Annotated in this window: 58 protein-coding genes and 1 pseudogene (1 of these 59 running past the window's edge); 18 read left to right on the top strand and 41 right to left on the bottom strand. The window is 70.0% G+C overall.

The genetic code is table 11. The features are described 5' to 3' along the window. The 4 genes in view from V6V89_RS26800 to V6V89_RS26785 are tightly spaced (at most 28 nt apart) and all read right to left on the bottom strand, a layout consistent with a single transcriptional unit that may run on beyond the window. Nucleotides 1-804, bottom strand: the beginning of a protein-coding gene (locus tag V6V89_RS26800) for a golvesin C-terminal-like domain-containing protein (protein WP_334622147.1). The gene continues 2,010 nt to the left of window position 1, outside the view; only the first 804 of its 2,814 coding nucleotides appear in the window; it begins with the start codon at nt 802-804; its stop codon lies beyond the left edge, outside the window. Next, complete coding sequence (locus V6V89_RS26795; protein ID WP_334622146.1) at nt 804-1,376, bottom strand: DUF2690 domain-containing protein; 573 nt, start codon at nt 1,374-1,376, stop codon at nt 804-806. Before V6V89_RS26795 ends, V6V89_RS26800 begins: the two co-directional genes overlap by 1 nt. Before the next feature lie 17 nt (nt 1,377-1,393). Beyond that, nucleotides 1,394-1,846 (bottom strand): hypothetical protein, encoded by a 453-nt coding sequence (locus tag V6V89_RS26790; RefSeq protein WP_334622144.1) that lies wholly within the window; start codon nt 1,844-1,846, stop codon nt 1,394-1,396. A gap of 28 nt (nt 1,847-1,874) precedes the next feature. Next, nucleotides 1,875-6,032, bottom strand: a complete 4,158-nt coding sequence (locus tag V6V89_RS26785) for a golvesin C-terminal-like domain-containing protein (RefSeq protein WP_334622143.1) — start codon at nt 6,030-6,032, stop codon at nt 1,875-1,877. A 191-nt stretch (nt 6,033-6,223) separates the two neighbouring features. Between V6V89_RS26785 and V6V89_RS26780 the strand changes: the two genes are divergently transcribed. From V6V89_RS26780 to V6V89_RS41850, 3 genes are read left to right on the top strand one after another with little or no spacing between them, the layout of a single operon-like run. After that, a complete protein-coding gene (locus V6V89_RS26780; protein ID WP_334622141.1) occupies nt 6,224-6,877 on the top strand; it encodes a winged helix-turn-helix domain-containing protein in 654 nt (217 codons plus the stop codon). Continuing rightward, a complete protein-coding gene (locus tag V6V89_RS41855; protein ID WP_442935221.1) occupies nt 6,874-7,302 on the top strand; it encodes an MFS transporter in 429 nt (142 codons plus the stop codon). The genes V6V89_RS26780 and V6V89_RS41855 overlap by 4 nt, the downstream gene beginning before the upstream one ends. Then, nucleotides 7,272-7,565: a hypothetical protein gene (locus V6V89_RS41850; RefSeq protein ID WP_442935220.1), complete on the top strand. Its 294-nt coding sequence runs from the start codon at nt 7,272-7,274 to the stop codon at nt 7,563-7,565. The genes V6V89_RS41855 and V6V89_RS41850 overlap by 31 nt, the downstream gene beginning before the upstream one ends. Nucleotides 7,566-7,658: 93 nt before the next feature. On the opposite strand, the gene V6V89_RS26770 is transcribed toward V6V89_RS41850, so the two are convergent. Continuing rightward, complete coding sequence (locus V6V89_RS26770) at nt 7,659-8,381, bottom strand: M15 family metallopeptidase (RefSeq protein ID WP_334622140.1); 723 nt, start codon at nt 8,379-8,381, stop codon at nt 7,659-7,661. Between the two features lie 87 nt (nt 8,382-8,468). Between V6V89_RS26770 and V6V89_RS26765 the strand changes: the two genes are divergently transcribed. Together V6V89_RS26765 and V6V89_RS26760 are read left to right on the top strand one after the other, a co-directional pair. Beyond that, nucleotides 8,469-9,164, top strand: a complete 696-nt coding sequence (locus tag V6V89_RS26765; RefSeq protein ID WP_334622139.1) for a response regulator transcription factor — start codon at nt 8,469-8,471, stop codon at nt 9,162-9,164. Continuing rightward, nucleotides 9,157-10,290, top strand: a complete 1,134-nt coding sequence (locus tag V6V89_RS26760; RefSeq protein WP_334622137.1) for a sensor histidine kinase — start codon at nt 9,157-9,159, stop codon at nt 10,288-10,290. Before V6V89_RS26765 ends, V6V89_RS26760 begins: the two co-directional genes overlap by 8 nt. Nucleotides 10,291-10,360: 70 nt before the next feature. Here the strand turns inward: V6V89_RS26760 and V6V89_RS26755 are convergent, their stop codons facing one another. From V6V89_RS26755 to V6V89_RS26730, 6 genes are all read right to left on the bottom strand, one after another. Then, nucleotides 10,361-11,098 carry an SDR family oxidoreductase gene (locus V6V89_RS26755; RefSeq protein ID WP_334622136.1) on the bottom strand — a complete coding sequence of 246 codons (738 nt, stop codon included), beginning with the start codon at nt 11,096-11,098 and terminating at the stop codon, nt 10,361-10,363. Then, nucleotides 11,095-12,597 carry an MFS transporter gene (locus V6V89_RS26750; RefSeq protein ID WP_334622135.1) on the bottom strand — a complete coding sequence of 501 codons (1,503 nt, stop codon included), beginning with the start codon at nt 12,595-12,597 and terminating at the stop codon, nt 11,095-11,097. The genes V6V89_RS26755 and V6V89_RS26750 overlap by 4 nt, the downstream gene beginning before the upstream one ends. Nucleotides 12,598-12,660: 63 nt before the next feature. After that, complete coding sequence (locus V6V89_RS26745) at nt 12,661-13,281, bottom strand: TetR/AcrR family transcriptional regulator (protein ID WP_334622133.1); 621 nt, start codon at nt 13,279-13,281, stop codon at nt 12,661-12,663. Nucleotides 13,282-13,356: 75 nt separating this feature from the next. Continuing rightward, on the bottom strand, nt 13,357-15,012 hold the full coding sequence (locus V6V89_RS26740; protein WP_334622132.1) for an ABC transporter permease: 1,656 nt from the start codon (nt 15,010-15,012) through the stop codon (nt 13,357-13,359). Further along, nucleotides 15,009-15,926 (bottom strand): ABC transporter ATP-binding protein, encoded by a 918-nt coding sequence (locus V6V89_RS26735; protein WP_334622130.1) that lies wholly within the window; start codon nt 15,924-15,926, stop codon nt 15,009-15,011. Before V6V89_RS26735 ends, V6V89_RS26740 begins: the two co-directional genes overlap by 4 nt. A gap of 58 nt (nt 15,927-15,984) precedes the next feature. Further along, nucleotides 15,985-16,515, bottom strand: coding sequence for a GbsR/MarR family transcriptional regulator (locus V6V89_RS26730; RefSeq protein WP_334622128.1), 531 nt, complete (start codon nt 16,513-16,515; stop codon nt 15,985-15,987). A 463-nt stretch (nt 16,516-16,978) separates the two neighbouring features. Between V6V89_RS26730 and V6V89_RS26725 the strand changes: the two genes are divergently transcribed. Continuing rightward, nucleotides 16,979-17,308, top strand: coding sequence for a hypothetical protein (locus tag V6V89_RS26725; RefSeq protein WP_334622127.1), 330 nt, complete (start codon nt 16,979-16,981; stop codon nt 17,306-17,308). A 129-nt stretch (nt 17,309-17,437) separates the two neighbouring features. Here the strand turns inward: V6V89_RS26725 and V6V89_RS26720 are convergent, their stop codons facing one another. The 3 genes from V6V89_RS26720 to V6V89_RS26710 form a co-directional block, all read right to left on the bottom strand. Next, on the bottom strand, nt 17,438-17,881 hold the full coding sequence (locus V6V89_RS26720; RefSeq protein ID WP_334622126.1) for a hypothetical protein: 444 nt from the start codon (nt 17,879-17,881) through the stop codon (nt 17,438-17,440). Nucleotides 17,882-18,054: 173 nt separating this feature from the next. Continuing rightward, the gene (locus tag V6V89_RS26715) at nt 18,055-20,088 is read right to left on the bottom strand and encodes an APC family permease (protein ID WP_334622125.1); all 2,034 of its coding nucleotides are present in this window, start codon (nt 20,086-20,088) and stop codon (nt 18,055-18,057) included. Nucleotides 20,089-20,130: 42 nt separating this feature from the next. Next, a complete protein-coding gene (locus V6V89_RS26710) occupies nt 20,131-20,400 on the bottom strand; it encodes a hypothetical protein (RefSeq protein ID WP_334622124.1) in 270 nt (89 codons plus the stop codon). Between the two features lie 48 nt (nt 20,401-20,448). On the opposite strand from V6V89_RS26710, the pseudogene V6V89_RS26705 reads away from it, so the two are divergent. Next, a pseudogene (locus tag V6V89_RS26705) lies at nt 20,449-20,665 on the top strand (DNA-binding response regulator); the annotation flags it as partial. 28 nt (nt 20,666-20,693) lie between these two features. Here V6V89_RS26705 and V6V89_RS26700 read toward each other — a convergent pair. From V6V89_RS26700 to V6V89_RS26685, 4 genes are all read right to left on the bottom strand, one after another. Next, nucleotides 20,694-21,818 (bottom strand): serine hydrolase domain-containing protein, encoded by a 1,125-nt coding sequence (locus V6V89_RS26700; RefSeq protein WP_334622123.1) that lies wholly within the window; start codon nt 21,816-21,818, stop codon nt 20,694-20,696. Nucleotides 21,819-21,898: 80 nt separating this feature from the next. Continuing rightward, nucleotides 21,899-22,573 (bottom strand): potassium channel family protein, encoded by a 675-nt coding sequence (locus V6V89_RS26695; protein WP_334622121.1) that lies wholly within the window; start codon nt 22,571-22,573, stop codon nt 21,899-21,901. Then, a complete protein-coding gene (locus V6V89_RS26690; protein ID WP_334622119.1) occupies nt 22,566-23,921 on the bottom strand; it encodes a TrkH family potassium uptake protein in 1,356 nt (451 codons plus the stop codon). Before V6V89_RS26690 ends, V6V89_RS26695 begins: the two co-directional genes overlap by 8 nt. Nucleotides 23,922-24,004: 83 nt before the next feature. Continuing rightward, a complete protein-coding gene (locus tag V6V89_RS26685; RefSeq protein ID WP_334622117.1) occupies nt 24,005-24,460 on the bottom strand; it encodes a GbsR/MarR family transcriptional regulator in 456 nt (151 codons plus the stop codon). Between the two features lie 87 nt (nt 24,461-24,547). On the opposite strand from V6V89_RS26685, the gene V6V89_RS26680 reads away from it, so the two are divergent. Together V6V89_RS26680 and V6V89_RS26675 are read left to right on the top strand one after the other, a co-directional pair. After that, the gene (locus tag V6V89_RS26680; RefSeq protein WP_334622116.1) at nt 24,548-25,435 is read left to right on the top strand and encodes an ABC transporter ATP-binding protein; all 888 of its coding nucleotides are present in this window, start codon (nt 24,548-24,550) and stop codon (nt 25,433-25,435) included. Between the two features lie 26 nt (nt 25,436-25,461). Further along, the gene (locus V6V89_RS26675; protein ID WP_334622115.1) at nt 25,462-26,292 is read left to right on the top strand and encodes an ABC transporter permease subunit; all 831 of its coding nucleotides are present in this window, start codon (nt 25,462-25,464) and stop codon (nt 26,290-26,292) included. Nucleotides 26,293-26,342: 50 nt separating this feature from the next. Here the strand turns inward: V6V89_RS26675 and V6V89_RS26670 are convergent, their stop codons facing one another. The 4 genes from V6V89_RS26670 to V6V89_RS26655 all read right to left on the bottom strand — a co-directional run bounded on the left by V6V89_RS26670 (nt 26,343) and on the right by V6V89_RS26655 (nt 30,268). Further along, nucleotides 26,343-27,728, bottom strand: coding sequence for a hypothetical protein (locus tag V6V89_RS26670; RefSeq protein WP_334622114.1), 1,386 nt, complete (start codon nt 27,726-27,728; stop codon nt 26,343-26,345). Beyond that, on the bottom strand, nt 27,725-28,576 hold the full coding sequence (locus V6V89_RS26665) for an ABC transporter ATP-binding protein (protein ID WP_334622113.1): 852 nt from the start codon (nt 28,574-28,576) through the stop codon (nt 27,725-27,727). Before V6V89_RS26665 ends, V6V89_RS26670 begins: the two co-directional genes overlap by 4 nt. Then, a complete protein-coding gene (locus V6V89_RS26660) occupies nt 28,576-28,791 on the bottom strand; it encodes a hypothetical protein (protein ID WP_334622112.1) in 216 nt (71 codons plus the stop codon). Before V6V89_RS26660 ends, V6V89_RS26665 begins: the two co-directional genes overlap by 1 nt. Before the next feature lie 238 nt (nt 28,792-29,029). Further along, nucleotides 29,030-30,268: an MFS transporter gene (locus tag V6V89_RS26655; protein WP_334622111.1), complete on the bottom strand. Its 1,239-nt coding sequence runs from the start codon at nt 30,266-30,268 to the stop codon at nt 29,030-29,032. Nucleotides 30,269-30,362: 94 nt separating this feature from the next. Here V6V89_RS26655 and V6V89_RS26650 point away from each other — a divergent pair, with 94 nt between their 5' ends. The 3 genes from V6V89_RS26650 (at nt 30,363) to V6V89_RS26640 (ending at nt 33,166) form a co-directional block, all read left to right on the top strand. Continuing rightward, entirely contained in the window at nt 30,363-31,421 is a 1,059-nt protein-coding gene (locus V6V89_RS26650; protein WP_334622110.1) for a LysR family transcriptional regulator, read from the top strand. Between the two features lie 82 nt (nt 31,422-31,503). Beyond that, entirely contained in the window at nt 31,504-31,926 is a 423-nt protein-coding gene (locus V6V89_RS26645; RefSeq protein WP_334622109.1) for a hypothetical protein, read from the top strand. A 154-nt stretch (nt 31,927-32,080) separates the two neighbouring features. Continuing rightward, nucleotides 32,081-33,166 (top strand): NAD-dependent epimerase/dehydratase family protein, encoded by a 1,086-nt coding sequence (locus V6V89_RS26640; RefSeq protein ID WP_334622108.1) that lies wholly within the window; start codon nt 32,081-32,083, stop codon nt 33,164-33,166. A gap of 157 nt (nt 33,167-33,323) precedes the next feature. Here V6V89_RS26640 and V6V89_RS26635 read toward each other — a convergent pair whose 3' ends face one another. After that, complete coding sequence (locus V6V89_RS26635) at nt 33,324-34,106, bottom strand: aminoglycoside phosphotransferase family protein (RefSeq protein WP_334622107.1); 783 nt, start codon at nt 34,104-34,106, stop codon at nt 33,324-33,326. Between the two features lie 317 nt (nt 34,107-34,423). Here V6V89_RS26635 and V6V89_RS26630 point away from each other — a divergent pair, with 317 nt between their 5' ends. After that, the gene (locus V6V89_RS26630) at nt 34,424-35,119 is read left to right on the top strand and encodes a hypothetical protein (protein WP_334622106.1); all 696 of its coding nucleotides are present in this window, start codon (nt 34,424-34,426) and stop codon (nt 35,117-35,119) included. Between the two features lie 77 nt (nt 35,120-35,196). Here the strand turns inward: V6V89_RS26630 and V6V89_RS26625 are convergent, their stop codons facing one another. Then, nucleotides 35,197-35,901, bottom strand: a complete 705-nt coding sequence (locus tag V6V89_RS26625) for a TetR/AcrR family transcriptional regulator (RefSeq protein ID WP_334622105.1) — start codon at nt 35,899-35,901, stop codon at nt 35,197-35,199. Nucleotides 35,902-36,074: 173 nt separating this feature from the next. On the opposite strand from V6V89_RS26625, the gene V6V89_RS26620 reads away from it, so the two are divergent. After that, on the top strand, nt 36,075-37,661 hold the full coding sequence (locus V6V89_RS26620) for an MFS transporter (protein WP_334622104.1): 1,587 nt from the start codon (nt 36,075-36,077) through the stop codon (nt 37,659-37,661). Between the two features lie 88 nt (nt 37,662-37,749). Here V6V89_RS26620 and V6V89_RS26615 read toward each other — a convergent pair whose 3' ends face one another. The 4 genes from V6V89_RS26615 to V6V89_RS26600 are packed head-to-tail and all read right to left on the bottom strand — an operon-like array spanning nt 37,750 to nt 39,952. Beyond that, nucleotides 37,750-37,896: an alpha/beta fold hydrolase gene (locus tag V6V89_RS26615; RefSeq protein ID WP_334622102.1), complete on the bottom strand. Its 147-nt coding sequence runs from the start codon at nt 37,894-37,896 to the stop codon at nt 37,750-37,752. 28 nt (nt 37,897-37,924) lie between these two features. Next, a complete protein-coding gene (locus V6V89_RS26610) occupies nt 37,925-39,118 on the bottom strand; it encodes an RNA polymerase sigma factor (protein WP_334622101.1) in 1,194 nt (397 codons plus the stop codon). 7 nt (nt 39,119-39,125) lie between these two features. Continuing rightward, entirely contained in the window at nt 39,126-39,467 is a 342-nt protein-coding gene (locus V6V89_RS26605) for a YciI family protein (RefSeq protein WP_334622100.1), read from the bottom strand. Next, on the bottom strand, nt 39,464-39,952 hold the full coding sequence (locus V6V89_RS26600) for a VOC family protein (RefSeq protein WP_334622099.1): 489 nt from the start codon (nt 39,950-39,952) through the stop codon (nt 39,464-39,466). The genes V6V89_RS26605 and V6V89_RS26600 overlap by 4 nt, the downstream gene beginning before the upstream one ends. Before the next feature lie 337 nt (nt 39,953-40,289). On the opposite strand from V6V89_RS26600, the gene nhaA reads away from it, so the two are divergent. Beyond that, nucleotides 40,290-41,510 (top strand): Na+/H+ antiporter NhaA, encoded by a 1,221-nt coding sequence (gene nhaA / locus V6V89_RS26595; protein WP_334622097.1) that lies wholly within the window; start codon nt 40,290-40,292, stop codon nt 41,508-41,510. 104 nt (nt 41,511-41,614) lie between these two features. On the opposite strand, the gene V6V89_RS26590 is transcribed toward nhaA, so the two are convergent. From V6V89_RS26590 to V6V89_RS26545, 10 genes are all read right to left on the bottom strand, one after another. Then, complete coding sequence (locus V6V89_RS26590) at nt 41,615-42,412, bottom strand: ABC transporter permease (protein WP_334622096.1); 798 nt, start codon at nt 42,410-42,412, stop codon at nt 41,615-41,617. Next, a complete protein-coding gene (locus V6V89_RS26585; protein WP_334622095.1) occupies nt 42,409-43,386 on the bottom strand; it encodes an ABC transporter ATP-binding protein in 978 nt (325 codons plus the stop codon). The genes V6V89_RS26590 and V6V89_RS26585 overlap by 4 nt, the downstream gene beginning before the upstream one ends. Further along, nucleotides 43,383-43,754, bottom strand: coding sequence for a hypothetical protein (locus tag V6V89_RS26580; protein WP_334622094.1), 372 nt, complete (start codon nt 43,752-43,754; stop codon nt 43,383-43,385). Before V6V89_RS26580 ends, V6V89_RS26585 begins: the two co-directional genes overlap by 4 nt. Further along, nucleotides 43,754-44,335 (bottom strand): helix-turn-helix domain-containing protein, encoded by a 582-nt coding sequence (locus V6V89_RS26575; RefSeq protein ID WP_334622093.1) that lies wholly within the window; start codon nt 44,333-44,335, stop codon nt 43,754-43,756. The genes V6V89_RS26580 and V6V89_RS26575 overlap by 1 nt, the downstream gene beginning before the upstream one ends. A 205-nt stretch (nt 44,336-44,540) precedes the next feature. After that, on the bottom strand, nt 44,541-45,758 hold the full coding sequence (locus tag V6V89_RS26570) for an RNA polymerase sigma factor (RefSeq protein ID WP_334622092.1): 1,218 nt from the start codon (nt 45,756-45,758) through the stop codon (nt 44,541-44,543). Beyond that, nucleotides 45,755-46,120 (bottom strand): YciI family protein, encoded by a 366-nt coding sequence (locus V6V89_RS26565; RefSeq protein ID WP_334622091.1) that lies wholly within the window; start codon nt 46,118-46,120, stop codon nt 45,755-45,757. The genes V6V89_RS26570 and V6V89_RS26565 overlap by 4 nt, the downstream gene beginning before the upstream one ends. Before the next feature lie 149 nt (nt 46,121-46,269). Then, entirely contained in the window at nt 46,270-46,533 is a 264-nt protein-coding gene (locus V6V89_RS26560) for a dihydrofolate reductase family protein (RefSeq protein ID WP_334622150.1), read from the bottom strand. A 147-nt stretch (nt 46,534-46,680) separates the two neighbouring features. Further along, on the bottom strand, nt 46,681-47,676 hold the full coding sequence (locus V6V89_RS26555) for an RNA polymerase subunit sigma-70 (protein ID WP_334622089.1): 996 nt from the start codon (nt 47,674-47,676) through the stop codon (nt 46,681-46,683). Between the two features lie 418 nt (nt 47,677-48,094). Then, on the bottom strand, nt 48,095-48,448 hold the full coding sequence (locus tag V6V89_RS26550; RefSeq protein ID WP_334622088.1) for a VOC family protein: 354 nt from the start codon (nt 48,446-48,448) through the stop codon (nt 48,095-48,097). Nucleotides 48,449-48,725: 277 nt separating this feature from the next. Continuing rightward, nucleotides 48,726-49,577 carry an AraC family transcriptional regulator gene (locus tag V6V89_RS26545; RefSeq protein ID WP_334622087.1) on the bottom strand — a complete coding sequence of 284 codons (852 nt, stop codon included), beginning with the start codon at nt 49,575-49,577 and terminating at the stop codon, nt 48,726-48,728. 98 nt (nt 49,578-49,675) lie between these two features. Here V6V89_RS26545 and V6V89_RS26540 point away from each other — a divergent pair, with 98 nt between their 5' ends. Next, nucleotides 49,676-50,416, top strand: a complete 741-nt coding sequence (locus tag V6V89_RS26540; protein ID WP_334622086.1) for a phytanoyl-CoA dioxygenase family protein — start codon at nt 49,676-49,678, stop codon at nt 50,414-50,416. Nucleotides 50,417-50,547: 131 nt separating this feature from the next. Continuing rightward, nucleotides 50,548-50,988 carry a hypothetical protein gene (locus V6V89_RS26535; RefSeq protein ID WP_334622084.1) on the top strand — a complete coding sequence of 147 codons (441 nt, stop codon included), beginning with the start codon at nt 50,548-50,550 and terminating at the stop codon, nt 50,986-50,988. Nucleotides 50,989-51,041: 53 nt separating this feature from the next. Here the strand turns inward: V6V89_RS26535 and V6V89_RS26530 are convergent, their stop codons facing one another. Further along, nucleotides 51,042-52,961 (bottom strand): Hsp70 family protein, encoded by a 1,920-nt coding sequence (locus V6V89_RS26530; RefSeq protein WP_334622083.1) that lies wholly within the window; start codon nt 52,959-52,961, stop codon nt 51,042-51,044. A 371-nt stretch (nt 52,962-53,332) separates the two neighbouring features. Then, nucleotides 53,333-54,622, bottom strand: a complete 1,290-nt coding sequence (locus V6V89_RS26525; RefSeq protein ID WP_334622082.1) for a tetratricopeptide repeat protein — start codon at nt 54,620-54,622, stop codon at nt 53,333-53,335. Nucleotides 54,623-54,968: 346 nt separating this feature from the next. Between V6V89_RS26525 and V6V89_RS26520 the strand changes: the two genes are divergently transcribed. Continuing rightward, the gene (locus V6V89_RS26520; protein ID WP_334622081.1) at nt 54,969-55,376 is read left to right on the top strand and encodes a four-helix bundle copper-binding protein; all 408 of its coding nucleotides are present in this window, start codon (nt 54,969-54,971) and stop codon (nt 55,374-55,376) included. Nucleotides 55,377-55,495: 119 nt separating this feature from the next. Here V6V89_RS26520 and V6V89_RS26515 read toward each other — a convergent pair. Then, nucleotides 55,496-55,730, bottom strand: a 235-nt coding sequence (locus V6V89_RS26515) for a hypothetical protein (protein WP_334622080.1), incomplete at its 5' end; no start/stop codon positions are given.

Genomic DNA, 55,730 nt, shown 5'->3' with positions numbered 1-55,730 from the left:
GGCGTACCGGTAGGCGACAGCACGCTCGCCGCCGGCCTGCTGCTGCACGGTGAGCAGGTCGATCGCGCCGCCGCCGGTCACCCGCACCGCGTACGGCCGCCCGCCGGGCCGGCCAACCGTGCTCAACGCGCCGCCCTTGTCCACCTTGACGAGGGCACCTCGGACGATGCCGAAGTCCCCGTCCGGGCCGGCCGCGGGCGTGGTCAGCTGGGCGTCGATCCGCCTGGTCTCGGTGATCGTGGCGGTGCCGGCCGCCACCCCGATGAGGTCGGTCTTCTGCTGGTCGACGCCGATCGCCCGGGTCAGCAGCACCCGGTCGCCTGGCCCGCAGGCCGGGTTGAAGTAGGCGAGCGAGTAGCGGCCGGGCAGCCTGCGGGTGGCGCCGGTCCGGACGTCCACAACCGCGGCGAGACCACCGGCGTTCATCAGCGCCGGCTTGTTCGTTGCGGCCGCCGGGGCGTACACCGCGACCGCGTACCGGCCGGAGCCGGTGAGGCAGACCGAGCCGGTCCAGGTGCCCGCCTCCCGCATGCCACCGTTGAGCGTGGCGAGGGTGGACCAGGCGAAGGCATCCTTCTCCCGCGCCACGTGCAGGTGGAAGCCGTCCTGGTCACCGGCGCCGGTGACCAGCAAGTCCGAGGATTCGCGCCAGCCGGACGGCAGGTTGACGTCCGGTTTCGCCAGCGCGGCCCGTTGCGGCGCCCCGGGCGCGGGTGCCCGTGCGGGTTCGGGTGCGGCGTGGGCGACGGCGGTGGGGACGAGCAGCAACAACAATGCGGCGATGCCGAGCGTACGAGTGGCCATCACATCCACCTCGTGCAGTCGCCGCGGAAGGTGGATGCCTGGGGCGGCCGGTCCGGCTCGTAGTCGAGATAGTCGTTCTCTCTGATGCACACCCGGACCGACCGGTCCCAGTTGACCATCGCCGAGTAGAACACCTCACGGTTGCCGTTCTCGGGCACTCCGTCGCCGCTGACCATCCGGAACCATCCCCCGCCAGCGGCGTGCTGCACCGGAGTCATCCGGCCGCCGTACTGCGGCTGCGACCAGAACACGGGGAAGAACCACTCGGCCCGGGCGGCGAGCATGTTGAATTCGGCGAAGGCAGCCCGGCAGCTTGGTGAGTACCGCAACATCATGCTGCCGTGCACCTCCCAGGGCCCACCGATCCACTCCTCCCACTCGATCAGACGGGAGTCGAGCAGGACGGTGCCGGAGGCACAGCCCTCGGTGTCCGGCCATTTGCCGTCGCAGCCGGCCCCGGAGCAGGCGGCCCGGGCCGGCGCCTGGTCGAGGACGACGGTGGCGCTGCCGGACAGCAGCGTCAGCAAGAGGCAGGCCAGTGCCAGCCCTGGCCATGATCGCGCACGTCTCATGTGCTTTCCCCGAATCCTCAGTACTCGTTCCACGGGCTGGTGCAGGTCCAGCTGCTCGCGTCGAACGAGTAGCAGGCGTGGTGCCAGTCCTGCGCCGACGAGGTGTTGACGTGACCGGGGACCCGGGCGGTGTCCTGCTGACCGGTGCCCCACAGCCGCTGCCGCTGCTGGACGGCGGTGACGTAGTAGCCGTACGAGGTCAGTTCGAGCCGCTCGACCTTCCAGTAGATGGTCGCGCCCGCGCCCCAGGTGCCGTCGACGATGTTCAGCCGGGCGTAGTACTGGCATGTCGAGTCCCGCATGAGCTGCAGGCTGAACGGCGTCGGCCACAGTGCGTTGACCCGGTCGGCCGTGCAGGGCGCGGCCTGTGCCGGAGTGGCGGCGACCGGTGCGGTCACCAGCGCCGCTGCGACAGCCACCGACATCGCGGCCCGGCCCAGCAGGCCGGCGTTCGAGAGCTTGCGCTTCATCTTTCCCTTCCCCTCGTGTTGTGGTGTCTCAGCTGATGTCCGGGTCGGACTCCCAGCTCGGATCCAGGCAGAACCGGACCAGCGGCGGCTCGATCTCCGGCTGGAATCGCCCGTCCGGCGCGACGGCGAGGTTCCAGGGGTTGCCACCGCTGCCGCCGCGCGTGCTGTGGTCGCACTGACCGAACGGGTTCTCGCCGCCCGGCACGCCCGGCATCCGGGTGAAGCTGTTGAAGTCGCCCTGAGTGATCGGCGAGGCGGAGTTCCACGTGCTGCCGTCCGCCGCCATCGCCCGCCCGTTGCGGTACAGGTATTGGCTGGGCATGAAGCTGTACGACACCATCGGCTTCTGGTTGGCTCCGGAGTTGCCGGGCCGGATCGTCTCGGTGGTGCCGTCGGTGCACGCCCGGATGTAGAGCTCCTGCCAGATGGGCGGGCTGGCGCCGAACAGCGACCCATTGAGGCCGTACTTGAAGAACATGTTGTAGATCTCGGCGCCGATGTCGGCCACGTTGTCCGGCACGGTGCTGGTGTCGATCAGGCGCCGGGCCCACGCCTGCATGGCCGCCGACGGCGCCTTCGCTCCGATCATCGGCCGGAACCCGATGAGGCCGCCCGAGCTGAACAGCCCGAGTACGCACGAGGCGCCGCTGTGCACCGGATTGCCGGCCTGGTCGGTGACGATCGGCTTCCATCCGGCGTAACGGAAGGAGCGTCCGGGCAGGATTCCGTCGTACTGGGGCTGTGCTGTCGTCGACTTGTGGTCGTACTCGTTGAGGTTGGTTGTGGTGTAGGTGAGGTTCGGCAGCGCGATCCCGTAGTCGCTCTGCATGGCGCGGAGGAACTCCATGACGAACCGCGGCATGTGCGTGTCGGCGGTCCGCTGGTCGTAGTCGACGTCGCCGCTGCCGTCGACGATCTTCCCGTCCGCCCCGACGACGTAGCTGAACCGTATGCCGCTACGGATCTTGTACGCGGCGTCGTCGGTGGTGAAGTGGGCCGGCTCGGCCGTGCTCGTCGGCCGGTAATCCACCTCGTTGGACAGGCTCATCCAGGCCGGCAGGCTCTCGCCGCGCGGGTGGGCCACCGGATCGGTGCCCGCGCCGACCACCTGGTTGAGCCAGCGCGCCCCGGCCAGCTTGGTCGCCGGCATCGCGCAGTCGGCCCGCGGCCCGCTCGTGCACGCCGGCAACGCGACCACGTTACTGGCGTGCTTGAGCCCCCAGTCGTACAGCTTCTGCCGGCTCTCCAGCGGCGTGTTGAGGGGCACGGCGGAGGGCGCGTTCATGTCGATGTTCTGGTTCTCGTCGAAGAACGCGACCGCGTTGATCCGCTCCTCGACGGCCCGGCCGGCGACCGGGACGAACGCGACCGCGTCGTAGGCGACGGTGCCCACACCGCCGGTCCCGTCGTCGCGCGTGGTGTTGGACAGGCTGACCTTGGCGTTGCCGCCAAGCTGGTACGTGCCGAGGCTCTTCCAGTGGTTCCAGTGCTCGTGCTGGTTGATCACCTTCTGCCGGACCTCGCCGCTCGCGGTGGTGATCTCGTAGACGGCCGACCCGGCGGACGCGCCCGCCACCGGGATGTGCGCCTTCACGACGTAGGTGCCGGAGGCCAGGCCGGTCGGCGTCCAGGTGCCGGTGACCCGGTGCCCGGCGTCAACCGACAGCCGGTTCCCGGTCATCCAGGTGTGCCCGCCGAAGCCGGTGGCGATCTGATGGAAGTCGATCTCACCCAGCGGTGCGTCGGTCGCCGGGTCGCGGCCTACCTGGTAGGTGAAGGCGCCGCGGTTCGACCAGTTGCGGCTCGGGCAGTACAGGTTGGCGCTCGGGTCGGCCAGCTCGTCCACGATGACCGCGCCTGCGCCGAGGTCGGAGTCGCAGGCCGGCGCCCACGGGTTGCGGGTGACCGGCTCGGTCGTCCCCGGTGCCAGCAGGAACGGCGAGGTGGCGCAGTACCGCGCGCAGTCACCGGTGCTCACCGGCTCGTGCCACCAGCAGTGGAAGTCCTGCCGGGTGCAGAAGTCGTGGTCGTCGCCCGCCGGATCGTGCGTGGGACTGCAGTCGCTGCTCGCGGTGCAGAACGTCGTCCGGGCCGGGTAGGTGATCGGCTTCTCCGGGTCGCCGCCCGGGCCGGCCTGCGCCGGGGTGTAGGCGCTGACCCCCCACGGAATCTGGATCGGCGTCTCCGCCCAGCCGAGGACCCGCTCCTGGTACGGCCAGTCCGACGGCCGCTCGGCGTCGGCGTACGAGGTCCGCAGAAACACGTCACGGTCCGGCGGGTAGTCCGCGTTCATCGGGTTGTTGGTCCAGCCCAGGCCCCAATTGCCGTCGGGGTCGGTGCAGGACGGGCCCGGGGTGCATCCGGTGCCGCCGGTGTGCGCCTGCGGGTTGACCCCCGAGTTGTACGCCCACAGCGCCAAGTACCAGTTCTCGACCAGCGACGGGTTGCTGTCGTTCATCTTGATCCCGGCGGAGTACAGCTGGTTCCACTTCTTTGCGAGGATGCCCAGCCCGGCCTGGATGTTCTCGGCGTAGTCGATCGCGATCTTCGCCTTGCCGTTCGGCGTGATGCTGGGGTCCGCCGCCTCCATGCCGGTGGTGACCTGCGCGATGCCGTAGCCGCAGTCGGCGTTCGGGTAGTCGATCAGATCGATGGTGTACTTGGCCCCGTAGTAGTCGCCGATCAGCGAGTTGCCGCCCGAGCCGCGCAGCACCCGCCAGGAGGCATGGTTGTAGTTGCTCTCCTGGGCCAGGATGCCGTTCATCACCGCCGGTGGGATGCTTCCGCCAGCGGGCAGCAGGTCGGGCACGCGGAAGTCGTTGCTCGGGCTGTAGGCCGCCAGTTGCGCGTTGAGGTGGTTCGCCGGTCGGCCCAGGGCGCCGACGAGCAGGTTCCGGCTTGCCATCTCCACCGCCCACCGGGTCTGTTCCGGCGTCGGGTTGTAGGCCTGCCGACGCGGGTTGTTGCGCGGGACGCCGCACTTGGGGGTCTGATCCCACGCCTGCGCACTCCTGGCGACGGTGCCGCCGTTGGTGACCGGTACCGCCCGCATCGTCGACGCCGCAACGCCCGGTGACGGTTCCCAGTCCAGCCGGGTGCCGTCGGCGGCCGAGAACAATGCCGTGCCGGTCAGGTTCGCCTCGTCGTGGTGGCCGCCGCCGGCTGCCGGGCCGTCCGCCGGCGCAAGCACAACCTTTCCCTGTACACTCACCGCCCGCGCGTTCGTAGCGGGTCCTCCGACCCCGTGGTGTCCGGCGTGCCCCGCGTGTCCGTCCACGCCGACGGTCACGTTCTTCCCGGCCAGACCGCCGTGGAGCTGCACCTGGCCGGCCGGCCCGGCGCCGATCCGGCTCAGCCGGGCGCCGTCCCACCGCTGCACGTCCACGGTGGGTCCGTTGCGCACCAGCAGGTCGGCGCCGTCCGGGGTGGCCGTGAGACGGAACGGCTCGCCGCCGACCTTGGCGACGACCTCCGATGCGGACGCGCCGGCCGTGACCCGTACGACCGCCCGGCCGCGCAGCGCCAGCAGCCCGGTGCCACTCGGCACCGCCGAGGTCACCTGCCCATCCACCGTGGCGACCCGCGTGACCTTGCCGGTCGTCGCCTCCAGCCGGAGCATCTCGGTGCGGCGCTGGTCGGTGTCGAGGTGACGCAGCAACGCGACGGCGGACCCGGTGCCGCAGCCGGTCGCGTGGTACTTGAACGCGATGCCGTGCACCACCGGCCGGACCTTGCCCGTGCGGATGTCGACCAGGTAGGTCAGGCCACCACGGTCCCGCACCGTCGGCCGGTTGATCGCCCGACGCGGCGCCACGGTGACCGCGACGTGCCGGCCGTCGCCGGTGACGCACTGGTAGCCGAGCCACTCGTCGTCGGCGTAACCGTTCGGCTGGATGTTCGCCAGCGGCCGCAGCGCGTACCGCTCCCGCTCCAGGCCGAGCCAGAGGTGATAGCCGTTCGCGTCGCCACGGCCGGTGACGAGGAAGTCCGTGCCGTCCCACCAGCGCGGGGACACCTCGGCGAGGTCCCGGCCGGGCGGCGCCGCCGGCTGTTGCGCAGCGACCGGCGTGGCAGTCCGCGCGGCCGCGGGCGTCGGCGGCGGCACCGCCGCGGACATCAACAGGACGATGCTGAGTGCCAGCCCGGTCGGCCTTTTCCCGTCGACGCTCCTCGCCTGACCACGCATGCCGAAAGTCTGGGGTGGACGCGAGCCCGCGATCGAGACCTTTTGGCTGGGCCTAAAACGTTCTCAGATGCACGAATCCTCGGCCTCGGCCGTCCCTTCTCCAGCACCCAGCTTGCGTACACCAGGCGCTCAACCGACGCGGTTCGCAAACTTGCTTGCTAAAGCTATCTTTAGAAAGATAGCTTTAGCATATGGCGCCGTCTGAGGTGAAGCTGACTGACCCACGAACGCTGCGTGGCTACGCGCATCCGTTGCGGATGGCGCTGGTGGGGCTGCTGCGCCGGGAGGGTCCCATGACGGCCACCCAGGCGGCCGAACGCCTGAACGAGGGCGTTCCGAGCTGCTCATTCCATCTGCGCCAGTTGGCCAAGTACGGACTGGCCGAGCGCGCAGAAGGAGCCGACGGGCGAGAGAGGCCCTGGCGGGCCACCGCGCTGACCACGTCCTGGGAGGACGTCTCCGACGATCCGGCCACCCAAGCCGCAGCCGACCAGCTCAATGCCGTGATCCTGGACAACTACATGAAGCGGGCTCAGGCGTTCCTCGCCGAGTGCGGCAACGAACCTGCGGAGTGGCGCGAGGTCACCGGCTTCGACGACGCGCTGGTTTACCTCACCGCGCCGGAACTGGCCAAACTTCTCCGGAAGATGCGCGCGCTGGTGGCTCAATTCGACGAGCGCGTCACCGACCCGTCGACCCGGCCCGAAGGTGCCCGCGGTATCGGCATCATCCACATGGCGCTGACCACCCCGTCGACGCCTGCCCGACCCGAGCCCAGCGCGAAGACGACCAAAAGCGCCCAAGCCCGCAAGGCTCCACGCAGCCGGGGCAGGCGGGTCTCATGACCGGCGTTCTCACCCCTGCCGTGCCGCCACCGCCGAGCACCCGGCGCTGGCTGCCACGCCTGCTGCGCGGGACGCCGTTTCGGCGGTACTGGTCGGCACAGACCGTATCGCTATTCGGCGATGAGATCTCCGCGCTGGCCCTACCGCTATTCGCCGTGCTGGGCTTACACGCCGGCCCCGCCGAGATGGGTTACCTGATCGCCGCCGCGCTCATCCCGAACCTGCTGTTCTCGGTGATAGCCGGTGCCTGGATCGACCGGTACCCACACAAGCGCCAAATAATGATCATCGCGGACGTCGGTCGGGCGCTGCTCCTGGCCGCGGTGCCGGTGGCGTTCCTCCTCGATGTGCTATCGCCGGCGGATCGACACCGTCGCTGCTTGGCATGCTCTTCGTGGCCGAGTTCTTCTCCGGTCTCGGCGTGATGATGCTCGACATCACCCTCGGCTCGGTGCAGACCGCGGCCACCCCGGACGCGCTGCGTGCCCGGGTGTCGGGCGCACAACGCACCATCAACTACGGCATCCGCCCCGTCGGCGCCATGCTGGGCGGAGCGCTAGGGGCCAACCTCGGAATACGCCCGACGCTATGGATTGCCACGATCGGCGCCATCGCCGGCGTGCTGTGGGTACTGCCCAACCCGATCAGCCAGCTGCGCGACCTACCGCAACAGGAGGAACCGCAGTAAAGCCCAATGATCAGAGGTCCATGTGCCGGGCGAAGGAGGAGGACGCCTGCGATCGGATGCGGCGGGCCGCTGTTCGTGCTGGTTCGCTGTAGGTCATGCCTCCCAGTCAAAGCAGCGTGGTGTTGCCAGCCCGTATGTGGTTTTCAATATGCCGACGATATGCTCTCGGCCGGTAGCCATTTCGAGGCTTTGGATTGCGTGCATCCTCGGATCGTGCGCGGGGTCGGCATACATGCGAGGACAGCCCTCACTGGTGGCTTCGGGGCGCAGTTCGTAGTGCCAGGGCTCGTTGCTGTAGATCTGGCACAGCCCGTACTTGGCTCCGCGCTCGGACAGCCAGGCCGTGGCATCGGAGGGCCGGATGTCGACCGCGTCCCCCGACACGTGAGCGGACGTGTCAGCTGTGGCGACCCATCGGGCAGCTTCCTCCTCAGACCCGTACTCCGACACCGCCTCGCGGAAAAGCTGATTCTGGTACTCCGGGGAGCGCCAGCCGCTGTTGACGTAGAACTCGACGCCCTCGTCAGCGGCGTCCGTCGCCCCTTCGCGCAAGGCCTGCAGCAGATCGGGATCGAGGTTGGCTACGCCGGGATACTGGTCATCAAACACTGTCACGCCTTCGGGGAGGGCACCGTCAGCCTCGGTAGTCGTACCACCGTGGTCGCCGCGAAGGACTTCGCTGACCGACCGCGCCGACGACGATGCCGAGTGATAGACGAAGGGTCCGACAACCGCGGCGATGACGACGACCAGGCCGACGGCGATGGGCCTGAGAATCCTGCGGCTCGTTGCGCGTGCTGACGCATTTTGACTCATGCCGCCAGTCAAGGCAGCGCGGTGTTGCCAGCCCGTATGTGGGTTTCGATATGCCGACGATACGCGGCGGCTCGTAACATCGAGGGCATGCGCGTGCTGGTCGTCGAGGACGAGCCCTACATGGCAGAGGCCATCCGCGATGGGCTGCGCCTGCAAGCGATCGCGGCCGACATCGCCGGTGACGGCGATACCGCTCTGGAGCTGCTGAGCGTCAACGCCTACGACATCGCCGTCCTCGACCGCGACATTCCCGGGCCTTCCGGCGACGAGGTCGCCGAAAGCATTGTCGCTTCCGGCAGCGGCATGCCTATCCTGATGCTTACTGCCGCCGACCGGCTCGACGACAAGGTCTCCGGGTTCGGGCTTGGCGCCGACGATTACCTCACCAAGCCGTTCGAACTCCGAGAACTCGTGCTCAGGCTCAGGGCACTCGACCGCAGGCGCGCGAACAACAGGCCGCCTGTGCGAGAGATCGCAGGTCTGCGTCTGGATCCGTTCCGCCGCGAGGTCTACCGCGACGGCCGGTACGTCGCGCTCACCCGGAAGCAGTTCGCCGTCCTTGAAGTCCTCGTCGCTGCCGAAGGCGGTGTCGTCAGCGCCGAAGAACTACTGGAACGGGCGTGGGATGAGAACGCCGACCCTTTCACCAACGCCGTGCGCATCACGGTCTCGGCGCTGCGCAAACGGCTCGGTGAACCCTGGTTGATTACCACGGTGCCCGGCGTCGGCTACCGCATCGACACAGCACCCGGCACCGGACGTGAGGAACGGGATCGTGCATAGGGCGCCCGGCTGGAGCGTTCGCCTCAAACTCACCCTGAGCTACGCGGGGTTCCTCATGGTCGCAGGCGCCTTGCTGCTCGCCACGGTGTGGCGATTCCTGCTGCATTACGTACCCGAGGAGATCTACACCGCCCCAATACGTTCCGAGCGAGATCTGTCCCCTGAGCCGTCTTGGCCGCGGTCAGGACCCAACCGCTCCGACCTAGTGGAGGCCTTCGGCCCAAAGGCATTGGCAGTACTGGTCTTCCTGCTGATGTTCGGCCTCGTGGGAGGATGGATCCTCGCCGGCGTCATGCTCGCGCCCCTGACTCGCATCACACATGCCACACGCCTGGCCGCGAACGGGTCACTCGCCCACCGGATCCAGTTGGAAGGCCGCAAAGACGAGTTCCGCGAACTCGCCGACGCCTTCGACACCATGCTCGCGCGGCTCGAAGCACACGTCGCCGAACAGCAGAGATTCGCAGCCAACGCCTCCCACGAGCTGCGCACCCCGCTCGCGATCACACAGACACTTCTCGACGTTGCCCGCAACGATCGCAACCACGACAACGGCGAACTTGTCGACCGCCTCCACTACGTCAACACCCGCGCGATCGACCTCACTGAAGCATTGCTCCTGCTCAGCCGCGCCGACCAACGGTCCTTCACCCGCGAACCTGTCGATCTTTCCCTCATAGCGGAAGAGGCCACCGAAACGCTTCTTCCGCTGGCAGAAAAGCGCGGCCTCACGATCGAGACCTCCGGCGACATCACCCCCACCATCGGCTCACACGCGCTCCTGCTGCAGATGACTACGAACCTCGTGCACAACGCGATCGTCCACAACCTACCTGAACAGGGCACCGTGTCGGTCACGACCAGCGTTCACCCCAAGACCGTCGTGCTCACTGTCGAGAACACGGGCGAGAAGCTCTCCCCCCAGTTGGTTTCCACAATTGTCGAGCCGTTTCAGCGCGGCACCGGACGGATACGCGACGGTCACGCGGGGGTCGGCCTCGGCCTGGCAATCGTCACGAGCATCGCCCAAGCACACGACGGAGCCCTCACCCTCACCCCCCGACCCGATGGAGGGCTCCGCGCCACGGTTCAACTACCCGCCGCACCGCCGGAAGCGGACAGATGAAGCCGACCGTTACTGAACGCGCCGAGGCGCAGCGGTACGCAATCCCCTGCGTTACAACGGTGGACGTTCGCTACAGGACGCTCATGCCGCCGTCGACGACGAGGTTGTGTCCGACGATGAAGGACGACTCGGCGGAGGCGAGGAAGAGGACCGCGGCAGCGACCTCCTCCGGCGTGGCGGGTCGCCCGAGGGGAATCTGCGCGATCATGGCTGCCTTGACGTGTTCCGGGATGTCGGCTCGCGCGACGGCGGGGGTGGCGACGGGGCCGGCGGAGACGGCGTTGACGCGGATGCCCTTGGGTAGGAGTTCGGCGGAGAGGCTGCGGGTCAGTGAGACCAGTCCGGCCTTGCCGACGGCGTAGGCCGACATGCCGGGCATTCCGAGAATTGCCGAGACTGACCCGTTCAGAACCACAGTCGTCCCGTGGTGCATCAACGGGGCCAGTTGCTGAATCAGGAAGAACGGGCCTTTGACGTGAACGTCGACCATCGCGTCGAAGGTGCCCGCTGTGACTGCGTCCATCGGGGTGGGTACGGTTGATCCCGCGTTGACGAAGAGGGTGTCGACACGGCGCTCGGCGGAGGCGATGTCAGCGACCAGGGTGCCGAGGTCGGCGAGGCTGGAGGCGTCGCTGCGGATGGCTCTGGCCGAGGATCCGATCTGCTTCTCGGCCCGGGCGAGCGCCTCGCTATCCCGGCCGGTGATGATGACGTGCGCGCCTTCCCTGGCGAACGCGGTGGCCGCGGCGAGGCCGATTCCGCTGCTGCCCCCGGTGACGAGGACGATCCGGTCCTGGAATCTGTTCATGAGTTGCTCTCCTTCGACGAAGCGATCAGTGGGTTGGTGGTGTCGGCCGGTATCCGTACGGCCTCACCGTCAGCGGGGATTCCGGGTGTGGTGGATGCGGTGTGGGTGTGGGGCGCCATCAGGCCGATGACGGCGGCCACGGCGACGAAGACCGCGCCGGCGAGCACAGCGCGGCCGAACCCCTCGGTCAATGCGTCCGGTATCGCCGTGCCGGTGGCCAGCAGGTCATTCGTGCGGGCGGTGGCCACGGCGGAGAAGACCGCTATGGCCAGGGCGGTGCCCAGTTGCTGGGAGGTGTTGAGCAGGCCGGCGGCAAGGCCCGCCTTGTCCGCGGGCACGCCGGCGTTGGCCGCCGCGGTGACGGTCACGAGCAACGCGCCGAGACCGACGCCCATGGTGAGCAGGCCGGGCAGCAGGTCGCTGACGTAGGCGCCGTCGGTCGGGATCCGGGATAGCAGGAACATCCCGCCGGCTGAGACCAGGCCGGCGGTGACGATGATCGGGCGGGTGCCAATCCGTCCGATGAGGACGGACGAGATCCCGGCCGCCACCACGATGACCACAGTTACCGGGAGGTAGGCCGAGCCGGACTGGATGGGCGAGAAGCCGAGCACGTTCTGCATGTAGAGGGTCAGGAAGAAGAACGAACCGGTGAATCCGCCGAAGGCCGCGAGTTGGATGACGTCGGCGGCCGCGATGCCTTTGACCCGCAGCAGGCCCAGCGGGAAGAGGGGGTTGGCCACCCGTGACTCGTTGACGACGAACGCGACGATCAACGCCGCCGCGGTGGCGAGCTCGCCGATCGTACGGGCGGTGGTCCATCCGACGTCCGGGGCCTCAATGAGGGCGTGGAGGCCGATCAGCATCCCGCCGGTCACGAGTACGGCGCCGCGCAGATCGAAGCCCGCCCGGGCACGCTCGGGCCGATCACTGGAGATGAGCCGCAACGCCGCCGCGATCATGAACGCGCAGATCGGCACGTTGACCAGAAGCACCCAGCGCCAGCCCGGTCCCTGCGTCAGGACGCCGCCGAGGAAGATACCCGCCGCGGCCCCGACACCGCTCATCGCGGCCCAGACCCCGAGCGCCTTGTTACGGTCACCCCCGGTGAAGGTCGTGGTCAGGATGGACAGTCCGGCCGGCGCCATCATGGCTGCGCCGACACCCTGCGCCACCCGTGCGGTCACCAGCAGCGTCGAGGTGGGTGCGAGCCCACCGGCCAGCGAGCAGACCGCGAAGATCGCCATGCCGGCCACCAGTAGCCGGCGCCGACCGAGCAGGTCCGCGGCCCGGCCACCGAGCAGCAGCAGGCCGCCATAGCTGATGAGGTAGCCGCTGACCACCCACTGCAGGCTCTGCTGGGTGAAGCCCAAGTCGTCCTTGATGGTCGGCAGCGCCACGTTCAGAATCGCCGTGTCGACGACGTCGAGGAACTGCACCGCGCAGAGCAGCAACAGAATCAACACGCCGCGGCGCGTGGCCAGGACGGATCCGATCATCTCAACCCCCAGACAACTGGACCACGCGGTCCAATTATCTGGAGGCTAACAGGACTGGACTGGCTAGTCCAGTTCTTGTCGGAAGGCCTGCACGTAACCGAGGCCAGCGGTCAGGGCGGCCCGCAGCGGCGTGGCGTCGCGACGGACCTGGCTAAGAAACATTCCCCCCTCAAGCGCCGCCAGCAGCCCGGTCGCCAGCGTCGACGGATCCACGTCCGACCGCAGCTCACCCGCGTCACGGATCCGCGCCAACGCCTGCGCCAGGAACGACTCCCACGAGGCAAAGGCGTCGACAACGACGCGTCGGGCGGACTCCGGGCCCGATGTCAACTCGCTCGCCAGAGTCCCGATCGGGCAGCCGGCCAACTGCTCGGCGTACTCATCAGCGAAGGCGGTCAGCACCGAGGCGAGCTCGCCCAACGATCCGACCCTCGCGAACACCGCCCCCAATCGGTCGAGCACCTCGGCGCATCGGTAGGTGACCGCGGCCTCGACAAGGCCATCGCGGTCCTGGAAGTAGTGGTACATCTGGCTCTTGCTGGAGCCAGCCGCGCTCAGGACCTCGTCGAGCCGAAGCTGGTGGATACCGCGCGCCACAACCGACTGCGCCGCGACCTCCACCAGCCGGTCACGACTGGCCCGGCCACGCTGCGTCTTGGGGGCCGGGTCCGAACTATCGCGCATCTACCCACCGTACCCAGCAGCCACCGGCGCGGTGTTCGTGGCCGCGGCGACGGTACAGGTGCCTGTCAGTGTGCCTCAGGTTGCTTCGAGGTCGCGGCGGCGGAAGCCGACCATGCCGACAGCGACGAGCGCGGCGGCGAGCCCGGTAAGGATCACCAGTGGCAGGGCTGTGAAGCTATCCGCCGGCATGGCGGGGATGTGCGTGTACGGGGATAGGTTGAACATCCACCCGGGCAGGTCGAGCAGACCGCCGAGGTAGGTGATCAGGACCGCGTACACCAGCAGCGCCCAGGACAGGCCGGTCACCCGGGGCACGAGGCCGAACACGGCCACTGCCAGGGCGGTGGTCAGCCACAGCGCCGGCGCGTATGCGAGCGCGGCGCCTACGACCGGTCCGAGGTACTGGCTATCGCCGGTCGCCGCTACCGTGCCCAGGCCCAGGCCGAGGCCGGCCAGCAGCAGCACGAGGGCGCCGCCGACCAGCGCGATGCCAACATGCGTGGCCAGCCAGTGGGTACGCGACAACGCGGTACCCAGCACCGGCTCGGCCCGTCCGGAGGTCTCCTCCCGGCGCGGCCGCAGCGCCGCGATCACCGCGAAGATCGTGCAAACGATCGCCAGGATCGTGACGATCATCGATAGCCACGACTCGGTGACGGTGGCGCCGCCAGTCTGCTCGATCATCTGCTGCACCACGTCGTTGTCGGCGTAATCCTCGATGACCTCCACCACCGAGCCGTACATCAGGCCGAAGGTGAACATGGCGATGCCCCACCAGATGAGGCTCGCGCGCTGCAGCCGCCAGGCGAAACCGGCCGGCGTACCCAGCAAGGGTGTCGCGGTGGCCGCGCCGCCACGGCTGGCCCGCAGGCCGGCGCCGATGTCGCGGCGGTCGCTGAGCGCGAACGCGGCGACCACCAGCGCCGCGGCGACGACCGCGGCGAGCCCGAGCGGCCACCAGTTGTTGTCGACGTACGCGGCGGTGGCCTGTGCCCAGCCGATGGGTGACAGCCAGGACAGCGCGTTGTCGCCCATGTCGCCGGCGGCGCGTACCGCGTAGGCGGCGCCGATCAGCGCGCCGGCCATGCCGGAGGCGGCGCGAGCGTGCTCGGTGATCTGCGCGGTGACGGCGGCGATGCCAGCGAAGACCAGGCCCACGGCGGCGTACGCGGCGCCGAACAGCAGCGAGCCCGGCCAGTCGATGCTGTCGATGCCCTGACCGGCCATGCCGGCCGCGATAAGCAGGCCGAGCGCGACGTTCGCGAGGACGGCGGCCGCCAGCGCGGCCGTCAGATGGGCGTACCGGCCGACGGCGCTGGCCCGGACCAGCTCGGCGCGACCGGTCTCCTCCTCGGCGCGGGTGTGCCGCACCACCATGAACACGCTCATCAGAGCCACCGCGATCACCACGAAACCGAGGTACTCGTTGGTCATCATGGCGCCGTAGGTGTAGTCGTCGAGCCCATGTCCGGGCCCGGTCAGGGCCTTCATCGCTGGGTTGTCGCCGACCACGGCGGCCTGTTCCTGCCGTTCGGCCGCGCCGGGGTAGATGCCTTCGTAGCTGGACGGCCCGCTGATCTGCATCAGCGCGATGCCACCGATCCAGAGCGGGAGGCGGATGCGGTCGCGGCGCAGGTTGAAGCGCAGCAGCGTGCCGGTGCCGGCCAGTGGACGGGCGCCGCGCGTAGCGTGCGCGGGCGTGGCCGGCCGAGTCGCGGTCGCGGTGGTCATGAGGCCACCTCGGCGTCTACGCCGTTGGCGCGCAGCTCGTCACCGTAGTGCCGCAGCATCAGCTCTTCCAGGGTCGGCGGCTGGCTGGTGAGGCTGCGGATGCCGAACCGGCTCAACGCCTTGATGGCCGGGTCCAGGTGCGCGCCGTCGACCGCGAACCGCACCCGGTGGTCGTCGGCGTCCAGGTGGTGCACGCCCGGCAGTTCGGCCAGGCCGGTGGCCGGCTGGGCGGTGTCCGCCTCGATCGTGGTGCGGGTCAGGTGTCGCATCTCGGCCAGGGTCCCGGACTGCACCACCTGGCCGAGCCGGATGATGCTGATTCTGTCGCAGAGCTTCTCCACCTGGGCCAGGATGTGGCTGGACAGCAGGACGGTCTTGCCGGCCTGCTTGGCGTGGCGGATGTAGTCCTGGAAGACCACCTCCATCAACGGGTCGAGGCCGGACGTGGGCTCGTCGAGCACCAGCAGCTCCACATCGGACGCGAGCGCGGCGATCAGGGCGACCTTCTGCCGGTTGCCTTTCGAGTACGCGCGGCCCTTCTTGCGCGGGTCCAGGTCGAAGCGCTCCAGCAACTCGTCGCGGCGCTTGGTGTCGAGCCCGCCACGCAGCCGGCCCAATAGGTCGATGGCCTCGCCGCCGGTGAGGTTGGGCCACAGGTTGACGTCGCCGGGCACGTACGCCAGCCGGCGGTGCAGGTCGACGGCGTCCCGCCACGGGTCGCCGCCCAGCAGGGTGGCGGTGCCGGCGTCGGCGCGCAGCAGGCCGAGCAGGATGCGGATGGTGGTGGTCTTGCCGGCTCCGTTTGGGCCGAGGAAGCCGTGTACCTCGCCGGGCTCGACGGTCAGGTCGAGGCCGTCCAGGGCACGGGTTTGTCCGAAGGATTTGCGCAGGCCGGAAACCGAAATGACAGACATTGATACTCCTCTATAAGTGAGGGCAGGGAGGGACCACGACAGACGCGAAGAAACGCGCTCAGCGCGGTGGGTCGGAGTCCGTCCGCCGGGCCGCGGCCTGCGCCGGCCCGTCAACGCGCGCGTCGCACTGCCGCTTGCGGTAGTCCTCCCAGCGGCGCACCATGTCCTCGCCGTACTCGTTCGTCACGAAGACGAAGTAGTCCCGCAGATCCTCCAGCCGCTCCCGCCGGCCGCCCCGATCGTCACCGATGGCCGCCAGCGCGAACTCAGCCGCGTCGATGCCTACCCGCAGCCGCATCGCGCGGGCCCGCATGATCTGCGCCCACCCGCCCGGCCTGAGCCGGTAATGATGCTGCCGGCTGCCCGGCACCGGCACCCGCTCCACGATCTGCCCCTGCTCCAGCTGCCGGATCACCGTGCTGATCGACGCCTTGCTCACCTGCAACGCGCCGGCGATCTCGGTGATCGACTGGTGCGGGGCGGGACAGATCGTCAACCAGCCGTAGATGCGGCCCATCATCAGGGTCCCGCCGAGCTGCGCCATGAACAGCCCGATGCGCTCGACGAACTCGCGCTCCTGCGGAGACACCCCGAACACCTACCTCAGGCGGCACTGGAAGACAGGCAACGTTAAGAAAATGCTGAACGCACTGTATCGCATGAACGCCGCCCCGCAAGTAGGGGTTTTCACGCCCAGGATGACAGCGGCAGCGGGCGCGTCGGTGAACAGCTTCTCCGCCAGATCGACGGGGCCTACCGGCGCGGCTATTACGACGCCTGACGTGACGGTGTCAGCTAGCTCAGCTCGGTCGGCTGCCGCGTGCGCGGCCGGGCATTGACCCGTATCCTGACGGTAGGTGCGCCGGGAAGTCTGGTCGGCAACGTTAAGCACGAGTTCCCGACCCAGAGGCGACCTATGGCCATCCGCCACCACCACTTTCCCGCTCCCGCCTGGTATTACACCGTGCGGTAGGGCGAGCCTGGAACAGGATGGATCCGGTGGAGGACCCGGTCGGGGCACGTGCACCACGGCCCGCTGCTGGAGGTGCCAAATGTCCCTACCCCTCGACGACCTGATCGGCCGCGACCTATGCGATAGCGACGACCAGCCGATCGGGAAGATCACCGCCGTCTACCAGTACCCGACCGACATGAACGCCTCGTGGGGAGCCGCCGCGGTCACTTACGGGCTGATCCGCAAGTCCACCCACTTGGTGGACCTCGAGGAGGCCCAGTTCGACCGCGAGGCCGTCTGGGTGCCGCACACCAGACACACCATCACCACCGCCCCCAACTATTCGCCGGTGGTTGGCGACACTCTCGCCGACCACGATGCGATCGACGTGCGCGCCCACTACTGGGGTGCCGCCCAACCTGCCTGAATGACGAATCCAACCCAACCGAATTAGCAGCCGCGACCGCGGACAGCCGCGCGCAAGCGCCCGGTCGTCAACACACCGACCGAGAAGAGATAACGACCACGACGCGCCGGAAGCCCGGTCTGCCCACTGCTACTCCGGCGTCGACCCGCCGTTGTTCTCGTCTTCGGCCTCGTCGAGGAGTTGCCGCAAAGCGGTCTCGAACTCCAGATCGGCCAGAGCGGCGCGTATCCACCGCTGCACGATGCCGATCATGGTGGCCACGGCCAGGACGAGTAGGTGCCACACGGTGTTCGCGCCGTCCCAGCTGAGTTCACCGTAGCTGTTGACCAGGAACCCGGTGAACAGCAGATAGCCCAGGCCGGTCACAGCGAAGGTGTCCCGCTTGTCCGCCAGTACGGTCGAGCACGCGCTCACGGCGACCGCGACCACGACCAACCTTGCCGGCACCTGACCTGCAGGGAACAAGGCTGCCGCAGCGAAGGTGGCGCCGACCATGGCAGCTGCGCCGCCGGCCAGCCCGAGCGGGCTGCGGCCAGCGTCGAACCGCCGCGCTTCCCGGCTGCCTGGCGTCACCGAACTCACCTCGGCTCGCGAACCACACCCTCATCTGCCCCGTTGGTCAGATAACCGGACGCCCATGACCGGCGAAACGGTCCTTGACGTAATCCATACGCCGGCGCAACGCCTCACCATCGTGAATACGCCGGTGGAGCGCGTGGCGCAACCATGCCTGGTCGCGGACGAGCCTATTGCTCGGTGGGGGGTTGGTGGCCGTCGGGTTCCGGCTCGTGGACCTGAATGCGGGGTCCGCGGGCGGGCCCACGGGCCAGGTCGCGGTCGAAGCGGGACAGGTCCTTGGCGGTGGTGGAGGCCAGCTGCCAGGGCACGCTGGTGACCATGACGCCGGGCTCGAACAGCAGTCGCCCTTTGAGCCGCAGCGCGCTCTGGTTGTGCAGCAGGTTCTCCCACCAGTGCCCGACGACGTACTCCGGGATGAACACTGTGACCACGTCGCGAGGTGAGAGGCGGCGGACCGATTTGACGTAGTCGATGATTGGTCCGGTGATTTCCCGGTACGGCGACTCGATGACGGTCAGCGGGACGGGCACCTCGCGGCGTTCCCACTCCTGCTGGATAGTGCGGGTGTCGTTGTCGTCGACGTTGACCGTGACCGCGGTGAGGGTGTCCGGGCGGGTGACCCGCGCGTACGCCACCGCCCGCAAGGTCGGCAGATGCACCTTGCTGACCAACACCACGGCGTGGTTGCGCGCCGGGAGGACCTGTCGCTCCTCGGCCGGCTCCAGCTCCCGTCCTACCGTCGTGTAATGCCGGCGGATCCCGATCATGATCAGGTAGATGACCGCCATCGCCGCGATCGAGATCCACGCGCCGTGGGTGAACTTCGTGGCCAGCACCAGGATGAGCACCGAACCGGTCATGAACGCGCCGAACCCGTTGATGGCCCTGGCCCGGTACATGCGACGACGGTTTTCCAGGTTGCGCTCGCGGCGCAGCAACCGGTTCCAGTGCCGCAGCATCCCGGTCTGCGACAGCGTGAACGAGACGAACACGCCCACGATGTAGAGCTGGATCAGCCGCGTCTCGCTGGCCCGGAAGCCCACGATCAGCACGGTGGCGAACACGGCGAGGAAGACGATCCCGTTGGAGAACGCCAGCCGGTCGCCGCGGGTGTGCAGCTGGCGAGGCAGGTACCGGTCCTGTGCCAGAATCGAGCCGAGCACCGGAAACCCGTTGTACGCCGTGTTCGCCGCTAGGAACAGGATCAGCGCGGTCGCCGCGGTCACCAGCACCAGCGCCACCGTGTTTCCGGAGAACACCGCGTCGGCCAGCTGCGCGGTCACGGTCTTCTGCTCGTAACCGGCCGGGGCGCCGACCAGTTGGGCGGCCGGGTCTTCGGCGTAAATCAGGCCGGTGCGGTTGGCCAGCAGGATGATGCCCATGAACATGGTCACCGCGATCACGCCGAGGATCAGCAGCGTGGCGGCCGCGTTCTGGCTCTTCGGCGGCTTGAACGCCGGTACCCCGTTGGCGATGGCCTCGACGCCGGTCAACGCGGCGCAGCCGGAGGAGAACGCCCGCACCAACAGGAAGACGAACGCGAAACCCAGCACCGAGTGTTCGGCGCGTAGCTCGAATCCGGCGCTCTCGGCGCGGACCGTCTCGCCCAGCACGACGATCCGCACGAACCCCCAGATGATCATCCCGACGATGACGGTGATGAACAGGTAGGTGGGTACCGCGAACGCGGCCCCCGACTCGCGAACCCCGCGTAGGTTGATGGCGGTCAGGACCACCACTACGGCGACCGCAAGGCCGACCCTGTGCTCGGCCACGAACGGGATCGCCGAGCCGAGGTTGTTGATGCCGGACGCCACCGACACCGCCACGGTCAGCACATAATCGACTAGCAGGGCGCTGCCCACCACGAGCCCGAACCGGCCACCGAGGTTGACCGTGGCCACCTCGTAGTCGCCGCCGCCGGACGGGTAGGCGCGCACGTTCTGCCGGTAGCTGGCCACCACGGTCAGCAGCACCAACACCACGACCAGCGCCACCCACGGCGCGTAGGCGTAGGCGGCCAAACCACCGATGGACAGCGTGAGCAGGATCTCGGCCGGCGCGTACGCCACACTGGACATCGGGTCCGAGGCGAACACCGGTAGCGCGATCCGCTTCGGCAACAGCGTGTGATGCAGCCGGTCCGAGCGGACCGGCCGACCGACCAGCAACCGTTTCAACACCGCGGTGGGACGAACCACATCCGTAGCCTAGAACCAACTTGCGTCAATCCGCTGCTTGTCCTACCGCAGCGCCCCGATGCGCGGTGGCGCCACCGACCGCGGCACATGGCCGTTGTGCGTCGAGCCGCTGACGGTCGTACATGTGTCCAGATGCAGCAGCAGGCGGTAGTAGAACGCCGCGTTGAGCAGGTCGACCAGGAGCTCGAGGTCAGCATCGTCGCCGCGGTGCGGTGGGGGCATTGACTCGGATCGGCGGGAGATCATCCGTAACGCGTAGTTGGCCCGCCGCTGCACGGAGGATCGTTTGGCCATGATCGGCCTGGCCGTCATCAAGGGCCTCGCGCTGGGGCTGCTGGGCGGGCTGGTGAGGACCCGCAGATCCTACGCACCCTGCGGATCAACCTGCGCGCCCGCGGCTACGACGTAGACTGGCGCCGGACGGCGGGCAGCCGCCGCCCAGAAACCGGACCTGGTCGTGCTCGGCCTCAGCCCGCCGGACCTCGACGGCGTCGCCGTCATCCGCGACCTGCGCAGCTGGACCACCACCCCGATCATCGTGCTGTCCGGCCGCAGCGACAGCGTGGACAAGGTCGCCACGCCACCGAACGGCACCTAGCGTTGCGCTACACACAGGAGCGGACCGCGCGCAGCATCCTGGTCGCGGCCGTGTCGTCGGCCAGGCGCTGACTTAGGTACACGAAGACCTGACCGGTGCCGGGGTTGACGTTGAGCAGGTTGCCGCCGATCGCGGTCACGCCCCATGAGCCGTCCGGTGCGACGGTGACGCCCCAGCCGCGTGCGACGGGCTGGTCGAGCACCAGGTCGTAGCCGTGTGCCTGGATCGTGCTCATGGCGTTGGCGTGTTCGACGGCGACCAACCCGTGGCCGCCCGTGAGTACGCCGGCGAACAGCCTGGCGACCGCGGTGGCGGTGGCGTGCATGTTGACGGCGGGCAGGCAAGCGGCGCGGCACCAGTCGGTGTTCAACACCGCCGGATCCAGCGAGCCGGCCGGGTTGTCCAGGGCCCGCTGGCGCAGGGTGTAGGCCGGACCCACGGTGCGCGGCAACCAGTCGGCGTCGGCGTGGTGGACCTCGGCTGCCCGGACCGCTTGCGTGGCGGTCAGACCCAGCGCGATGTCCAGACCCTGCGGCCCGGCAACCTCCTCGTCCAGGAACACGCCGAGCGGGCGGCCGTCGACCCGGCGGACCAGTTCGCCGACCAGGTGCCCGAAGGTGAGGGCGTGCTCGGCCATCGCGACGCCGGGCACCGGCCACTCGGGGCGGGCGGTGGCGAGGTCGTCGACCAGCGTGTCCCAGGCGGCCAGGTGTTCCATCGCGCGTGGGACGGGAAACGCCGGCAGGCCGGCTGTGTGCGACAGCAGGTGCCGCACCAGGATCCGCTCCTTGCCGGGCGTGGTGAACGACGGCCAGTAGTCGCCGACCGGGTGGTTCAGGTCGATGAGGCCACGCGAGGCCAGACTCAGCACCGCCAGGGCGGCGATCGGCTTGCCGAGGCAGAACAGCGGCGCCAGCGTCTCGGCTGACCACGGCGCGGTGTTGTCCTGCCAGCCGCCGTGCAGATCGAGCACAAGCCGGCCGTTGTGAACCACAGCGGCCGCCGCGCCGGTTTCGGGGCCGTCGGCGATCAGCCCCGTGAACGCGTCACGGGCCGCCGCGTACGCGGGATCGGTGTGCCCGCCGACCGGCGGGCTGGGCGGCGGGATACCGACACGGGGCTGCTGGGGCATCGGGTGCTCTTTCAGTCGACGACACGCTTCGCCGACCAGGCTTCCCGGCACACCCACCAGGCAGTCTACGCGGACGCCCCTCAGTCGGACTCGGCGAACCGCTCCAGGTCGCCGACCGTACCGACGACGAGGATCAGGTCGCCGTACATCAGGACGGTGTCGGCGGTGGCGTAGCCGAACCGCGCCTTCGCACCCAGGGCCTCGCTCTTCACGGCCACCACCGTCACCCCGTACCGGGATCGCAGCCGGGATTCACGCAGCGGAACCCCGACGATGTCGCGCGGCGGCTTGGTCTTGATCATCGCGAAGTCCTGGTCGACTTCGACGTAGTCCAGCATCCGTCCGGACAGCAGGTGCGCGATCCGCTCGCCCATGTGCTGCTCGGGCAGCACGACGTGGTGGGCGCCAACCCGACTCAGGATCTCGGCGTGCCGCCGGTTCAGCGCCTTGGCCCAGATGTGCGAGATGCCAAGGTCGGTCAGCAGCACCGTGGTCAGGACGCTGGCTTCCAGGTCGGTGCCGATCGCCACCACCGCGCGCTGGAACTCCGGCACCCCGAGTTGGCGCAGCGCCTCGCCGTCAGTGCAGTCGGCGGTGGCCACGTTGGTGAGCCGACCGGCCAGCGCGTCAACGATCTTCGAGTTGATGTCGATGCCCAGTACCTCGGTGCCCCGGCTGGCCAGTTCCAGCGCCAAGGAGCTGCCGAAGCGGCCGAGCCCGAGCACCACCACCGGTTCGTTGTGGACGCTAGCCAACGATCGTCCTCTCCTCGGGCCGTTCGAACCGCCGGGTCCGCTCCCGCAGCGCCAACGCGCTCGCCGCCGTCAGCGGCCCCACTCGGCCGACGAACATCAACCCCACCAGCAGCAACACGCCCACCGGTGGCAGGTCGCCGGTGATGCCCGCGGACAACCCGACAGTACCGAAGGCCGAGACCACCTCGAACAGCACCAGATCCAAGCTGTGGTGTGTAAGTGCGAGCAGCGTGAAGGTGCACACCGCGACCGCCCCGATGCCTAAGAGCGCGATCGCCAGGGCCTGCCGCTGGTTGCCGGCCGGAATCCGGCGCCGGCCAACGATCACGCTGCTTTCGCCGCGCATCTCCGACCAGATCACGTACGCGAGCAGGCCGAACGTGGTCACCTTGATGCCGCCGGCTGTGCCGGCGCTGCCCCCGCCGATGAACATCAGCAGGTCGGTGGCGAACAGGCTCTCCGGCCGCATCGCCGCGATGTCGACGCTGTTGAACCCGGCCGTGCGGGTCATCGTCGAGTGGAAGAAACCGGCCAGCAGTTTCTCCGATCCCGACAGGGGACCGAAGGTGGCCGGGTTGGACCGCTCGCTGACCGTGAACACCAGCGTGCCGGCCAGGAGCAGAACGGCGGTCAGCGTCACCGTGATCCGGGTCAGCACCGACCACGTGCGGGGACGGCGCCACGAGCGGGCCAGTTCGAACACCACGGGGAAGCCGAGCCCTCCGACGATCACCGCCGCCGCGATGGTCAGGTTCACCACTGGGTCGTCCACGTACCCGATGAGGCTGTCGGCGTTGAGCGAGAAGCCGGCGTTGTTGAACGCCGACACGGCGTGGAACGCACCGTGGTACACCGCCTGCCCGAAGTCGTCGGTCCGGGCGAACCAGACGGTGAGAATGAGCGCCACCACGCCCTCGACCGCCAGGCTGAACAGCACAATGTTGCGCACGACCCGCCGGATGCCGTGCAGCCCCAGCACTTTCGTCTCCGCCTGGGCCAGCAGCCGGCTGCGCAGCGCCAGCCGCCGCGACCACAACACCGTGAACAGCGTCGCGAGAGTCATGATGCCCAGCCCGCCGGCCTGGATCAACGCCAGGATGACCAGCTCACCGAACATCGACCAGTGCCCGCTGGTGTCCACCGTCACCAGGCCGGTCACGCACACCGCCGACGTCGCCGTGAACAGCGCGTCCACCACGTCGGCCCGCTGCCCCGACTCGGTCGCCACCGGCAACGACAGCAGCCCGGTGCCGACCAGCACCGCGGCGCCGAACCCACCCGCGAGCGTCCGGGTCGGATGCTGGAACCGCTCCGCCGACCGCCGACCGCCCAGGCGCAGCCGCGGCATGCGGTTCTCCCTCCTGCCGAAACGATCACGCAGCAGCACACGGTACGCCATGCCCGCTGGGCGGGTGCTGGAGCTCAGTACTCCTACGTCGCGTCGCGTCCGGCGCGCCAACGGTCGATCAGGGCGGGCAGCTCGCGGAACATGAAGCCGTAGAAGTCGCGCATCTCGCCAAGGCGGCGGGCGGCGGGACTGTCCGCGCCGGCGGCTTTGATGCCCTGGTCTGCGGCCTCGAACATGGCTTGGACCATGCCGTTCTGCGATGACATGAGGGTGGCCCAGGCCCCGTCGCGCATTCGGTAGTGCTCGCGGCGGCTGGCCGGCGCCGGGACACGTTCGATCAATCCGACCGTGGACAGCATTTTGATCGCGCCGGACACCGACCCGGAGCTGATGTGCAGCTGCTCGGCGAGCTCGGTGGCGGTGACGCTGTCGGTGTCGGCGAACATGAACGCCGCCATCACCCGCGCGGTTGCCTTCTGCAGGCCGCCCTGAGCCAGGGTCAACGCCATCCGCTCGGCGGCTTCGGTGGTGTCTGCCAACGCTCTCCCTCTCCGCAGTAATCCTGACGAAATCCTAACACCTTCGAGTCTTCAGAAATCTTTGAAAGTTCTGATACCGTCGATGGCATGACGATGGCAATCGAACTGACCGAGCTCACCAAGGTGTACGGCACCCGCCGCGGCCTGACCGGCCTGACCCTGAGCGTGGAGCCCGGAGAGGTGTTCGGCTACCTCGGCCCCAACGGAGCGGGAAAGTCCACCACCATCCGGCTGCTGCTCGATCTGATCCGCCCCACCTCGGGCACCGCCCGCGTCCTCGGTATGCACCCGCGCACCGACGCCGTCGACCTGCACCGCCGGATCGGCTACCTGGCCGGCGACTTCGTCGTCGAGGGCCGGCAGAAAGCCGGCGAATGCCTGGCCTTCCTCGCCAGCCTGCGCGGCGGCGTCCCCGCCGCCCGCGTCATCGGCCTGGCCGATCGGCTGGACCTGGACTTGAACGCCCGAGTCAAGAGCCTGTCCAAAGGGAACCGACAGAAGGTCGGCCTGGTCCAGGCGTTCATGCACCAACCCGAGCTGCTCATCCTCGACGAGCCCACCTCCGGACTCGACCCGCTGGTCCAGCAAACCTTCCTGGACATGGTCACCGAGGCCAAAGCCGCCGGGCAGACCGTGTTCATGTCCAGCCACATCATGAGCGAGGTCGAGGCCGTCGCCGACCGCGTCGCGATCATCCGCGAGGGCCGCCTCGTCGCCCTGGACACCGTCGCCGACCTACGCGCCCACTCGTACCTGAACGTCCGGATCACCTTCGCCGAGCCGGTACGCGCCGCCGAGTTCGCGGCACTGCCCGGCGTGACCGAGGTGAGCATCGACGGCACCACGCTCGCCTGCCGGGTCGACGGCAGCCCCGACGCGCTGGTCAAAGCCGCCGCCCGGCACACCATCACCGGTCTGCACGCCGACAGCCAAGACCTCGAAAAGCTGTTCCACACCTTCTACGCCGCCGCCTAACCACCTCAACCACGAACGGCAGGACCATGACCACGACCACGACGACCATTCCCGGCGGCTCGGCGCTCGCCCGCGCCTTCGGCGGCACGATGTTCGCCAAGACCCTGTACGACAACCGGCGCATCTTCGCTGTCTGGGCTCTGGCCACCGGGCTGCTCGCGATGATGTACGCCAGCTTCTACCCACAGATCTCCGCCGACGCCATGGCCAACGTGCCCGAGGCCATGCGCGGGTTCGGCTTCGAGGACAGCGCCAGCGCCGCCGGCTACCTGCAAGGCGCCGTCTTCGGGCTCCTTGTACCGCTGCTGGTCACCTTCTACGGCGCGGCCACCGGCGCCCGCATGATCTCCGCCGACGAGGACAGCGGCTACCTGGATCTCTTGCTGGCCCACCCCATCAGCCGCACCCGGCTGCTGCTGCACCGCTACGCCGCCACCGCCACCGGCGCGGTTCTGATCGCCGCCGCGACGCTCGGTGCGGTCCTGACCGTACGCGGCAGCGCGAAACTCGACACCATCACGGTCGGGAACTTCGCCGCGCAAGCCATCAACCTGGCGCTGCTCGGGTTACTGTTCGGCGCCCTGGCCACCGCCATCGGCGCCGCCACCGGCACCAGCCGCGCCACCGCGTTCGGCCTCACCGCCGGCCTCGGCGTCCTCACCTACGCCCTGCACGGATTCGCCCCGCAGATCGGCGCCGACGCTCTGCGCTACCTCACCCCGTTCCACTACTACATCGGCGGCGAGCCCCTCCGGCACGGTCTCCAGATCGCCGACGCAGTGATTCTGGCCGCCGCCACCATCGCGCTCATCGCAGCCGGCGCCTGGCGGCTCAACCACCGCGACCTCGGCCGCTGAACTCGGCGCGGACCGCGTTGGGCCGCCTCCCGCAGACCGCGCTGCGTCACCTATCCTGACAGGCGGCGCAGCGCGGCGCGGTGCAGCAAAAGCAGCCACCCGGCGGCGCAGACGACACCGCCGAATAGCACGCCGAGGGGCGGGCCGTCCCAGGCGCGCACGATCCAGAACCCGGGCAGGAACGCGAACGGCCAACCGGCGACGCCGGGCAGCCACCACACCGCCAGCGGCGCGTAATAGACCACGCCGAGCGCCTTGACGGCCGCGATCCCCTGCGCCCGACTCCTCGCGACCGCGAGGACGGCGAGCGTGAAGGTCGGCGCCAGCGGCACCGCCAGCACGCAGGCGAACCACGCGGCAGCCGGCACCTGCCCAGACAGCGGCGCGGCCACTGCCAACCCGGCCGCCGCGACGACGGTGACCTGCACCAGACGGTAGGCCAGATAGCGGCCGACGCCCAGCGGCGACACCCGAATCGCGGCCAGTGCGCGGTCGTCGTGGTCGTCGAGCACCACCAGGGCACCCACCATGCCCGCGATCACCGGCACATGCAACACGATCGCCAGCAGCGCGAGCACCGGCAGATAGGCCGTGGCGTCGACGCCGTGGGTCCGCTCGGCCCAACCCGTCAGCGGCGGCACGCCGAGCCGCAGCACCAAGCCCAACAGCAGCGGACTGGCGGCGATCGGCCACACCACCGCGTCCCGCGCGATGTTGCGCAGATCGGCACGCGGAAACGACGACACCACCGCCGTTGGCCGCGCCCCGGGCCGCACGGCGGCCGGGTCGGTCCCGCTGCCTGCCCGGGCCGCCCAAGCCACCGCGGCGCCCGCCCACAGCGTCAGGTAGCCCAGCAGCAGCCACACCGGGTGCTGTGCCTCGCCGCGCAAGAGGGCGAGAGCGCCGGTGGTCGGCACCACATACCAGGCCGGGTGGGACACCAGCCCGGCCGCGACAACGAGCGGCACGGCCATCAACGGCGCCAACGGCCACGGCACCACGGTCATGAACCCCATCACGGTACGCCGGCGCGCGGCCACGCCCACCCCCAGCGCGAGCAGCAGAAGCGCGGTCAGTGCCACCGCGCCGAGCCCTGCCAGGGGGTACTGGACACGAGCGGCCAGCAGCACCGGAACCGCCGCCACCACCGTCACCAACCACAGTGGAGCAAGGCGGGCGGCTCCGACCACGGCCGGACGCGCCGGGCTGACCGCCAACGCCGCGGCCACACCCGTTGGCCGGTCCATCACCACCAGCACACCAGCGATGAACACACCGCCGGCGGCCACCTCCACGAACAGCAGATACGGTGCGACGGCCGGCACCGTGGCGGCCAGCACGGTCCACGGCACGGCCAACCCGGCGATCACCGCCGGGATGCCCAGCCGCCACTGCACCCGCCACTGCGTGGCCAGCAAAGCGACCGCCGCGCTCACAAGGTGCCACCGGTAACGGCAACGAACACCTCAGCCAGCGTCGCCTCTCGGCTGTGGACGGTCCGCACGCTCCCGGTCGCCAGCAACGCCAGCAGGCCGGGGTCGTCGGTGCCGGCGAACTCCGCCCGACGCACCGCACCGTCCACCGTGTACTCCGCCAGCACGGTCCGCGACCCGTGTTCCAGCCGCAACGCGTACGGGGTGTCCACCGCCACCAGCCGACCCTGATGCATGAACGCCACCCGGTCACACAACTCGTCCGCGGTGACCATGTCGTGCGTGGTCAGGAACACCGTCCGCCCAGCCTCCGCCTGCGCGCGGACGATCCTGCGGACCTCCGCCGCGTGTGCCGGATCCAACCCAGAAGTCGGTTCGTCCAGAAACAACAGATCCGGACGATGCAGGATCGCCCGCGCCAGATTCAGCCGCATCTGCATACCCTTGGACAACGAGGCAGCCCGCACGTCCGCCGCGTCAAGCAAACCCACCGCTGCCAAGGCCTCGTCCACCGGGATGACCGACCGGCGGTACAGGCCAGCGAACGCCGCCAGGTTCTCCCGACAACTCAACTTCGGATAGTAGGCCGGCAGCTCGAATCCCACCCCGATCCGCTCATACAACCCGGCACCCCAGTCACCGACCGGCCGCCCCAGTACCACCGCGGCACCGTCGAAACGCCGCAGCTGCCCGGTCAACACCCGCTGCGTCGTGGACTTCCCGGCCCCGTTCGGCCCCAGAAACCCGAACACCTCACCCGCCGAGACCGTGAAGTCGATACCGGCAACCGCGTCGACAGCCCGACCCGGGTAGCGGACCTGCAGGCCCGACACCTCAACAGCGTCGCTCATCAGCTCCTCCCGGGAGCTAGGCCAGGGCGAAGTAGCGCAACCACACACTGATCGGCTTGCCCGCGCTCGGCGATGCCCAACACGACCACGTTCGCCGACGCGCCAACCGCCGTGGCGCCGCCAAGGGCGGCGGCGACCCGGTGGATCTTTTCGGTGGCGATCAGGACATAGGCGACGGCGAAGACCGCGAGGGCGGCCCAGGCGATGGCGCTCACGTGTCGAGCATCCGGTCGAGCAACGCGTCAAGGGTGATCGCGCCCAGCTTCGGCTGATGCTCGCGCGGCAGCAACTCCGCGACCGTGCGATCCCCGACGTTGCGAACGAACACGTCTCACCTTATCCCGCAGAGCCCATGGTCTCGGAAGCAGCCGGACACGCCCGGTGCACCGAAGAGGCGCACTGCCCCGGCCGCTGTCCGTCCGTCTTGACGACCGGGCAGCGGACGCAGCCTTCTCAGAGCCCGGTTTGTGCACGGCGGGGGTCGGCACGGGTCGCGGCGGCGTTTGCCGAGGAATCTACGCGGGACCTGACCGTCCACCAGCCGAGATACAGCATCGTCAGGCTCACGACTGATGCCGTGGCGACGAGCGTCGAGAACCCACCGAAGGCGACGACCAGTCCAGCCAACGGGGCACCGACCCCAGCTGCTGTGCCCATTGCTACCTCGCCGATGCCTTCAGCGCGCGCCCGTTGCGCGTCGGACAGCGAGTCGGCGACCATCACGCTGCCGGCCACGACTCCGGCGCACCAACCGAGCCCGAACATGGCCAGTACGACGGTCATGGATAGGGCGCTGTTCGGGTCGGCGAATGCCCCAGTGACACCGGCAACCAGGATGAGGACGGCGCCGAGTCCGGCCACCACATGCGTGCCCGCACGGTCGGCGAGCCAGCCCGCCAGCGGTGCCGGTGCGAGCATGCACAGAACGTGGATGCTGACCACGACGCCGACGATGTCGAGATGGTGGCTGTGCGCCACCATGTGCAGCGGCGCGACCGCCATGACCGCCACCATCACCAGATTGGTCACGGCCAGCACGAATACGGCGGTGCCGGCGCCGACGCTGGGGTGGGCGCGCGCCGTCGCTCCCGTCCCGGCCTGGACGCCGCCGGTGACTGACCCACGCGTCCGACGGCCCAGTAGCGCCAGGATCGCCCCTGCGGTGGGGAACGCCACGACGGCCACCAGGTACAACCCGCCAAGCCGTGAGAACCCCAGCCGGGCGGCGAGGTCGCCGCTGGGTCCCAGTAGGTTGGGGCCGGCGACCGCCCCCACTGCGGCGCCGGTGAGAACGACGCCAAGCGCGCGGCCCCGGGCCGACGCGGACACCGCGTCGGCCGCGGCGTACCGGGCCAGGTACACAGCTGCGTTCGCCACTCCCATCACGACGTTGCCCACCACCACCAGCACGAAATTCGATGCTGCCATGGCCCCGACGACCAGCGCGGCACCGACAGCACCGACCAAGTAGCCGAGCATCAGCCCGGTGATTCGACCCGCGAGGCGAGTGACCCGGGATATCAGCACGGCACCGGCAGCCGAGCCGACGACGACCGCACCGAGCGGGACGCCCGCCGACGTTGTGCCGCCGGTCATCTCAGCCGCGATCAACGCGCCCGCGGTGCCACCTGCCGCCAGGCCGACGCTGCCAACCGCGGTCGCCGCCGCCAGAACCAGTTGTACCGATCGCATGCGCCGAGCATCGGCTGGCGATGACGCTGGCGTCCAACACCTGTTCAGTACCATTGACTACCCGCACGTTGTCAATCACGGGGGCGACGCCGCCATGCAGGATCTCAGCGCTCGGCTGCTACGGCACTTCGTCGCCGTGGCTGAGGAGCTTCACTTCGGCCGGGCGGCGTCGCGGATGTTCGTCGCTCAGCAGGCACTCAGCCGCGACATCGCCCGGCTGGAGCAGCAACTCGGGGTACGACTGTTCGAGCGGTCCACCCGCCGGGTGACCCTGACTCCGGAAGGCAACCGGCTCCTCCCGCAGGCCATAGAGTTCATCGCCCTACACGACCGGCTGCCCGAACTGGTCCGGGCAGTCAACCGGCCGCTACTCGTCGACGTGGTCCGTGACCAGTCCACGCCGATGCTGATCCTCTCCCTGGCCCGCTCGCTGGACCCGAACACCGCGTTGGAAGGGCGTTACCACGGTGGTTTCGGTGCGGCTCTGCGGGAGTTGGTCGGTCACCGCCTCGATGTCGCGTTCGGCCGGATCAACGGTGGACCCACCGCAATGCCCGACGATCTCACCCGCCGCCTAGTGCGCCTGGAACCGCTCGGGCTGTTGCTGCTCGCTGAACATCCGCTCGCCCGGCACGCCGCCGTGGCGACCACCGCGATCCAAGGGCTGACAATCGACACCAGCGCCGGCAACCCGGAGGCGCCGGAATGGGTCGACCTTGGCAGCCACCTCGTCCGCGAGTTCGGCGGGCACGCCGCCCCCGACCACCACCCAGGCGCCGCCGCGGTGGCCGCCGCCGGCCCGCACGAGACGGCCCACCATCTACGCACCACCGGCTGGCCGATCCTGACCATGATGCAGACCCCGCCAGTTCCGGGCGTCACCATCCGGCCGCTGGTCGATCCCGTCCCCCTTTATCCGTGGACGATGACGCACCGCTCCGAACTCCGCCACCCCGGACTCCACGCTCTCAACCAAGCCATCGACCAGCTCAGCGAAGCCGAGCGCTGGCTCGACGCTCCGGACAACTCCTGGCTGTGTCCCGCAGACCGGCACCTGCTCACAGGGGGCGGCGGCCCGCATCCGGTCCAGCGCCGCGGCCAGGGGGAAGCCGATCTGAACGATGACCCGGATGCCCGGCCCAGATCGGCGTGACCGCACAATTGTCCACAAGGGACCAGCGAGGCCGCAGGCGACAAACTTCGCGGGAGCCGTGCGCTCCGGTACCGTCGTTGCCGTGGCCGATGAAGCTGAATCACGTTCTCGCCGCACGTTGATCATCGCGGCGGTGGTCGCCGGCCTCTGCTCGCTGGCCCTGGTCGTACTCGGATGGTGGTTTCGGGACTGGGAGCACTCGACCGACCGCCAGCGCTTCGAAGATGGCAGCTGGTGGGCGGGGGTCGTCAGCCAGGTACTCGGATATCTCGCACTCGGCAAGATCGGTTTCAAGCTCGCGCTGGGCGGCGTCGTCGCCGCCGTCAGCCTTTCCGCCTGGGCCCGCGGATCCCAGCGCCGGCACGAGCCGACAGATGACCACACCCTCGCGCCCCACTCCGAGGGGAGAGAGGCTGACGGGTCGCTCGATCCGCCCAGGAGCAGCCGGACCGGTTCGCCCGAGTTCGTCGTGGGAGGCCTCGGTCGAGACCCGGTCGCGCGATGACCCGTGGCGGAGGTCTTCGCCAGATCCGAGCAGTGCCAGGAGCCCGCGCAAGCCGCCGGCCTCATCCGGAGCCTGGCGCGGGAGGTGTGCGGGTACCGCGAACCGCACTGACCTGACGTGTGCATGAACCGCGGTTCCGGGGTACTCCGGTGGAATGCGGATTGTCGTCGTGGGCGCGTCCGGCAACGTTGGCACCGCGGTGTTGCGCCGGTTGGGTGTCGAGCCGGGCGTGGAGGCGGTGATCGGTGTGGCCCGGCGAGTGCCGCTCCCGTCGGCGGGGGCGCCCTATGACCGGGTGGACTGGGTGGCGGTCGACGTGGGCGAGCCGGCGTCGGTCAACGCTCTCGTCGATGCGTTCGCCGGGGCGGCGGCCGTCATCCACCTGGCGTGGCAGATCCAGCCCAGCCACGACCGGCAGCGGCTGCGCCGTACGAATGTAACCGGCACCGGCCACGTCGCTGAGGCCGCGGTACGGGCCGCGGTGCCGGCGTTGGTGGTCGCGTCGTCGGTCGGCGCCTACGCGCCGGGGCCGAAGGATCGCCCGGTGGGCGAGGAGTGGCCGGTTACCGGCGTCCCCACATCGACGTACAGCCGGGACAAGGCTGAGGTGGAGGCGCTGCTGGACCGGGTAGAGCAGGAGCATCCCACCTTGCGGGTGGTGCGGCTGCGACCCGCCCTGACATTCCAGCGCGCCGCCGCGTCCGAGATCGCGCGTTTCTTCGTCGGGCCCCTGGCACCGCTCACCCTGCTTCGATATCGCCGGGTGCCGCTGCTGCCCGGCGGCCCGGCGTTGCGGGTACAAGCCGTCCACGCCGACGACGTGGCGCGGGCGTACCTGCGCGCGGCGCTGTCCGACGTGCGGGGCCCGTTCAACATCGCAGCCGACCCAGTACTGGACGCGGCGTCGCTCGGGCCACTGCTGCACGGGCGCGCGGTGCCGGTACCCCCGGCTCTGCTCCGGATTGGCGCGTCGCTGAGCTGGCGCGCTCGCCTCCAGCCGGTCGAGCCCGGCTGGATCGACCTCGCGACCTCGTGTCCGCTGCTGGACACCGCACGCGCCGCCCGCGAACTGGGCTGGCGGCCGCGCATCGGCGCCCGGGAGGCGCTCCTGGAACTCATGGCCGGCATGGCGGACAGCGCCGGCGCTCCGACCGCGGCACTGCGGCCGCGCCCATCGGCGACGGCGCGCCTGACCGCGATGTTGACGGGCCGGCTGCCCGGCCACGGCGACCCGTACTGATCGCCGCTCCTCCGGTGACCTGCGGGTCTTCCGCCGGCAGTGAGCCGGCCCGGTCCAGCAGGGCGTGGTACGGCTGATGCAGACTCTGACCGGCTCGCTTACGGCAGCGGCTCCACGCTCGCCCATCGTCGGACACCAGCTCACGCCGACACAGGCCCTAGAACCGCGAGTGTGTCCAGAACTCGTTTGGCAGCGCCTCGACGTCAGAGGCGGCCAACTCAAGGTAATCCGCGACGAACAACACCCTGATCCCGGCCGGATCTCCGCTATCGGCCATATGACGGATCGCGGTGGCCTGCCGCCGGGCACGCTGGATGATCACCTCGCCGAACCGTTGCCGGTCGGCCTCGTACCCGTAGGCGTCGAGCAGGAGGTGAAGGCGGCGAGCTCGGTCGTCGAAATCGCGGAAGCCCAGGTACGCGACCGCGCCCGGCGGGCAGAGCGGCACCCACCACAGCGCCGAGAGCGCTAGATCGAACTCCCGCGACGACGGGCTCGCGATGTCCCAGTCGCAGAAACCGACGAGCCGGTCACCGTCCATTACCGCGTTGTATGGCGCCGCGTCTTGGTGGCCCACGATCAACCCTGGTTCCGTTGTGCCGCTGATGAACCACCTCGCATCCGCCGGCGGCACGAAGCTCAGCGTCGCATCATGGACCTGCCGCAGCCATCGGCCGACCTGGACCAGGGTCGAGTCCGCGTGCACCCATTCAGGCCAGGGCGTCCGGTCACCGACCGTATCGCCGGGCAGGTAGGTGATCATCTCGCGGCCCTGATCGTCGAAGCCAAGCGCCCGGGGAGCACCGTCGATACCGGCGTCCTGCAGGTGCCGCAGCAGCGCGTGCACCGTCGACGTCCAGGGCGAGGCCGGCTTGTGGACGACGCCATCGATCAACACGGCGCCGGTCGTGTGACCGCCGGACAGGGTCACCTCGCTCATACCTAGTGTGTACGGGGCTTTGACCGACCCCGATACCGAATTTCCAGTACCGCGCGAACCGCGCGAGGTCGGTTCCGTAGGCAGACGTGTGGGCGGCTGCGCAAGCCGCTGACGTCGAAGTCGCGCTTGCCCATCTCGTCGAAGTGCTGGGCGACCTTCCCGCTGTAGCTACCTCGGCGGGACTCCGCCTCGAAGCGGCGGAAGTACTCCAGCGGCCGCTCCGCCAACCCCTGGCGCAGCCGGCCGTAGTCCTCACCGGCGGTGCGGCTGCCGAACTGGTCGCTCGCGGTCAGCGACGGTCGCCTACCCTCGGTGCCATGAATTCGGCGGAGGCAGATCCATCCCGCGAGGTGCTCGGCCCGCTGGGTCGGCAGGCCGATCACCGGGACGCGGAGCGGGCGCTTCTCGCGGCGGGGTGGACCCGATGTGGCGCCGGCGACTGGGCGATCGCGCTCCGCTCGCCAGACGGCACGGCGGCCGCGCGGATCAGCCCGTTCGACCCGACCGGCCCGTACAACGGGGCGCTGTACCGGGAGGCCGCGTACACCCGGCAGGTCCCACAACTGTTCGCGCACCGCCGTCTGGCCGGCGGCGGCGACCTGCAGGTGCTGGAGTGGCTCCGCCCCGTCCCCAAGGACGATGCCATCGCCTTTCACCGCGCGATCGCCACGCAGGCCCCGGAGGTTGCCGATCTTGTCGATGTCGTGCGCCGTGTCCACGAACGCGCCCGCCAAGAGCTGCCCTGGTGCGGACCGCTGGACACCAACCCGACCAACGTCATGCGCGCAGCGGACGGACGACTCGTCGTCACCGACCTGTTCTACGCCGACGGCCCCAACCTCTACGCGACCGCGGCCACGGAGCCCGACCTCGTCGTCGCGCGGATCCCGCAAGACGAGCGACGATTCATGACCGAGATTCCCCTGGCCGTCTCCGGGCCGTGGGACCCGGAGGCGCGGAAGGCGATGCGCGCCGGGCTCGCGGCGGCCGACGCCCGCAAGGCCAGCGCTTGACCGGGATTCCACCGTCCGAACTGGAGTGATCGGCGCCGGCTGGTCGGAGCGCATCCCGAACGCGACGGCGCATCTCTCTACGGCGGGTCGCCGCTCGTTGTGCCGCGTTCCCGTAGCGTGCCTGACCCGTCTGCATCGTTTCGCTGGCGGCGGCCCGATCGTCGGCCGCGGATGAGGACGGCGACCCCGTCGAGCAGGCGCTCCAGGCCGAACTCGAACTGGTCCGCGGCGTACGGTTTCGCGCCGGCGCGCAGGGCCCGCTGCAGGGCCGGGTAGCGGTCGAAGTCGACCAGCTCGCCCAGGGCGGCTCCGCGCCGCTCGACCTCGGCAGGGCTCGCGTCGCCGCCGCTCCTGTGGTGCAGCGTGGCCAGGCCTCGGACGTAGCCGTCCACGGACTCGATCACGGCGAGCCGTTCCGTGTCGCTGAGCCCGGTGCCGTCTAGGGCCTGGATGGCGGAGTCGAGCCAGCGAAGCATGTGCGGGCCGGGCGCCGCCCCCACGGCAGCCAGCTCGAGGACCCACGGATGGTCGCGGTACGCCGCCCAGTCGTCGCGGGCCCAGGCCGCCAGCTTGGCCCGCCAGTCGCCGGGCAGTTCGTGCGGCAGCGGCGCGTCGGCCATGACCGCGTCGAGCATGAGGGCGGCCAGCTCCGCCTTGCCGGGCAGGTACGTGTACAGCGAGGCGGTGCCCACGTCGAGCTTGGTCGCGACCTGGCGCATGGACAGCGCGGCCAGGCCCTGGGTCGAGACGAGCTCGAGCGCCGCGGCCACGATCGCATCCACGGTCAATCCACGTCGCGGTCCGCGAGCCGGTCGCCCGTCGTTCGACCAGAGCAGGCGCAGAGCCCGTTCCTGAACGTCCGCGGTGTCCACGGCCTCACCGTACGTCCGCTCGGCTGGAACTCCAAACGCCGTTCGGTATTATTCGAACGTCGTTCGGAGTTGGAGGGGAGACGATGACCAACCCGGAGCCGGCGGCGACCACGACACGGGCAGGCCGCCGCCGCGAGGAGCGCACCCTGCTCGCCGCCGCCCTTACCAACGGCCCCAACGAACTGATCGACTTCGTCCTGCCGTTGTGGGCCGGCGCGTCGCTCGGCATGAGCGGTTCCGCCATCGGCGCGCTGCTGGCCGTGGAGATGGCCGTCTCCGTCATCGTCCGGCCGATCGCCGGCGTCCTCGCGGACCGCCGGGAGCGGCGCCACATCGCCGCCGTCGGCGCCCTTCTCTACGCGGTGAGCTGCCTTGGCTACGCCGTGGGCGGCACCCCACTTATCGCGTACACCGCCGCGGCCATCGGCGGTGCCGGTGGGGCCTTGCTATGGGTCAGTGTCCGGGCCATCGTCAGCGAACGGCTGGCCCAGGATTCCGCCGTCTTCCCACGACTGTTCAGCTCGCAGGAGACCGGTTCGTGGATCGCCTTCATCGCCGGCATGTCGTTGATCGGACCACTCGGTTTCCGCGCGGTGTTCCTCGCCTGCGCCGCCGCCTGTGTACTGGCCGCCGCGCTCCTGTGGATCGCACCCCGGCGGCAGTACGGCGTGCCGGACGCCGAGGGACACGCCGTAGCGGGGCTCGGTGCGGTGGGGCGCCGCCTGCGGCCCATGCTGTTCGCGGTCGCGATGACCATGATGGCGGAGGCCGCCGTCGGACTACTGCTCATGCTGCACCTGCAGCGCGAGTTCGGCCTGGAGGTCATGGAGGTCGCCCTGGTGTTCCTGCCCGGCGCCATCGCGATGAGCGCGGCCGCGCCGTACCTGCACCGGTACACCGTCCGGTATGGCCGCACCCGCGTCCTCGCCGCGGCCTCGTTGTCCAGCACCGCCTTCGTCGTCGGGCTCGCCTGGGTACCGAACCCTTACACCATCGCCGCGCTGTGGATCCTGAGCGGCCTCGCCTGGGCGGCCGTGATGCCCATCCAACAGGCCGTCGTCGCCGAGGCCTCCGGCGACAAAGTAGGGCGCGGCATGGGCGTGTACGAGTCGGCCAGCCTGGTCGGCGCGCTCGTCGGCACCGCGGCGGCCGGAGTGGTGTACGACCACGCGAGCTGGGCCGCGGCCTGCCTCGCCACGGCCGCGATGCTGCTGGCCGGCGCGGTCGTCGTACCCCGTGCGGTGCGCCGCCTCGGTGTCACCGAGTTCCCGCCACCCGCCCCGACCGAGCCGGCACCCCGCCACGGCCCTCAGCCGAGTCTCCCCCAGTCCGCCCCTGAGCCGCCCAGTGAGCCCGCCCTGAAGACCGCCCCGGCGCCGGCCACGCCGCCGAAGCAGACCCCTCCGCGCAAGCGCCTCGTCGACCTGGCCGAACACGTTGGCCTGTACATCGGCGCGCAGGTCGTCCTCGCCTTCCTGGACCTGTCCTGGATCCGCCACCTATTCACCGGCGACGCGATGTTGGTGCTCAACGGCACCAACCGCGACTTCGGCACCCTCGCCCAGCTCGTGTACGGCGCCACCAGGGTGTGGGCCATCATCCTGGTGATCGACATCGTCTGGACGTTCGGCACGCTGCTGACCCGTCGCCCCCCGCGCGACCCGGCCTGAACGCCGTCCGCCAGCACGATCGCCGCCGCACGACCCCCTCGGTCCAGGCGCGTGAGTCGACCATGCCGGTTCGCGGCCCGCAGGATGCCTAGCGACCGCCGAGCAGGCCGGCGATGGCCGGGCTGACCCGTTCGGGCGCTTCCATCTGCGGGTAGTGACCGACGTCGTCGAACACCGCGAACCCGGCGCCTGGCAGCCGCTCCCGGAGCCGGGCCAGCACGTGCCCGCCGGACACCGGCCATTGCGCGCCCAGCCAGACAGCGTCAAGCCCAGGTGAGGCGTTGCTGGAGTACGGCTTGTTCGGCCGGGTTGGCGGTCAGCTCCAGTGCGCGCACGTCGGCGGCGCGGGCTCGCTCGGGCTGGCCGAGCTGACGGAGCAGTTCCGCGCGGGTGGCGTGGTACAGGTGGTAGCCGTCCAGGTCGCCGGCGAGCGTGTCGAGTTCGTCCATGGCGTCCTTCGGCCCGTGGACGTAGCGCAGGGCGACGGCCCGGTGCAGCCGGGTCACCGGCGAGGGTTCCAGGTGCAGCAGCATGTCGTACAGCAGCAGGATCTGTTCCCAGTCGGTGTCCTGCCAGCGTTCGGCCTCCGCGTGGCAGGCGACGATCGCGGCCTGGAGCTGGTACGGGCCGGGCCGCTGGAGCAGGCCGGCGCGGATCAGCAGCCGCGAAGCGTCGGCGATGGCGCGCCGGTCCCACCGGGACCGGTCCTGGTCCTGCAGGCGGACCAGGGCGCCGTCGGCGTCGAAGCGGGCGTCGGCGCGGGCGCGGTGCAGCATGATCAGAGCCAGCAGGCCCATGACCTCCGGCTCGGTGGGCATGAGCTTGTGCAGCAGGCCGGCCAGCCATTCGGCGTCGTCGACGAGGTCGCGGGACTGGGCCTGTTCTGCGGTGGACAGGTACCCCTCGTTGAATAGCAGGTAGATGACCGTGAGGACCTGGGCGAGCCGGGCGCCGAGTTCGTCGTCGCTGGGAATCCGGTACGGGATGCCGGCGTCGGTGATCTTCCGTTTGGCGCGGGTGATCCGCCTGGCGACCGCGCTCTCGTGCACCAGGAACGCGCGGGCGATCTGGGCGGTGGTCAGCCCGCACACCACGCGCAGGGTGAGCGCGATCTGCGCCGGTCGGGGCAGCGCCGGGTGGCAGCAGGTGAAGATCAGCCGAAGCTGCTCGTCCGGGTCGGGTTGGACCGGCCACCGCAGTTGAGCGAGTTTGTCGCGGTAGGTTTCCTGCCGGCGCAGCACGTCCAGCCCCCGGCGGCGGGCGACGGTGAACAGCCAGGCGTCGGGCCGGTCCGGGATGCCTTCGCTCGGCCAGTGGTGCAGAGCCGCCAGCACGGCGTCCTGGACCAGGTCTTCGGCTGCGGCGAAGTCTCCGGTCAGGTGCATCAACGCGGTGGCTAGCCGGCCCGCGTGCTCTCGCACCACGCGGGCCAGCTCGGCGTGCGACGTCTGAGCCACCGGACCTTCAGGACTCCAACGGACGGATCTCGACAATCGGGCATCCCGGCCAGGTGGCGACCATGCGCAGCGCCTCGTCCAGGTCGGCGACCTCGATCTCGGTGTACCCGCTGACCACCTCCTTGCCCTCCACGAAAGGCCCGTCCATGACGACCGGCTCTCCCCGGTCGAGCCGTACCGTGGTAGCGGCCTCCGGACCCTGCAACTTGTGCCCACCGCGGATCTTGTCGCGGTGGGTGGCCATCCACTCCCCCACCCGCGCGTAGGCCCGTTCGCGCTCGGTCGGGCCCATCGCCTCCAGGTCGGCGGCGAACTGCTCAGTCTCGACGAACAGCAGCACGTACTTCATCGTTCGCCCTCCCCGTACATTGCGGCGAGCCGCTGCCCCATCTCTTCGGGGCTCAGGTCCTCCACGTGCGACGCGACGACCCAGCCGTGCCCGAACGGGTCCACGATGTACCCGTCCCGGTCACCGTAGAACTGATCCTGCGGCGCGCGCAGCAACGTCGCGCCCGCCTCGACCGCCCGATCCACCACGGCGTCGACGTCCTCGACGTAGATGAACTGGAACACCGGGCTGCCGGGCAAGCCACCAGCCGGCGGCGCTGTCGTGCCCCGCTGCGGGTCCTCGTCCTCGACGATGACCACCGAGTCCCCGACCACGATCTCCGCATGCCCGATGGTCCCGCCGGGGCCAGGGAACCGCATCCGCTCGGTGGCGCCGAACACCTGCGCGTAAAACTCCAGAGCCTTCGCCGCACCCCTCACCACCAGGCAGGGCGTGATCCGGCGGTAAGTTTCCGGAATCGGGTTCGGCTTGGCTGCGCCTATCATCTTGATCTTCCTCCTCGCTCAGATGCCTTCTACCAGTCAGACGATCGGCGCACCGGGCGATCGGACAACCATCGGCGCTGGCCGTCTTCGATACCGTGTTGCAGCGGTGGAGCGACAGCGACGGTGTCGAGGATCCGGCGAAGCTGACCGACCGTGCCTTCGCCCTCGTCGCTGCGGCACTGGACGCCCGCTGAAACCCGCGCCGTGCGCTGCGATTGCCGACTCTCAGGAGCTGAGACGGCTGCCGCCGGCCATGTAACCTTGCGGTCGTTCAGGTGTGCCGGGAAGTCGGGTCGGCGGCCCTTTTGTGCTGCGCCGATCCGAAAGGCTCCCCCTGATGCCTCGTGTCCCCCTTCTGCGGTTCCACCGTGCCGCCACGCGTGGAGTCACCGGCCGGTTTGACGCGTTGACCGAGTACCTGCGCCAGGAGACCACCGGTGGGAAGCTGCTGTTGGCCGCTACCGCCGCGGCCCTGGTGTGGGCGAACCTGGCCGGCGGCTCCTACCGGGCGGTGTGGCAGACCGGCGTGGCGATCGGACCGGCGTGGCTGCATCTGGACCTGACGCTGGCCGGTTGGGTCGCCGACGGGCTGCTGGCGATCTTCTTCTTCGTCGCTGGCCTGGAGGTCAAACGGGAGCTGACGGTCGGCGAACTGGCCGGGTGGCGGGCCGCGGCCCTGCCCTTGGCCGCCGCGGCCGGCGGCATGGTCCTGCCCGCCGCAATCGCGCTGGCGGCATCCCGCGGGGCGGCGGCCGACGGCGGGGCGTGGGCGATCCCTGTCGCCACCGACATCGCCTTCGCCCTCGGTGTGCTGGCCCTGGCCGGTTCCGCGCTGCCGTCCGGGGTGCGGGTGCTGCTGCTGTCGATGGCGGTAATCGACGACCTCGGCGCGATCACACTGATCGCGGTGCTGTTCACCCACCATCTGAGCCTGGCCTGGCTGGCTGGCGCAGCCGCGCTGTGCGTCGTCTACTGGTGGGCGCAGCGCCACCGCTGGCCGGGCTGGCTGCTGGTTCCGGTCGCCGTCGCCGTCTGGGTCTGCCTGCACGCCAGCGGCGTGCATGCCACCGTCGCCGGCATCGCTTTGGGCCTGCTCACCCCGGTGCGGCCCGCGCGAGGCGAGTCCGAGTCCCCCGGCGAGCGCCTTGAGCGGCGCCTGCACCCACTGTCGGCCGGCATCGTGGTGCCATTGTTCGCCCTCGCCGCAGCCGGTATCCCACTCGGCTCTATCTCGCAGGCGGTCACCGACCCGGTCGCCCATGGCGTGGTCGCCGGGCTCCTGGTCGGCAAGAGCGTCGGCATCCTCGGCGGCGCGTGGCTGGCTGTCCGGACCCGGATCGGTTCACTGCCGGACGGCGTCGGCTGGGCCGACGTGCTGCCGGTCGCGGTGCTGGGCGGCATCGGCTACACCGTCAGCCTGCTGGTCACCAACCTCGCCCTGCCCGACCCGGACGCCCAGTCCCACGCCGCCACCGCCGTGCTGGCCGCCTCCCTGACCGCCGCGCTCCTCGCGATACTCCTGCTACGCCGCCGCAACCACCAGCACACCACCATCTGACGGCAACCACGCACCCTGAGGCGTTGCACGAGCCGACTCGGCCCTGCAGGGGGCGTGAGCTCCTTACCTCCCGCCGCACCGGCCACCAGGCATAGACACCGCGGTCAGGTGATGTCGCGGCGCAAGGGTACGAAGACGGCGATGGCGGAGGCTGTCACGGCGTAAGCGGCGAGCAGTAATGCGCCAAGGGCGGGCGGTAGTAGGTGGACGGTCGTGCTGCCGAGTTGTTCGGACATAGCGTCCGCGAGGTAGGTGAAGTCGGTGAGGGCGGCGGTGGCACCGCCGGGCAGGACCGGGTAAAGCGTGTTGACCCCGGGGATCATCAACAGCACGGTCTCGCCCAGGTAGAGGTAGCCGACCACGACGCAGAGGGCCGCGACCTGATTGCGGATGAGGGCGCCCAAGCCGACGCCGATGAGCAGATACACGAGCATGGCGACGCCGATGCGGGCGAGCAGCGCGAGCACGGTGCCGGTCGGCAGGCCGAGCGTTACGCCGCGGGCGGCGGTGACGGCAAACAAGGCGCCGGCGGCGGTGACGGCGAGGATCAGTCCGTACGCCAGGCCGACGACCGCGTAAGTGATGAGCTTGGCCGCCAGTACCCGCCCGCGGCGCGGCGCGAACAGAAAGGTGACGGCGGCGGTGCGGTGCCGGTACTCGGATGTGACCGCTAGGGTGCCGACCGCAGCCGGGACGAACGCGGTGTAGCCGAGGATGCCGAGGACCGAGCGGACGCCGGTCTCGGTGTCCAGCCCCGGCATGGGGGGGTCGAAGTTTTCCGGGCCGGCCAGCGCCATGGCGCCGATCATGCCGCCGCCGAGCAGCGCGGCGGCCAGGAGCAGACCGCCCCACATCCGGGTGGCCAGCAGCCTGCGGAACTCCGCTCTGATCAGGAGGTTCATGGGGTGGCCGCTTTCTCGGTGGTCAGCATGTCGGTGGTCAGCTTGTCGGTGGTCAGCTTGTCGGTGGTCAGCTTGTCGGTGGTCAGGTGAAGAAAGAGTTCTTCGAGGCTGGCGCCCTCGGTGACCAGCCCGTGCACGCGCAGGCGGTGCGCGGCGGCGAGGTCGGCGAGTTTTGGGGCGTCCATCCCGTGGACCCGCAACCGGTCGGGTCCGACGGCCTCGACGCGCGGCGCGGCGTCGCCACCGGCCGCCGCGAGGGTGGTAGCGAGAGTTTCGGCGTCGGGTGAGGTGACCAGCACGGCCGGCGGACCGGCGAGCCGCGACCACGGCCCGGCGGCGACGAGCTCACCGTGCCGGATCACCACGACGTCGTCCGCGAGTTGCTGGACCTCGCTGAGCGCGTGGCTGGAGACCAGGACGGTGCGGCCCTCGCCGGCCAGCCGGCGCAGCAGATCGCGCAGCCATGCCATGCCTTCCGGGTCGAGGCCGTTGCTGGGTTCGTCGAGAAGCAGCACGCGGGGGTCGCCGAGCAGCGCGGTCGCGAGGTTGAGCCGTTGCCGCATGCCGGTGGAGAACCCTCGGGTGCGCCGGTCGGCAGCGCCGGTGAGGCCGAGCAGGTCGAGCAGGTCGGTGACCCGGCTGTCCGGGTAGCCACCCATCGCGGCGTATACGCGCAGGTGGTCGCGGGCAGTATGCCCGGGATGGAAGGCGTTGGCGTCGAACACCGCGCCGACGGCGCGCGAGGGCCGGGCCAGCCGACCGTACGGCTTGCCGCCGATCGTGGCCGTGCCGCTGGTGGGCGTCACGAGACCGGTCAGCATCCGCATGGTGGTGGTCTTGCCGGCACCGTTCGGGCCGAGAAAACCGGTGACCACACCGGGTTCGACGGTGAAGCTCAGATCACGGACGGCGGTGACCTCGCCGTACCGCTTCGTCAGGTGCGAGACCTCGATCGCCAGCCGATCGCCGCTCACGCGCGTGCAGCCATCGCGCGACCGATCGCCTCCGCGACACCGGCCGCGGCCGGGTCGGAGAGCACGATCTCGTCGAACTCGCCGCCGGCCGCCGCCCGGTCCAGGACCAGACGCAGCCCGGGAGTATCGCGGCGGGCCGCGACGAGCTGCCGGGGACCGCCGAACAGACCCCAGACACCGACCTTGGCCACACCGGACACGACGTATCCGCGGCGGGCGCCGCGGGCCAGGCGCAGCGGGTGGTCGACGCACTCCACGTGCCGCACGGCGGTGACCGGCAGCGCCAGTCGCACCCGTCCGATCCAGAGCCGCTCCCATCCGGTGAACCCGATGTCGATCACATCGCCGGCAACGGTGATCGATGCCATCACCCATCCCCTTTCAGTTGTGTGTTGTCGCTCGTGGTGGTCGGCTGGTCGGCGGGCATCAGGATCGTGGCCAGCAGCCGGGGTATCCGCCCGCCACCCGGCTCGTTGGCCAGCAGCGGACCGACCAACGCGTTGAGATCGGCGGCGAACTGGCCCAGCTCGGCGTCAGTCAGGTGCAGCACGAGCTGGTGGTAGCCGGCACCGTCGGCGACGAAGTCGACCCGGTCCCGGGCCAGGTAGCGGGAGAACTCCGACAGCAGGCTGGACACGAACGCCGTGAAGTAGCGGGCGTGCTCCTCCGGCGTGGCCGTGGCCAGCGCGGAGGCGTCCAGCGTCGCGCCGTGCGCGGGCAGCGCGTAGACCCGCTCGACAGCGCCGCGAATCTTGCGCTCCTCGATCACGTCCAGCAGCCCGGCCTTGACCAGCGTCGCCAGGTGCCGGTACAGCGTGGCCTGCGGAACGTCGGGCAGCAGCTCGACCAGGCCGTGCGTGGTCAGCTGGGCGCCCGCGACCGCCCGCAGGATCCGGATCCGGACCGGATGCAGCGCCAGGTCGGCCCAACGCTGCCTCGACATCTCCATGACCGTTACGTTATCACTATCGAGAATGATAGCAACCCACTGGGAAGTCTGGTCGGCGTCGTGGCTGGCTGTCACGAATGGACCGGAAGCGCATCGCATCGAACAGATCTCCCGCGGCGACATCGACGCCACCGAAGGCCGACTGTGCCCGAGGGCCGCGATACCGGGGCGATCTGGCGGGCGTTGAAGGCCGCGCCCGCGTCAGTCAGCTGCCCCGGAGCTGGGCGGCACGGCGGGTGAGGTAGCGCTGCTCGGGCAGGCTGGCCGTCATCCGGGCGGCCCGCAGATAGCCGTCGCGGGCAGCGGGCAGGTCGCCGGACAGTTCGAGCAGGTGGGCGCGGACCGCCTCCAAGCGGTGGGTGTGGGCCATCCGCTCGTCAGCGCCGAGGGTGCCCAGCAGTGCCAGGCCAGCCGTAGGGCCGTGGACCATGGCCAGGGCGACCGCGCGGCTGAGCGTCACGACCGGCCCTGGGTTGACCTCGGCCAGCAGGCTGTAGAGGGCCAGGATCTGCGGCCAGTCGGTCTGCTCGGCGGTGGTCGCTTCGTCGTGGAGTGCGGCGATGGCGGCCTGGATCTGGTACGGGCCGATCGGGCCGGTGCCGAGGGTGCGGGTCAGCAGGGCCTGGCCGTCGGCGATCGCGGTGTGATCCCAGCGGCTGCGATCCTGGTCGGCGAGCGGCACAATCGACCCGTCGCCGGCGGCGCGGGCGGCGCGGCGGGCGTGGGTGAGCAGCATGAGCGCGAGCAGCCCGGCGACCTCGGGCTCACCGGGCAGCAGGCGGTGTAGCAGCCGGGAGAGCCGGATCGCCTCGGCGGTCAGGTCCGTGCGGTGCAGGCTCGGCCCGGCGCTGGCGGTGTAGCCCTCGTTGAAGATCAGGTAGAGCACGTGCAGCACCACGGCGAGCCGCCCGACCCGCTCGGCTGGCGGCGGCATCGTGAACCGTGCCCCGGCGTCGCGGATGCGCTGCTTGGCCCGGCGGATGCGCTGCGACATCGTGTCTTCCGGGACCAGGAACGCGGCGGCGACCTCGGCGGTGGTCAACCCGCCGACCGCCCGCAGCGTGAGCGCCAGCTGCGAGGGTGGCGACAGCACGGGGTGGCAGCACAGGAACAGCAGCACCAGCGCGTCGTCGTCCGCGACCGGGGCACGGTCGGCCGGGTCGAGGGCGACCTGTGCCTCCCTGCGCCGGCGGGCGCTGTCGGCGCGCCAGCCGTCGACCAACGCCCGGGTCGCGACCGTGTGCAGCCAGGCGCGAGGCTGCTCCGGGACCCCGCCGGTCGGCCACCGCCTGATGGCGGCCAGCAGCGCCTCCTGTACCGCGTCCTCGCAGGCGTCGAACTGCCCGTGCCGGCGGCTCAGCGCGCCAAGGACCTGCGGCGCCAGATCGCGCAGCAGGTCCCCCAGCGCCGGCATGGCCGTCATCGCTCCGGCGGCACCGACTCGTCCATGATTCCCCGCACCTCCATCGGATACTGCGTGACGGCGACGACCTGCGAGGCGATCTCCAGCGCCCGTTCCCTCGTCGTCTCGACGATCCAGTATCCGGCCAAGGATTCCTTGATCTCCGCGAACGGCCCGTCGGTGGGCGCCGGCGCGCCGCCGGTGAACCGGACCGTGGTCGCCTGCGTCGGGTCCATCAGGTGCTTGCTGTCCACCACCTCGCCAGACGCGCGCAGCTCGCCGTCCATTGTCATCAGCGTGGCCTGCATCTGAGAGATCCAATCCGGGCTCCGCTCCGCCAGCGACGCGCCCAACCCACCAAACATCATGATCATGTACTTCATGGCTGTCCCTTCGTCCCGGCGCCCACCGCGCGGGCACCGACCCTAGGTCGGAGCCGCCACCCTGATACCCGACACGCACAACCAAGATTTTTTCGCGGTCCCGCCAGCGGCGCGTCCAAACACCGCCGGTGTTGTCGACGCCCCGGCCATCAGCGATCGATCGCGTACCTGGTGATGAGGGTGCCCTGCGGATACGTGCCGGCATCGAGCAGGCGCAGCTCGATCTCCCGGCCGATGTCCGGGATAACGGGTCTCCCCGCGCCCAACAGGACCGGGCCGACGATGAAGAGCATCTCGTCCACGAGGCCGTGGGCGAGAAGTTCGCCGGTCAGGCGCGGTCCAGCAAGGAGCAGTACATCACCGCCGGCGCTGGCCACAATCTCGGCGACACGCGCAGCCGGGTTCTCGCGGATGACCTGAACGCCCGGGACCGGGTCGTCGACCGTGGGGCCACATCTCGCCGAACCGGTCAGCCATGTACCCGTCCGCGCTGATGTGCATGGTGTAGATCAGCGAACTCACTGGCAGTACTCCTTGCGAAGGTATGGCGGCCGGCCCGTTCAGGGTGCGGTGGCGGGCAGTTCGAACAGCGGGAAGAGGTCGGCGTCCGGGAAGCCGACGATGGTCGCCACCTGGTCGCCGGCGAGCGTCAACACCATGATCCCGTAACCGCGGCACTCCCAATCGCCGCCGTCGGGAAGGTACGCCGCCAAGGCGGGGTGCCCGTTGGCCCGGGTCACGACCAGCCGGATGCGATCGAGTCGCCCGTTTGCCGGCACGGTGGCGAAGAACCCGGCGACCGCGTCGCGGCCGACGATCTGGATGGCCTGCGGCGGCATCGTCAGCGTGACGTCGTCGCGCAGCAGCGCCGCGAGTGCTGGGATGTCGCAGGCGTGCCAGGCGCGCAGAAACCCGTCCAGCACCCGCTGCTCATGTGGGCTCAGCGGACGGGGCCCGGTGTCGAGGGCGGGTGCGCTGGCGAGGGTGGCCCGGGCGCGCTGCAGGGCGCTATTCACCGCCGGCACGGTGGTGTCGAGCAGGTCGGCGACCTCCCGCGCCGGCCAGCTCAGCACCTCACGCAGGATCAGCGCGGCCCGCTGGGTCGCCGGCAGCAGCTGCAACGCCGCCACGAACGCCAGCGCGACGCTTTCCCGCCGCTCGACCACCGCCGCCGGGTCGGTGTCGGCATCGCTCAGCCGGTCCAGCAGCGCGTCCGGGTACGGCTGCAACCACGCCACCCCGGCCGCGGAAGCGAGTGGATCCCTACCACGGCGGTTGATCATCTTGAGGCAGGTGGTGGTCGCGATCCGATACAGCCAGTGCCGCAGCGGGCTGGTGCCCTGGTAACCACCGAGCCCGCGCCAGGCCCGCACGGTCGCCTCCTGCACCGCCTCCTCCGCATCGGCGTAGGAGCCCAACATCCGGTAGCAGTGCAGATGCATCGCCCGCAGGTGCGGGACGACCAGGGCCTGGAACGCGTCGCCGTCGCCGGCGCGGGCGTCAGCCAACAGCCGGTTGACGTCGAGGCCGGGTTCGAGCTTGCCCGTGATGCTCACCGGCCCACCGTAATTCCGTGGTGTGACACGCTCGCGAGGCCGCCCCCATCCACGCGACAGGATTGACACCTCTGCGTCGTCCGGACCGATGCGTCTGGTCGCCGTGCGGTGGGGCCTGCCCCACCGCACGGCGGCCACTCGCAGCGACACGGGCGCTGTGGGCGCACATCCGCCACCTGCGCGAGCAGGGCGTGACCGTCTTTCTCACCACCCAGTACCTGGAAGAGGCCGACGAACTGTCCGACCAGCTCGCGATCATCGATCACGGTGAGATCATCGCTCTGGACACACCGGCCCGGCTCAAGGCCGCGGTTGGCCGCACCCGGCTCACGTTCGCGCACGACGGCGCCGCCGGCGCTGTGGCCGCCGCGCCGCCGGGTCCACCGTCGCGTCGACGGGGCCCGGCAGCGGGCGATTGTCAGCTCGATCGGGGTACGAACAGCGCCAGGTGGGCGCCGGCCGGGTCGGTGATGGTCACCGAGGTGCCGCCCGGCCCCTGCGTGGCCTCGGCGACGACCGTGGCGCCGAGCGCGACGGCGCGCTTGGTCGCCGCGTCCAGGTCGTCGACAACCACGTACGGCACCCACCGGCCGGCCGGGACCGCTCGCTCGGCCGGTGCGACGCCGGCCCAGGGCTGCCCGCCGTCGCTGAACCACGTCGAATATCCCCCGGCCCCGTCCCCGGCGCTCCAGCCGAACAGGCTGGTGTAGAACTCGCGCGCCCGGTCGGCGTCGTCGGCGGTCACGTCGAACCAGACAAAGTGTGCAGACACTTACAAGATCCTCTCCATAGAGGCGGGCACTCGCCGCCCGCGACACCCTGATTGATCCCGGCCGGCCGGCGAACTCATCGGTCCGGCGGCCGCCGGTTAAGCGGAGTTGCGCGGTGGTGGACGCGAACGGGGTCGGGGCCGGGGTCGTGGCCGGACGCCGCGGCGGTGAGCCGGGCCAGGAAGTGGGGCCAGCCAACTCCACCGCCTGCTTCAGCCGGTCGAGTCCGGCCGAGGAGACAGCACGCCGGCCCGTGCCATGGGCGGCAAAAGCGCTGGTCTACGTGGCGGCGAGGCGGAATCGCCGGCGGTACGCCGCGGGGCTGTGCCCGAAATGCTGGCGGAACCGCCGGCTTGCGTAGTTCGGGTCCAGCCAGCCGACCAGCCGACCGATCGCCGCCACGGGCAGGTCCGTCTCGATGAGCAGGGCCGCGGCGCGTTCGGCGCGCAGCCGGCCCAGGTACGCGATGGGTGGCGCGCCCAGTTGGGCGGTGAACTGCCGCGCCAGGTGTGCCGCGGAAACGTGGACCGCGCCGGCGAGGGCGCTCAGCGTCCACTGTGCTGCGACGTCCTCCTCCAGTAGCCGGGTGGCCGCGAGCACGGCCGGATGAGCGCGGTGTGCCGGCGGGACCTCCCGGTCGCGATCGACGTCGGTGACCGCGCCGAGCACGCACAGCAGCAGGCCGAGTCGCATGGCGTACCCGGGGCCAGGGGCGTTGCCGGCCATCTCGGGCATGGCGTTCTCTACCATCGCCAGCGTGCCGGCCGGAAGCTGCCAGGGCTGTCCGTCCGGTGAGCCGGCGGCGCCCAGCCAGCCCAGGCGGCCGAGTTGCGGCTCCTCGCGGGTCCAGGCCAGCTCCCGCCGGAACACCTCCGGTGCCACATAGAGATTGCTGACCGACAGCCCTCGGCAGTCCTCATAGCCATGCCAGTCGCCAGGACGCAGCAGGATCACCGACCCGCGTCGCAGGCGCCGGACCCCGCTCGCCGCGCGATGGGTGGCCGTGCCGCGGGTCACCACGGCCAGCTCGATGAAGTCGTGGCTGTGCGCCGCCGTCGCCGGCAGCCGGTCGAACCGCTCAGCGGCCACGGCGACGGTGGCGAAGACCTCGGCCCGCTGTACTCGGTGCATGCGAAGATTGTGCTACCAGTGCGCCCGACTGTCCTAGCACCGCGCGTCGCCTGCATGCCAGCGTGTCACCAGACACTATGCCAAGTTGGGAGCGCAGCATGATTAGCGAAGACCTCGTCGAGGCGTACAGGCGTGATGGTTTTGTCCATGTCCCTAAGGTCATCTCGCCGGCGGACGCCGAGCGGTTCCGCGCGGCGGCGACAGCCGCGCAGGACCGGATCGCGGACCACCACGAGGCGGCGACCTTCACTCAGCTGCTACAGGTGTGGCGGCAGGACGACACGTTGCGGGAGCTGACCCTGAGCCCGGACCTGGCAGCCATCGCTGGGCGCCTGGCCGGCATCCCGCTGCGCCTGTGGCACGACCAACTGCTCATCAAGCCGCCACACAACGGCGCGGCCACCGAGTTCCACCAGGACCAGCCGTACTGGCCGCACGGCAACTCCCGGCACGCCCTGTCGGCCTGGGTGGCGCTGGTCGACGTACCGGTCGAGCGCGGCTGCATGACGTTCATCCCCGGGTCGCACGGGCTGCGTGGGTTGCGCCCGCAGGATCTGACCGACAGCACAGACCTGTTTCGGCTCGCGCCCGAACTCGCGTGGCAGGAGCGGGTCACCGTGCCGCTCCGCGCCGGCGACTGCACCTTCCACAACGCGTACCTGGCCCACACCGCGACACCGAACCTCACCGACGACCCTCGGATCGCACACGTCGTCATCTACGTGGACGCTGACCTGACCTACCTCGGCGCCCCGCGGCACGTGGTGACCGACCCTCTCAACCTCACCATCGGGCAGCGGCTGCCAGACAGCGACTTCCCACCCTTCGGCGTGTCATGACCCTCCACAAAGGAGTTCGGCCGCGGGGCCGCCGAGCAACTCGCCGCAATGGGCATGACGGTCCTGATCGGCGCCAGAGACCACAGCGCGGCGAGCAGGCCGCGGCAGCGCTGCGCGCGGTGGGCGGCGACGTGCACACGGTCGCCCTGGGCGTCACCGACCCGACCACCATCCAGGCGGCCGCACGACAGGTCGAGGAACGGTTCGAGACCAACGTCTTCGGCGTCATCGCCGTGACCAACGCCATGCTGCCGCTACTTCGACGCTCACCAGCGCCGCGCATCGTCAACGCCAGCAGCCACGCCGCGTCGCTGACCCTCACCAGCGACCCCGACGGCCCCTTCGCGGCTCTGCTGCCGGATTCTTCAGCGAAGAAGGCCCGCTGCTCTGGTGACGGCCGGCCGGCCGGACCTCGCGCAGTGAGTCATCATCGGTGGCGAGACCGGCCGGCTTCCGTCGGACCGGCCGAAACGCCACCCCGGGACTGTCCGGTCTTGATACACAGCCAGACCGACCGCGGCACCGCTGCCGGCGAGTCAGCGCACCGGAACGCGGTTGATCACGCGCAGTGAACTTCCGGACCGACCACCGCTGTCCGCGAGTCGGTCACCTGGGTTTCCGGCTGTTACCTGTCGCCGGCGAGTTCGAATAGGATCACGTTGGTTCCGGCGACGGCAAGGTACCGGCCGTCCGGACTGTAGCGAACCGCGCGTGGCTGGAAGTTGATCGAAAGGGTTTCCACCACGGCGTTCGGGGCCGTGGCTTCCCAGATCCGCACGGGGAACGTACTGGCGACAGGGCCGAAGCCGGCCGTGACCACATGCTCGCCGTCCGCGCTGAAGTCGACGACAGGCACCTCGGTGGCTTCGGCGTCTTCGAGGATGGCCATGCGCCGACCAGTGCCGGTGTCCCACAGGGTGGCACCACCGTCGTGGCGGCCCGTGACCAGGGTACGGCCGTCCGGGCTGAACGCGAGCGAATACGCGGGCCCACTGTGGTCGGCGATGACCTGCCGGCGCCCTGCGGCCAAGTTCCACAGCCATAACCCGTCGAAGCCAGCGGCCGCGATCGCGGTGCCGTCCGCGCTGAACTCCACAGACAGCACACCATTCCCGCCCTCGGCCGCCAGGTGACCGGTCTCGTCTCCGGTCGTCAGATCCCACATACGGACCTGATCACCGGCCGCGGCGGCCAGCAACCGTTCGTTGGACGCCACCGATCCGACGGTCCGGTCGATGGCCATCGGTTGCCCGGACTCGGTGCGGTCGGCCACGTTCCAGATCCGCACCTGGCCCTTGTCGCCAGCGGTTGCTAGCCGCCCGTTGCCGGCAAAGGCCACCGCGCTGATCACACCGACCTGAGCGGGGTGCGAGTTGCCCATCTGCCTTCGGCTAGCGACGTCCCAGATCTGCACCGTCTCGTCGCCGTCGTTGACGGCCAGCAGCCGTCCGTCTGGGCTGAAGTCCAAGTCCAGTACTGTTCTTCCCCCGGTCTCAAGCACGTACTGCGAGACCACGGTGGACTCGTTTGAGTCATCGTCGCGCAGGGCCGACAGTAGCCGCGGCGTAGCCTCGACGGCCGCGGCGAGCACAAGCAACGCCACCGTCGCGGTTACCGGGACGCGCCAACGCCGCCGGGCGGCGGAGCCGCCCGGCGGCGACTCCGCGAGTACCCGTGGCCGCGACTGCTGGGGTGGCGGGCTCGCCGGCGAGGCGGGCGGTGCGCCGAGCACGCCTTCGGCGACGACGAGCTCCGGCTGTTCGACGACGGTCGGCGCGATTCCGAACTCCCGGTGCAGCAGCGTCGCGGCGAGCGGCAGTCGGCTGGCGCCGCCGACCAGAAACACCGCCGCCAGCGCACCCGCCGGCACCCCGGCCGCCGCGACAGCTGCTCGGGTGGCGACTACCGTACGGGCCACAATCGGGGTCGCGAGCCGCTCCAGCTCCTCCCGTCCCAACGGCAGATCGTCGTCCAACAGCGGTACGTGTACCACCGTGTGCGGCACCCGGGATAGCATCTCTTTGGCCGTGCGCACGTCGTCCCACAGCTGCCAGGCAGCCCGCCGGTCGGCCGATGTCCCCGGTACGGTGAGCCGCCGCCACAAAGTCTCGTCTCGCGTAGTCAGCGCCCCACCGAGCCCGGCGACCACCGCCGCGTCGATGTCCGCGCCGCCGGCATCGGCCAGCCCGTCGATCGCCAGCACCTCGAACCCGGCCCGCGTGCGGCGGACCACCGCGGCGTCGAAGGTGCCGCCGCCAAAGTCGTACACCACCGCGCTGGTACCCACCGCCAGCCGTACGCGTCGCAGGCCGACGAAGTAGCCGGCAGCCGCCACCGGCTCTGGCACCACATGGCCCACATCCAGCCCTGCCCGCGCCGCCGCAGCCGAAAGTACGCGACGGCGGGCATTCCCCCATCCTGCGGGGCAGGAAAGCACCGCGGTGTCCACCGGCACGCCAGCGACCCGTTCAGCCTCCTCACGGACCCGACTCAACACGGCAGCGACCACGTCCACCACCGGCACCTCGATCCCACCCAGAAGCACCGACTCCGATACCCCGACAAGCCGCTTCGGCGCCGGTTCGAAACACTCCGGTCGGCTCCGCGCTGCGTGCCGCGCATCACGGCCCGTCGACAACCCGGCCCCACTTTCCGCGCACACACCAGAGGGCAAGAGCGGCGAGCCATCAAAGAGCAGCGGCCGCACCCGCCCATCCGGCCACGCCAGCACAGCGACCGTGTTGGACGTGCCAAAGTCGATCCCCAACCGGAACCCAGCCGCCACCCACCCCACGATAGGCGGCCACGGCGACACCAACACCGACATCACCGCCTCCACATGGGACCCGAACAACCAGGCCGGACGCTCCCGAAATCAGCCCATCTGCATTCCTCGAGGACAAGCGCGGCGGGTTGTCAATTTCTGCGGCGGCCGAATGGCCATCGGGAGGGCGGGCGGGAAGCAGGCGCCGTGTCCAGTTCCGCCCGCTCCTGGCGGTTCTCCTCCAGGCGGGCGGGCCAGCGGGGGTTGCCGGGGTCCCGTCCCATCAGGTCGGCCAGGACGGCGGCCTCGCGCCCGAGCAGTTCGGCGGCCTCGGCGTAATCGGCCCGCTGTGCCGCTACCGAGCTCAGGTTCGCGTAGCCGGCGGCCAGATGCGCAACCAACATCAGCTCATCGGGGAGAGCTGCGGCCAGACGTTCACCGACGGCCACGCTCGCCGCGTGCTCCTTCCGCGCGGCCGCGAGGTCGCCGGCGGCCATGGCCAGCATGCCCAGCCGCTGGTGGCAGACGGCCAGGTCGTACTGCCATCCGGAGTGGCCGGGGTCTGCACGCACCAGGCTCTCTACGATCCTGAAGTTGTCGTGGTAGGCGATTCGGGCCGTCTCCAGGTCATCGGTCTCGAGGGCCAGGTCCCCGATGCGCTCCAGCACGATGGACAGCGACCGCAGGGCATCCGGATCGCCGGGCACAAGTCCGACCCGTCGCTCGGCCGCCTCCCGGGCTGCCTCCAGGTGCTCTCGCGCCGTGTCGCGGTCGCCGAGCCGGGACGCCATTTGGGCGAGCTTGCCGTGGGAGATCGCGACGTCGTCCAATGCGATCTCGGGAACCGTCGCGACCATCGCCTTAGCCAGGCGCAGGCTCTCACGATAGGCGGCGGTCGCCTCCTCCAACTCGCCCCTCTCTGCGGCCAGGTTGCCGATCTTGGTGTGCACCAGGCCCAGGCGGCGCTGCCAGCGTGGCTCCGAAGGGTGCGCGGCTGCCAGCACCTGGGCTCCCTCTAACGCCTCCAGATAGAAGTCCCTGCCCGCTAAGACCCCACCGGTACGGGCCGCGACGTCACCCAGGTGTACGAGGATCACCGACCGCAGCTCGTGTACCTCCAGTTCTGCCGGCCGCGCGCGGAGGTGCTCGTCCGCCCGCTGCCGCATCGGCAGTAGCCAGCCCCGTACCCGGTCGAGATCGACGCCGGTGTCGATGGCGAAGTCAACCTGGAACGATCCGAGCAGCAGCCAGGCGAGGGTGTTGGTTGCCACTGCCTCGCGTAGCCGGTCGACCTCCTGGAACCGTTGCCCGAGATCCGTCCCGGGGTCGGCCAGGATCTGTTGGCAGACGTGGACGGCGAGTCGGGGGTCCCCATTGCGGGCGGAAGCGACCGCCGTGGCCAGCATCTGCGAAGCGGCATCATCGTCACCGAACCAGCTCATGGGCGCCCTCCTTTGTACACAGAGGATAGTGCCGTCCGGAGGAGATTGAGGTCAACGCGGCAAGACAGGCGGCCGTCTCGCTGCCGCTAGCCCGACGCGTCACAGGAACCGTTCCATTACCTAGCCCGGTTCGACACCGCTGTAACCAGCACCGCAGCAACACCCCGCTGGCGCGGGCGGCGCGCGAGATGGTTGAGCGTGTGTTCGCGAGCGGCGGGGCACCGGCTAGGGCGGCCGTGGGTGCGCTCCGGGGATCGGTGCGCGGACAGGCCGTTGAGTTTGCGGATTCGGCGTATGGGTACGCGCACGGTATCGCTGTGTTCGTTCGCTATTGGAGGAGGTTCACATGACCACCACCACGTTGCCGATGCTGGAAACCTACCCTGCTGAGATCAACCTTGACCGCCGCACGCTGGCGTTCACCATCGACGCCCTTATCGCGTGCAGCGAGGCCTGCACCGCCTGCGCGGACGCCTGCCTAAGCGAGGGCATGGTGGCTGAGCTGACCAAGTGCATCCGCACGAACATGGACTGCGCGGACATCTGCGCCACCACCGCCCGTGTGCTGTCGCGGCATACCGGATACGACGCCAACATCAGCCGCACCCTACTGGAGGCGTGCGCGATGGCGTGTAAGTCCTGCGGCGACGAGTGCGCTTCCCACGCCGCGGAGCACGAGCACTGCCGCATCTGCGCGGATGCCTGCCGGGCATGCGAGCAGGCGTGCCGCGAACTGCTGGCCGCAATGAGCTGACCCTGGGCGGTCGGCATCCCGGCACGTGCCGGCCCGCTGTCGGACGCGAAGGCGATCGACAGCGGGTCTGAGCGACTCCAGGGCCGCCGAAACGGGCCGCCGATCCAACTGTCGCCCCCTCAAGCCATCACCGGCTCCCCCACCACCCACATATGCCGGACGTAGGCGATCCGATGTGGACGGATGTCGAGCTGGTCCACCATCTGCCGGATCCGCCCTGCGTTGTGGGCCGACGGGCGACCGGACCCGATCGACCTGCACAGTTGTACACCTGGCCGCTGAGGTTGACGGGTCAGGCGGTCACTGTGTCGGGTGGTGGCGTCGCCGACACCCGCCAACACTGCCACCACTGCG

This window comes from Micromonospora sp. CPCC 206061, from assembly GCF_036906915.1.
Classification (GTDB): Bacteria; Actinomycetota; Actinomycetes; order Mycobacteriales; family Micromonosporaceae; genus Phytohabitans.
This window is presented reverse-complemented; position numbering and strand designations above follow the sequence as displayed.

Excerpts from the sequence above, each read along its gene's own strand:
- V6V89_RS26640 (WP_334622108.1), top strand. The coding sequence starts at position 32,081 with ATGCGGATTGTCGTCGTGGGCGCGTCCGGCAACGTTGGCACCGCGGTG.
- V6V89_RS26780 (WP_334622141.1), top strand. The coding sequence starts at position 6,224 with ATGGCGCCGTCTGAGGTGAAGCTGACTGACCCACGAACGCTGCGTGGC.
- V6V89_RS26620 (WP_334622104.1), top strand. The coding sequence starts at position 36,075 with ATGACCAACCCGGAGCCGGCGGCGACCACGACACGGGCAGGCCGCCGC.
- V6V89_RS26710 (WP_334622124.1), bottom strand. The coding sequence starts at position 20,400 with ATGACGGCCAGGCCGATCATGGCCAAACGATCCTCCGTGCAGCGGCGG.
- V6V89_RS26545 (WP_334622087.1), bottom strand. The coding sequence starts at position 49,577 with ATGCACCGAGTACAGCGGGCCGAGGTCTTCGCCACCGTCGCCGTGGCC.
- V6V89_RS26540 (WP_334622086.1), top strand. The coding sequence starts at position 49,676 with ATGATTAGCGAAGACCTCGTCGAGGCGTACAGGCGTGATGGTTTTGTC.
- V6V89_RS26525 (WP_334622082.1), bottom strand. The coding sequence starts at position 54,622 with ATGAGCTGGTTCGGTGACGATGATGCCGCTTCGCAGATGCTGGCCACG.
- V6V89_RS26570 (WP_334622092.1), bottom strand. The coding sequence starts at position 45,758 with ATGACGGCCATGCCGGCGCTGGGGGACCTGCTGCGCGATCTGGCGCCG.
- V6V89_RS41855 (WP_442935221.1), top strand. The coding sequence starts at position 6,874 with ATGACCGGCGTTCTCACCCCTGCCGTGCCGCCACCGCCGAGCACCCGG.
- V6V89_RS26575 (WP_334622093.1), bottom strand. The coding sequence starts at position 44,335 with ATGGAGATGTCGAGGCAGCGTTGGGCCGACCTGGCGCTGCATCCGGTC.
- V6V89_RS26630 (WP_334622106.1), top strand. The coding sequence starts at position 34,424 with ATGAATTCGGCGGAGGCAGATCCATCCCGCGAGGTGCTCGGCCCGCTG.
- V6V89_RS26770 (WP_334622140.1), bottom strand. The coding sequence starts at position 8,381 with ATGAGTCAAAATGCGTCAGCACGCGCAACGAGCCGCAGGATTCTCAGG.
- V6V89_RS26785 (WP_334622143.1), bottom strand. The coding sequence starts at position 6,032 with ATGCGTGGTCAGGCGAGGAGCGTCGACGGGAAAAGGCCGACCGGGCTG.
- V6V89_RS26745 (WP_334622133.1), bottom strand. The coding sequence starts at position 13,281 with ATGCGCGATAGTTCGGACCCGGCCCCCAAGACGCAGCGTGGCCGGGCC.
- V6V89_RS26790 (WP_334622144.1), bottom strand. The coding sequence starts at position 1,846 with ATGAAGCGCAAGCTCTCGAACGCCGGCCTGCTGGGCCGGGCCGCGATG.
- V6V89_RS26565 (WP_334622091.1), bottom strand. The coding sequence starts at position 46,120 with ATGAAGTACATGATCATGATGTTTGGTGGGTTGGGCGCGTCGCTGGCG.
- V6V89_RS26765 (WP_334622139.1), top strand. The coding sequence starts at position 8,469 with ATGCGCGTGCTGGTCGTCGAGGACGAGCCCTACATGGCAGAGGCCATC.
- V6V89_RS26740 (WP_334622132.1), bottom strand. The coding sequence starts at position 15,012 with ATGACCACCGCGACCGCGACTCGGCCGGCCACGCCCGCGCACGCTACG.
- V6V89_RS26635 (WP_334622107.1), bottom strand. The coding sequence starts at position 34,106 with ATGAGCGAGGTGACCCTGTCCGGCGGTCACACGACCGGCGCCGTGTTG.
- V6V89_RS26675 (WP_334622115.1), top strand. The coding sequence starts at position 25,462 with ATGACCACGACCACGACGACCATTCCCGGCGGCTCGGCGCTCGCCCGC.
- V6V89_RS26600 (WP_334622099.1), bottom strand. The coding sequence starts at position 39,952 with ATGATAGGCGCAGCCAAGCCGAACCCGATTCCGGAAACTTACCGCCGG.
- V6V89_RS26750 (WP_334622135.1), bottom strand. The coding sequence starts at position 12,597 with ATGATCGGATCCGTCCTGGCCACGCGCCGCGGCGTGTTGATTCTGTTG.
- V6V89_RS26735 (WP_334622130.1), bottom strand. The coding sequence starts at position 15,926 with ATGTCTGTCATTTCGGTTTCCGGCCTGCGCAAATCCTTCGGACAAACC.
- V6V89_RS26755 (WP_334622136.1), bottom strand. The coding sequence starts at position 11,098 with ATGAACAGATTCCAGGACCGGATCGTCCTCGTCACCGGGGGCAGCAGC.
- V6V89_RS26655 (WP_334622111.1), bottom strand. The coding sequence starts at position 30,268 with ATGCGATCGGTACAACTGGTTCTGGCGGCGGCGACCGCGGTTGGCAGC.
- V6V89_RS26605 (WP_334622100.1), bottom strand. The coding sequence starts at position 39,467 with ATGAAGTACGTGCTGCTGTTCGTCGAGACTGAGCAGTTCGCCGCCGAC.
- V6V89_RS26580 (WP_334622094.1), bottom strand. The coding sequence starts at position 43,754 with ATGGCATCGATCACCGTTGCCGGCGATGTGATCGACATCGGGTTCACC.
- V6V89_RS26700 (WP_334622123.1), bottom strand. The coding sequence starts at position 21,818 with ATGCCCCAGCAGCCCCGTGTCGGTATCCCGCCGCCCAGCCCGCCGGTC.
- V6V89_RS26690 (WP_334622119.1), bottom strand. The coding sequence starts at position 23,921 with ATGCCGCGGCTGCGCCTGGGCGGTCGGCGGTCGGCGGAGCGGTTCCAG.
- V6V89_RS26650 (WP_334622110.1), top strand. The coding sequence starts at position 30,363 with ATGCAGGATCTCAGCGCTCGGCTGCTACGGCACTTCGTCGCCGTGGCT.
- V6V89_RS26680 (WP_334622116.1), top strand. The coding sequence starts at position 24,548 with ATGACGATGGCAATCGAACTGACCGAGCTCACCAAGGTGTACGGCACC.
- V6V89_RS26665 (WP_334622113.1), bottom strand. The coding sequence starts at position 28,576 with ATGAGCGACGCTGTTGAGGTGTCGGGCCTGCAGGTCCGCTACCCGGGT.
- V6V89_RS26795 (WP_334622146.1), bottom strand. The coding sequence starts at position 1,376 with ATGAGACGTGCGCGATCATGGCCAGGGCTGGCACTGGCCTGCCTCTTG.
- V6V89_RS26725 (WP_334622127.1), top strand. The coding sequence starts at position 16,979 with ATGTCCCTACCCCTCGACGACCTGATCGGCCGCGACCTATGCGATAGC.
- nhaA (WP_334622097.1), top strand. The coding sequence starts at position 40,290 with ATGCCTCGTGTCCCCCTTCTGCGGTTCCACCGTGCCGCCACGCGTGGA.
- V6V89_RS26520 (WP_334622081.1), top strand. The coding sequence starts at position 54,969 with ATGACCACCACCACGTTGCCGATGCTGGAAACCTACCCTGCTGAGATC.
- V6V89_RS26590 (WP_334622096.1), bottom strand. The coding sequence starts at position 42,412 with ATGAACCTCCTGATCAGAGCGGAGTTCCGCAGGCTGCTGGCCACCCGG.